Origin of the sequence: Burkholderia sp. BCC0398 (genome assembly GCF_902833245.1) — a bacterium.
GTDB classification, from domain to species: Bacteria; Pseudomonadota; Gammaproteobacteria; order Burkholderiales; family Burkholderiaceae; genus Burkholderia; species Burkholderia sola.
On sequence record NZ_CADFEM010000006.1, the window covers coordinates 340318 to 396397 of the forward strand.

At 67.6% G+C, this 56080-nt stretch carries 56 protein-coding genes and 1 pseudogene (2 of these 57 running past the window's edge); 19 read left to right on the forward strand and 38 right to left on the reverse strand.

All coding sequences use genetic code 11. The features are described from left to right. Positions 1-189: the 5' end (the start) of a DNA-3-methyladenine glycosylase gene (locus HWX76_RS16000; protein WP_050012971.1), read on the reverse strand. The gene continues 639 nt to the left of window position 1, outside the view; only the first 189 of its 828 coding nucleotides appear in the window; its start codon is at positions 187-189; its stop codon lies beyond the left edge, outside the window. 43 nt (positions 190-232) lie between these two features. After that, positions 233-1630, reverse strand: a complete 1398-nt coding sequence (cysS, locus tag HWX76_RS16005; protein WP_089488583.1) for a cysteine--tRNA ligase — start codon at positions 1628-1630, stop codon at positions 233-235. A gap of 234 nt (positions 1631-1864) precedes the next feature. Between cysS and HWX76_RS16010 the strand changes: the two genes are divergently transcribed. The 4 genes from HWX76_RS16010 (at position 1865) to HWX76_RS16025 (ending at position 4610) form a co-directional block, all read left to right on the forward strand. Beyond that, positions 1865-2587, forward strand: coding sequence for a tetratricopeptide repeat protein (locus tag HWX76_RS16010; RefSeq protein ID WP_175977991.1), 723 nt, complete (start codon positions 1865-1867; stop codon positions 2585-2587). Between the two features lie 39 nt (positions 2588-2626). Then, positions 2627-3202, forward strand: a complete 576-nt coding sequence (locus HWX76_RS16015; RefSeq protein ID WP_006478429.1) for a peptidylprolyl isomerase — start codon at positions 2627-2629, stop codon at positions 3200-3202. Between the two features lie 88 nt (positions 3203-3290). Next, positions 3291-3782 carry a peptidylprolyl isomerase gene (locus tag HWX76_RS16020; protein WP_006478428.1) on the forward strand — a complete coding sequence of 164 codons (492 nt, stop codon included), beginning with the start codon at positions 3291-3293 and terminating at the stop codon, positions 3780-3782. Between the two features lie 27 nt (positions 3783-3809). Continuing rightward, positions 3810-4610: a UDP-2,3-diacylglucosamine diphosphatase gene (locus HWX76_RS16025; RefSeq protein ID WP_050012974.1), complete on the forward strand. Its 801-nt coding sequence runs from the start codon at positions 3810-3812 to the stop codon at positions 4608-4610. Between the two features lie 52 nt (positions 4611-4662). Here the strand turns inward: HWX76_RS16025 and cysE are convergent, their stop codons facing one another. Next, a complete protein-coding gene (cysE, locus tag HWX76_RS16030; RefSeq protein WP_027784824.1) occupies positions 4663-5436 on the reverse strand; it encodes a serine O-acetyltransferase in 774 nt (257 codons plus the stop codon). 304 nt (positions 5437-5740) lie between these two features. Continuing rightward, a complete protein-coding gene (locus HWX76_RS16035; RefSeq protein WP_124631413.1) occupies positions 5741-6565 on the reverse strand; it encodes an RNA methyltransferase in 825 nt (274 codons plus the stop codon). Between the two features lie 280 nt (positions 6566-6845). Between HWX76_RS16035 and HWX76_RS16040 the strand changes: the two genes are divergently transcribed. The 4 genes from HWX76_RS16040 to HWX76_RS16055 all read left to right on the forward strand — a co-directional run bounded on the left by HWX76_RS16040 (position 6846) and on the right by HWX76_RS16055 (position 13766). Next, positions 6846-7649, forward strand: a complete 804-nt coding sequence (locus HWX76_RS16040) for an inositol monophosphatase family protein (protein WP_050012977.1) — start codon at positions 6846-6848, stop codon at positions 7647-7649. Positions 7650-7953: 304 nt separating this feature from the next. Continuing rightward, complete coding sequence (locus HWX76_RS16045; RefSeq protein ID WP_124631414.1) at positions 7954-9576, forward strand: NAD(P)/FAD-dependent oxidoreductase; 1623 nt, start codon at positions 7954-7956, stop codon at positions 9574-9576. Positions 9577-9856: 280 nt separating this feature from the next. Further along, entirely contained in the window at positions 9857-12514 is a 2658-nt protein-coding gene (gene mutS, locus HWX76_RS16050; protein WP_124631415.1) for a DNA mismatch repair protein MutS, read from the forward strand. Beyond that, positions 12495-13766, forward strand: a complete 1272-nt coding sequence (locus tag HWX76_RS16055) for a metallophosphoesterase family protein (RefSeq protein WP_124631416.1) — start codon at positions 12495-12497, stop codon at positions 13764-13766. The genes mutS and HWX76_RS16055 overlap by 20 nt, the downstream gene beginning before the upstream one ends. On the opposite strand, the gene HWX76_RS16060 is transcribed toward HWX76_RS16055, so the two are convergent. Continuing rightward, positions 13746-14288 carry a peptidylprolyl isomerase gene (locus tag HWX76_RS16060; RefSeq protein ID WP_011694320.1) on the reverse strand — a complete coding sequence of 181 codons (543 nt, stop codon included), beginning with the start codon at positions 14286-14288 and terminating at the stop codon, positions 13746-13748. The two genes, HWX76_RS16055 and HWX76_RS16060, sit on opposite strands and share 21 nt — an antisense overlap. A gap of 32 nt (positions 14289-14320) precedes the next feature. Between HWX76_RS16060 and HWX76_RS16065 the strand changes: the two genes are divergently transcribed. After that, positions 14321-15541 (forward strand): cupin domain-containing protein, encoded by a 1221-nt coding sequence (locus tag HWX76_RS16065; RefSeq protein ID WP_050012981.1) that lies wholly within the window; start codon positions 14321-14323, stop codon positions 15539-15541. Positions 15542-15597: 56 nt separating this feature from the next. Then, positions 15598-15844: pseudogene (locus HWX76_RS37020) on the forward strand (hypothetical protein). A gap of 20 nt (positions 15845-15864) precedes the next feature. On the opposite strand, the gene HWX76_RS16070 reads toward HWX76_RS37020, so the two are convergent. The 11 genes from HWX76_RS16070 to HWX76_RS16120 form a co-directional block, all read right to left on the reverse strand. After that, complete coding sequence (locus tag HWX76_RS16070) at positions 15865-16029, reverse strand: hypothetical protein (RefSeq protein ID WP_162838119.1); 165 nt, start codon at positions 16027-16029, stop codon at positions 15865-15867. Positions 16030-16151: 122 nt separating this feature from the next. Beyond that, a complete protein-coding gene (locus tag HWX76_RS16075) occupies positions 16152-16928 on the reverse strand; it encodes an MBL fold metallo-hydrolase (protein ID WP_050012982.1) in 777 nt (258 codons plus the stop codon). Positions 16929-16932: 4 nt separating this feature from the next. Next, positions 16933-18078 (reverse strand): outer membrane protein assembly factor BamC, encoded by a 1146-nt coding sequence (bamC, locus tag HWX76_RS16080; RefSeq protein ID WP_050012983.1) that lies wholly within the window; start codon positions 18076-18078, stop codon positions 16933-16935. Between the two features lie 111 nt (positions 18079-18189). Next, on the reverse strand, positions 18190-19095 hold the full coding sequence (gene dapA, locus HWX76_RS16085) for a 4-hydroxy-tetrahydrodipicolinate synthase (RefSeq protein WP_050012984.1): 906 nt from the start codon (positions 19093-19095) through the stop codon (positions 18190-18192). Between the two features lie 46 nt (positions 19096-19141). Beyond that, the gene (locus HWX76_RS16090; protein ID WP_050012985.1) at positions 19142-19744 is read right to left on the reverse strand and encodes a class I SAM-dependent methyltransferase; all 603 of its coding nucleotides are present in this window, start codon (positions 19742-19744) and stop codon (positions 19142-19144) included. 8 nt (positions 19745-19752) lie between these two features. Continuing rightward, on the reverse strand, positions 19753-20955 hold the full coding sequence (locus HWX76_RS16095) for a tryptophan--tRNA ligase (RefSeq protein WP_050012986.1): 1203 nt from the start codon (positions 20953-20955) through the stop codon (positions 19753-19755). Between the two features lie 8 nt (positions 20956-20963). Further along, positions 20964-21626, reverse strand: coding sequence for a site-2 protease family protein (locus HWX76_RS16100; RefSeq protein WP_011549479.1), 663 nt, complete (start codon positions 21624-21626; stop codon positions 20964-20966). A 47-nt stretch (positions 21627-21673) separates the two neighbouring features. Beyond that, on the reverse strand, positions 21674-22306 hold the full coding sequence (locus HWX76_RS16105) for an L-threonylcarbamoyladenylate synthase (RefSeq protein ID WP_050012987.1): 633 nt from the start codon (positions 22304-22306) through the stop codon (positions 21674-21676). Between the two features lie 72 nt (positions 22307-22378). Beyond that, positions 22379-23209, reverse strand: a complete 831-nt coding sequence (locus tag HWX76_RS16110) for a 3',5'-nucleoside bisphosphate phosphatase (protein ID WP_176016026.1) — start codon at positions 23207-23209, stop codon at positions 22379-22381. Positions 23210-23291: 82 nt separating this feature from the next. Next, entirely contained in the window at positions 23292-24182 is an 891-nt protein-coding gene (locus HWX76_RS16115) for an alpha/beta hydrolase (protein WP_050012988.1), read from the reverse strand. A gap of 176 nt (positions 24183-24358) precedes the next feature. Beyond that, the gene (locus HWX76_RS16120) at positions 24359-25219 is read right to left on the reverse strand and encodes a ferritin-like domain-containing protein (protein ID WP_176016027.1); all 861 of its coding nucleotides are present in this window, start codon (positions 25217-25219) and stop codon (positions 24359-24361) included. 142 nt (positions 25220-25361) lie between these two features. Here HWX76_RS16120 and HWX76_RS16125 point away from each other — a divergent pair, with 142 nt between their 5' ends. The 3 genes from HWX76_RS16125 (at position 25362) to HWX76_RS16135 (ending at position 27373) form a co-directional block, all read left to right on the forward strand. Then, the gene (locus HWX76_RS16125; RefSeq protein ID WP_089488588.1) at positions 25362-25886 is read left to right on the forward strand and encodes a gamma carbonic anhydrase family protein; all 525 of its coding nucleotides are present in this window, start codon (positions 25362-25364) and stop codon (positions 25884-25886) included. A 25-nt stretch (positions 25887-25911) separates the two neighbouring features. Further along, positions 25912-26862 carry an Hsp33 family molecular chaperone HslO gene (gene hslO / locus HWX76_RS16130; protein ID WP_050012991.1) on the forward strand — a complete coding sequence of 317 codons (951 nt, stop codon included), beginning with the start codon at positions 25912-25914 and terminating at the stop codon, positions 26860-26862. 148 nt (positions 26863-27010) lie between these two features. Further along, on the forward strand, positions 27011-27373 hold the full coding sequence (locus tag HWX76_RS16135; RefSeq protein ID WP_176016028.1) for a hypothetical protein: 363 nt from the start codon (positions 27011-27013) through the stop codon (positions 27371-27373). 89 nt (positions 27374-27462) lie between these two features. Here the strand turns inward: HWX76_RS16135 and ftsB are convergent, their stop codons facing one another. The 9 genes from ftsB to HWX76_RS16180 all read right to left on the reverse strand — a co-directional run bounded on the left by ftsB (position 27463) and on the right by HWX76_RS16180 (position 38504). Next, the gene (ftsB, locus tag HWX76_RS16140; RefSeq protein ID WP_176016029.1) at positions 27463-27888 is read right to left on the reverse strand and encodes a cell division protein FtsB; all 426 of its coding nucleotides are present in this window, start codon (positions 27886-27888) and stop codon (positions 27463-27465) included. An 81-nt stretch (positions 27889-27969) separates the two neighbouring features. Further along, positions 27970-29253 (reverse strand): phosphopyruvate hydratase, encoded by a 1284-nt coding sequence (gene eno, locus HWX76_RS16145; protein WP_006478406.1) that lies wholly within the window; start codon positions 29251-29253, stop codon positions 27970-27972. Positions 29254-29359: 106 nt separating this feature from the next. Beyond that, a complete protein-coding gene (gene kdsA / locus HWX76_RS16150; RefSeq protein WP_176016030.1) occupies positions 29360-30214 on the reverse strand; it encodes a 3-deoxy-8-phosphooctulonate synthase in 855 nt (284 codons plus the stop codon). Further along, positions 30211-31869, reverse strand: a complete 1659-nt coding sequence (locus HWX76_RS16155; protein ID WP_050012994.1) for a CTP synthase — start codon at positions 31867-31869, stop codon at positions 30211-30213. The genes kdsA and HWX76_RS16155 overlap by 4 nt, the downstream gene beginning before the upstream one ends. A 235-nt stretch (positions 31870-32104) precedes the next feature. Then, entirely contained in the window at positions 32105-32905 is an 801-nt protein-coding gene (locus tag HWX76_RS16160; protein ID WP_176016031.1) for an alpha/beta hydrolase, read from the reverse strand. 194 nt (positions 32906-33099) lie between these two features. Further along, entirely contained in the window at positions 33100-35586 is a 2487-nt protein-coding gene (locus tag HWX76_RS16165) for a DNA internalization-related competence protein ComEC/Rec2 (protein ID WP_176016032.1), read from the reverse strand. 55 nt (positions 35587-35641) lie between these two features. Then, positions 35642-36430 (reverse strand): TatD family hydrolase, encoded by a 789-nt coding sequence (locus HWX76_RS16170; RefSeq protein WP_089488592.1) that lies wholly within the window; start codon positions 36428-36430, stop codon positions 35642-35644. Between the two features lie 66 nt (positions 36431-36496). Next, positions 36497-37258, reverse strand: coding sequence for a lipoprotein-releasing ABC transporter ATP-binding protein LolD (gene lolD / locus HWX76_RS16175; protein ID WP_175806125.1), 762 nt, complete (start codon positions 37256-37258; stop codon positions 36497-36499). Continuing rightward, entirely contained in the window at positions 37251-38504 is a 1254-nt protein-coding gene (locus tag HWX76_RS16180) for a lipoprotein-releasing ABC transporter permease subunit (protein WP_006478398.1), read from the reverse strand. The genes lolD and HWX76_RS16180 overlap by 8 nt, the downstream gene beginning before the upstream one ends. Positions 38505-38654: 150 nt before the next feature. Here HWX76_RS16180 and HWX76_RS16185 point away from each other — a divergent pair, with 150 nt between their 5' ends. The 5 genes from HWX76_RS16185 (at position 38655) to HWX76_RS16205 (ending at position 45371) form a co-directional block, all read left to right on the forward strand. Then, the gene (locus tag HWX76_RS16185) at positions 38655-39731 is read left to right on the forward strand and encodes a regulator (protein WP_176016033.1); all 1077 of its coding nucleotides are present in this window, start codon (positions 38655-38657) and stop codon (positions 39729-39731) included. A gap of 13 nt (positions 39732-39744) precedes the next feature. Further along, a complete protein-coding gene (recJ, locus tag HWX76_RS16190) occupies positions 39745-41442 on the forward strand; it encodes a single-stranded-DNA-specific exonuclease RecJ (RefSeq protein ID WP_124631422.1) in 1698 nt (565 codons plus the stop codon). Positions 41443-41590: 148 nt separating this feature from the next. Continuing rightward, positions 41591-42695, forward strand: a protein-coding gene (gene prfB / locus HWX76_RS16195; protein ID WP_102961735.1) for a peptide chain release factor 2 whose coding sequence is annotated in 2 segments (ribosomal slippage) — positions 41591-41671 and positions 41673-42695 — 1104 coding nt in all. Because the reading frame shifts where the segments join, the coding sequence is not laid out codon by codon here. A gap of 73 nt (positions 42696-42768) precedes the next feature. Continuing rightward, positions 42769-44295, forward strand: a complete 1527-nt coding sequence (gene lysS, locus HWX76_RS16200; protein ID WP_050013000.1) for a lysine--tRNA ligase — start codon at positions 42769-42771, stop codon at positions 44293-44295. Positions 44296-44642: 347 nt separating this feature from the next. Then, positions 44643-45371 carry a glycine zipper 2TM domain-containing protein gene (locus tag HWX76_RS16205; RefSeq protein WP_124556715.1) on the forward strand — a complete coding sequence of 243 codons (729 nt, stop codon included), beginning with the start codon at positions 44643-44645 and terminating at the stop codon, positions 45369-45371. 153 nt (positions 45372-45524) lie between these two features. On the opposite strand, the gene iscX is transcribed toward HWX76_RS16205, so the two are convergent. The 12 genes from iscX to HWX76_RS16265 all read right to left on the reverse strand — a co-directional run bounded on the left by iscX (position 45525) and on the right by HWX76_RS16265 (position 54647). Beyond that, positions 45525-45734, reverse strand: a complete 210-nt coding sequence (iscX, locus tag HWX76_RS16210) for a Fe-S cluster assembly protein IscX (RefSeq protein ID WP_006478393.1) — start codon at positions 45732-45734, stop codon at positions 45525-45527. A gap of 19 nt (positions 45735-45753) precedes the next feature. Then, on the reverse strand, positions 45754-46095 hold the full coding sequence (fdx, locus tag HWX76_RS16215) for an ISC system 2Fe-2S type ferredoxin (protein WP_006478392.1): 342 nt from the start codon (positions 46093-46095) through the stop codon (positions 45754-45756). A gap of 87 nt (positions 46096-46182) precedes the next feature. Next, positions 46183-48051, reverse strand: a complete 1869-nt coding sequence (hscA, locus tag HWX76_RS16220; protein WP_050013002.1) for a Fe-S protein assembly chaperone HscA — start codon at positions 48049-48051, stop codon at positions 46183-46185. Positions 48052-48105: 54 nt separating this feature from the next. Beyond that, positions 48106-48633, reverse strand: a complete 528-nt coding sequence (gene hscB / locus HWX76_RS16225; RefSeq protein ID WP_176016034.1) for a Fe-S protein assembly co-chaperone HscB — start codon at positions 48631-48633, stop codon at positions 48106-48108. 96 nt (positions 48634-48729) lie between these two features. Continuing rightward, the gene (gene iscA, locus HWX76_RS16230; protein ID WP_011885413.1) at positions 48730-49053 is read right to left on the reverse strand and encodes an iron-sulfur cluster assembly protein IscA; all 324 of its coding nucleotides are present in this window, start codon (positions 49051-49053) and stop codon (positions 48730-48732) included. A 65-nt stretch (positions 49054-49118) separates the two neighbouring features. Next, on the reverse strand, positions 49119-49526 hold the full coding sequence (gene iscU / locus HWX76_RS16235; protein WP_006478389.1) for a Fe-S cluster assembly scaffold IscU: 408 nt from the start codon (positions 49524-49526) through the stop codon (positions 49119-49121). A 67-nt stretch (positions 49527-49593) separates the two neighbouring features. Beyond that, the gene (locus HWX76_RS16240) at positions 49594-50817 is read right to left on the reverse strand and encodes an IscS subfamily cysteine desulfurase (RefSeq protein ID WP_050013003.1); all 1224 of its coding nucleotides are present in this window, start codon (positions 50815-50817) and stop codon (positions 49594-49596) included. A 65-nt stretch (positions 50818-50882) separates the two neighbouring features. Continuing rightward, positions 50883-51422: a Fe-S cluster assembly transcriptional regulator IscR gene (gene iscR, locus HWX76_RS16245; protein WP_006401955.1), complete on the reverse strand. Its 540-nt coding sequence runs from the start codon at positions 51420-51422 to the stop codon at positions 50883-50885. A 114-nt stretch (positions 51423-51536) separates the two neighbouring features. Further along, positions 51537-52019, reverse strand: a complete 483-nt coding sequence (locus tag HWX76_RS16250) for a low molecular weight protein-tyrosine-phosphatase (protein WP_050013004.1) — start codon at positions 52017-52019, stop codon at positions 51537-51539. A 101-nt stretch (positions 52020-52120) separates the two neighbouring features. After that, positions 52121-52348 (reverse strand): hypothetical protein, encoded by a 228-nt coding sequence (locus HWX76_RS16255; protein ID WP_050013005.1) that lies wholly within the window; start codon positions 52346-52348, stop codon positions 52121-52123. 128 nt (positions 52349-52476) lie between these two features. After that, the gene (locus tag HWX76_RS16260; RefSeq protein WP_050013006.1) at positions 52477-53889 is read right to left on the reverse strand and encodes a lactate utilization protein B; all 1413 of its coding nucleotides are present in this window, start codon (positions 53887-53889) and stop codon (positions 52477-52479) included. 35 nt (positions 53890-53924) lie between these two features. Continuing rightward, the gene (locus HWX76_RS16265) at positions 53925-54647 is read right to left on the reverse strand and encodes a (Fe-S)-binding protein (protein WP_176016035.1); all 723 of its coding nucleotides are present in this window, start codon (positions 54645-54647) and stop codon (positions 53925-53927) included. 183 nt (positions 54648-54830) lie between these two features. On the opposite strand from HWX76_RS16265, the gene HWX76_RS16270 reads away from it, so the two are divergent. After that, positions 54831-55640 carry an IclR family transcriptional regulator gene (locus HWX76_RS16270; protein ID WP_050013008.1) on the forward strand — a complete coding sequence of 270 codons (810 nt, stop codon included), beginning with the start codon at positions 54831-54833 and terminating at the stop codon, positions 55638-55640. Positions 55641-55767: 127 nt separating this feature from the next. Here HWX76_RS16270 and pbpG read toward each other — a convergent pair whose 3' ends face one another. Next, positions 55768-56080, reverse strand: the final stretch of a protein-coding gene (pbpG, locus tag HWX76_RS16275; protein WP_050013009.1) for a D-alanyl-D-alanine endopeptidase. It continues 854 nt past the right edge of the window; only the last 313 of its 1167 coding nucleotides appear in the window; its start codon lies off the right edge, out of view; the stop codon is at positions 55768-55770.

Here is a 56080-nt window from a genome sequence, read left to right on the forward strand (position 1 = left end):
CTCGGACGCCCGTGTCTTGCGGGCCGCGTCGGCGGCCGGCAGCGCGGCGGCCGGCTGCGCATGACCGTTCAGCGCGCCGTTCGGCACGGCGCGTGTCGCGTCCGCCTTCGTCGCCGGGACGCGCTTGGCTGCCGGACGCGCGGCGACCGGAGTCGCGCGCCTGACCGGCGCTTTTCTGGCCGTTGCCATCTTGCCTCCTACCTGACGGATCGGTCAGTGGAACGCACCGCGCTCATACGCGACGCCATTCGGTCGATCCGCCCGGTTTGTCTTCAAGTGCGATACCGGCTTCGAGCAATTCCGCCCGGATCCGGTCCGCTTCGGCATAGTCCTTCGCTTGCTTCGCCGCGACGCGCGCGGCGATCTTCGCTTCGATCTCGTCGGCCGCGAGCCCGCCCGCCTGCGCGGCGCCGGACGCCTGCTGCAGGAACGCGCGCGGTTCGCGGCCCAGCAGGCCGAGCAGGCCCGCCAGTTGTTTCAGTTGCCGCGCGAGCGACGCATCGCGCGTGCGGTTGACTTCGCCCGCCAGCTCGAACAGCGTCGCCACCGCGACCGGCGTGTTGAAATCGTCGTTCATCGCGGCCGCGAAACGCTGTGCGTGCGGCTCGTTCCAGTCGAGCGGGAGCGTGTCGGGCTCGACATCCTTCAGCGCGGTGTACAGACGCGTGAGCGACGCGCGTGCATCGTCGAGATGCACGTCGCTGTAATTGAGCGGCGAACGGTAGTGTGTGCGCACGATGAAGAAGCGCATGACTTCCGCGTCGTAACGCTCGAGCACTTCGCGGATCGTGAAGAAGTTGCCGAGCGATTTCGACATCTTCTCGTTGTCGACCTGCACGAAGCCGTTGTGCATCCAGTAATTGACGAACGTCTCGCCGGTCGCGCCTTCGCTCTGCGCGATCTCGTTCTCGTGGTGCGGGAATTGCAGATCCTGCCCGCCGCCGTGGATGTCGAAATGATTGCCGAGCAGCGAGCAGCCCATCGCCGAGCACTCGATGTGCCAGCCCGGACGCCCCATCCCGTACTTCGACGCCCACGACGCGCCTTCCGGCTCGTCCGCCTTCGCGCGCTTCCACAGCACGAAGTCGAGCGGATCCTGCTTCGCGTCGTTCGCGGCGACGCGTTCGCCCGCGCGGAGATCGTCCAGCGACTTGCCCGACAGCTTCCCGTAGTTCGCGAACTTGCGCACCGAGTAATTGACGTCGCCGTCGGTCGCCTGGTACGCGTAGCCGTTCGCCTCGAGCGTCTCGATCATGCCGAGCATCTGCGGGATAAACTGCGTCGCGCGCGGCTCGATGTCGGGCCGCTGGATGCCGAGCGCGGCTTCATCCTCGTGCATCGCGCCGATGAAGCGGTCGGTCAGCGACTTGATCGTCTCGCCGTTCTCGACCGCGCGGCGGATGATCTTGTCCTCGATGTCGGTGATGTTGCGCACGTACGTGACCCGATAGCCGATCGCACGCAGCCAGCGCTGGACGAGGTCGAACACGACCAGCATGCGCGCATGGCCCACGTGACAATAGTCGTAGACGGTGATCCCGCATACGTACATCCGCACTTCGCCGGGCTGGCGCGGCACGAAGACTTGCTTGTCACGCGCGAGCGTGTTGTAGATGCGCAGTGATTCCATAGAGATGAACCGTGAGCCGAAGGAAACCGCCCTGGCGAAGCTCGCCCAGCATGTGAAACGGACGGACCATCTGCCGCGGCGCCAGGCCGCGCGTCCTCGATATCACATGGGGCGGTCAGGCTGCAAGCACAGCGGTGACGGCCACGAGAGGCTAAGAAAGACTGTCTGCCGCTCGCCGGAACGCGCAGACGTTTTGTTAGAATGGGTCGGAGTATAACATTCCGATTTACGCCTATGAAACCTCATCGCGGCCGCGCGCCGAGCGCTGCGACCCTCGTTGCGACCACCGTCATGGGCGTCGCGCTGACGCTTTTCGCAGCGCCCGCGGCGCACGCGCAAAAGGCCCCGGCGGTCGCCGACGGCACCCCGGAAGTCGACGCATCGATCGCCGGCAAGCAGTGGAAGCAGGCGCTCGCGCAGCTCGACGCGCGCATCGCGTCGAACCCGCGCGACGTGCAGGCGCAGTTCAAGCGCGGCACCGTGCTGGCCCGCCTGAACCGCGACGACGACGCGATCCAGCAGTTCGTCGCGATCACGCAGGCGTACCCCGAACTGCCCGAGCCGTACAACAATCTCGCGGCGCTCTACGCGAAGCACGGCCGCTATGACGAAGCGCGCACCGCGCTCGTCACCGCGACGCAATCGAACCCGAGCTACTCGCTCGCGTACGAGAACCTCGGCGATCTGTACCTGCGCCTCGCGGCCGAATCGTACAAGCGCGCGCAATCGCTCGGCCGCACGAGCGGCGCGACCGCGCAGCGCCTCGCCGATCTGCAGAAAATCGTGTCGCCGTCGAAAGCCGCGCCAAACGCCCGCGCGACGTCGCCGGCCACGCGCGACTACACCGACCGCGCCGCCGCGAACGTGAGCACCACCACGCTGCCGATGTCGCCGACGTTCCAGTTCAGCGGTCCGTCGGGCGCACTGGCGGCACCGTACGTCGCGCCGTCGAAATAAGCGGCGCGGCCTTCCTTCCCTCCCAACCTGAGGATCGCAATGAAACGTCTGTTGCTGGCGCTTGGCGGCGCCGCCCTTCTCGCGACCGCGCCCGCGTTCGCGCAAACGGCCACCGCGCACCCCGTCGTGCAGCTGAAGACCTCGCAGGGCGACATCCGCGTCGAGCTCTATCCGGAGAAGGCGCCGAAATCCGTCGCCAACTTCCTCGATTACGTGAAGGCCGGCCAGTACAACGGCACGATCTTCCATCGCGTGATCAAGGGCTTCATGATCCAGGGCGGCGGCTACAAGACCAACTTCGAGGAAAAGCCGACCCGCGCGCCGATCCCGCTGGAAAGCCGCAATGGTCTGAAGAACCTGACGGGCACGATCGCGATGGCGCGCACGAGCGATCCGAATTCGGCCACCGCGCAGTTTTTCATCAACACGGTCGACAACGGCGGCCTCGACTACCCGAACCCGGACGGCAACGGCTATGCGGTGTTCGGCAAGGTCGTGTCGGGCCTCGACGTCGTGAAGAAGATCGAAGGCGTGGCGACGACCTCGCGCGGGCCGATGCAGGACGTGCCGGCGCAACCGGTCGTGATCGAATCGGCGAGCATCGTCTCCAAGTAAGCACCTGCCGGCACGTCCGGCGCCACACGCGGCCGCGTCGCACGACCGGCCGCGTGCCATTTAAACCGCCTCACCGAAGGAATTCATCATGGTTGAACTGCATACGAACCACGGCGTGATCAAGCTCGAACTCGACGCCGCGAAGGCACCGAAGACGGTCGAGAACTTCCTGAACTACGTGAAGAAGGGCCATTACGACGGCACCGTGTTCCATCGCGTGATCAACGGCTTCATGATCCAGGGCGGCGGCTTCGAGCCGGGCCTGAAGCAGAAGCCGACCGACGCGCCGATCGACAACGAAGCGAACAACGGCCTGAAGAACGACAACTACACGGTCGCGATGGCGCGCACGAACGATCCGCACTCGGCGACCGCCCAGTTCTTCATCAACGTGAACGACAACGACTTCCTGAACCACTCGTCGCCGACGCCGCAGGGCTGGGGCTACGCTGTGTTCGGCAAGGTCGTCGAAGGCCAGGACGTGGTCGACAAGATCAAGGGCGTCAAGACGGGCAACGCCGGCTTCCATCAGGACGTGCCGACCGACGACGTCGTGATCGAAAAGGCCGTGGTGGTCTGACGCACCAGCCGTTACGGAGGCACTTCGATGTTGCAGGAGAGTCCGCCGCGAAGCGTCTCCGCGGGCGTGCCGGGCGAGCGCGAATACGCGCAAGCCGCACGCCCGTTCCTGTTTCTGTCCGATCTGCACCTGAGCGAGGCGATTCCGAAGACGGTCGCCGCGTTCGAGCATTTCGTGAAATACACCGCCGACAGCGCCGACTCGGTGTTCATCCTCGGCGACCTGTTCGAATACTGGATCGGCGACGACATCCTCGACGACGATCCGTTCGCCGCGCGCATGGCCGCGCTGATGCACACGTTCTCGGAGCGCGGGATCGCGCTCTACGTGATGCACGGCAACCGCGATTTCCTGCTCGGCCGGCGCTTCATGAAGGCGGCCGGCGCAATGCTGTTGCCCGACCCTTCGCTGATCATGGCATTCGGCCAGCGCATCGTGCTCGCGCACGGCGACGCGCAGTGCACGGCCGACCGCGGCTACCAGGTGTTCCGCCGCTTCGCGCGCAACCGCGTCGCGCAATGGCTGTTTCTCGCGTGGCCGTTCCGCTGGCGCCGCGCGCTCGCGCAGCGCATGCGCTCGACCAGCGAAGCGGGCCGGATGCGCCCTGCTTCGGCCGCCTACGACGTCACGCGGGAAGGCGTGGCCGCGCTGTTCCGGAAAAGCCGCGCGAGCGTGATCATTCACGGCCACACGCACCGCCCCGCGCGCCACGCGGAACCGGGCGGGATCCGCTGGGTGCTGCCCGACTGGGATCTCGATCACGGCATGCCGCGCGGCGGCTATCTGCGCGTCGACTCGGAAGGCATCCACGCGATGCCGCTCGACTGACGCCGCCGCTGCCGTCGCACCGACCAGCAGCGATCAGTGCGCGTCACGTTCGTTACATCTGGCGTTCGACCGTCTTGCCTTCCAGCACCGCCGACAGCCTGCGCAGGTCGAGGCGCGCCGCGTCGGCGCCCTGCAGCGTTTCCAGATGCGTGCCGAGCCGCTCGAGCGCCGCGACGATTTCGTCGACGCGGCGGCTTTCCTTCGCCGCGTGATCGATCAACCCGTGAATCGCGAGCGACATCGGATCGTCCGCGTTCGGCGTGATCCCGTACGCGCAGAACGCCGCGCGCTCGGGCTGCGGCTTCGGCTGCGCCGGCATCACGATGCGCGCTGGATTGCCGACCGCGGTGCCGCCCGCCGGCACCGGCTTGACGACCACCGCGTTCGAGCCGATCTTCGCGCCCGCGCCGACCGTGAAACCGCCGAGCACCTTCGCGCCGGCGCCGACGATCACGCCGGCTTCCAGCGTCGGGTGACGCTTCGCGCCGCGCGTGAGCGACGTGCCGCCCAGCGTCACGCCCTGATAGATCGTGCAGTCGTCGCCGATGATCGCCGTCTCGCCGATCACGACGCCCATGCCGTGATCGATGAACACGCGCCGGCCGATCGTCGCGCCGGGATGGATCTCGATCCCCGTCAGGAACCGGCCGGCCTGCGACGCGAACCGCGCGAGCCAGTAGCGTTTCGCGCGCCAGCAGGCGTGCGCGAAACGGTGCAGCACGAGCGCATGCAGCCCCGGATAACAGGTCAGCACTTCCCACGCACTGCGAGCGGCGGGATCCCGCTCGCGAATCGTTGCAACGTCTTCGCGCAGTCTCGTGAACATGATGTGATCTGGGAAAAGGCCGGCGCGCATCGCCGGCAATGCCGGCCGTTATCGCGCCGGGTCATTTGCTTATGACGTCCGGCGATTGTAGGGCCAGTCGCGCCCGGCCGCACGCGGTCGCGCGTTCACCCCGCCGTCGGCGCGGGTATTCGGCCGGGACGCTCGTTGCGGCGGGGTTTCCGGAGGCGATCGGTCGGGAGAAACAGCCGGTTCGACGTCTCCGGCAGGCCGACGCACGGCCTGCCCGGCCGCACGCCGCATCCAGCGGACTCCCGCCCCGCCCGCCAATCGGAGCGCCGGCCGCCTACGCGTCGCCGTCCGGCTTACCCGACTTCAGCAGGATGTGCTTCGCGACGCCGCGCAAGATGTTGACCTCCTCGCGCTCGAGGCCCGTGCGCGCAAACAGGCGCCGCAGCCGCGGCATCAGCTTCTTCGGATTGCGCGGATCGAGGAAGTCGAGCGCGATCAACGCGTTCTCAAGGTGCACGTACATGCGCTCGATCTCGTCGCTCTGCGCGAGCGTGCCGGCTTCGGCCGGCGACTGCGCCGACGGCTCGCTCGCCTGTTCGAGAAACGCGACGCGCAACTCGTACGCGAGCACCTGCACGGCCTGCGCGAGATTCAGCGAACTGTAGGCCGGGTTGGCCGGAATATGCGCGAGCGCGCTGCACTGGTCGACATGCTCGTTCGCGAGACCGGTGCGCTCGTTGCCGAACACGAGCGCGATGTCGCCCACGCCGACCTGCGCGCTCGCCTGCGCGGCGGCCGCGCGCGGCGCGAGGCGCGGCGGTCCGTATTCGCGCGTGCGCGCGGTCAGCGCGATCGACCAGTGCACGCCGGACAGCGCTTCGCCGAGCGTCGGCACGACGTGCGCGGACGCGAGGACGTCGTCCGCGCCGCTGGCCATCGCGATCGCCTCGGGGTCGCTCTGCACGTGCGGCACGCGCGGCGCGACCAGTACGAGACGCGAGAAGCCCATCGTCTTCAGCGCGCGGGCCGCCGCCCCGACGTTGCCGGGATGGCTCGGCTCGACGAGCACGAAGCGGGTGGACGTGAAGCCGCCGGACGGCGGCGCGGACGAGGCCGCGCCCGACTCGGACGGCGCGGCGGTGTTCTGCGGGGTTTCCACTACGATACGACTCGGTTCATCAGAATGGCCGTATGGTATCGCCATCGCCCGCGCAAACCCACTCGTCCGGACGGCCAGTGGGGTTTCCCCGCATGCCGGTCGCCTGAAACCGCCGAAAATCGGGTAAAATCATGCCCTTACGCGTTGCGCTCGGCGCAGCGCGGGTCGTACCCCGCTCTTTGTCAATTCGCGTCTCACCTCGCCCCGGCACGCTTGCGCCGTTCCGGGCGGTTGTCCCACTTCGTGGCGGCCCGTGCCGCCGGCTACAGGATCCAGGCTCATGCATCCCATGCTCAACATTGCTGTCAAGGCTGCGCGCCGCGCCGGACAGATCATCAATCGCGCGTCCCTCGATCTCGACCTGATCGAGATCCGCAAGAAGCAGCAGAACGACTTCGTCACCGAAGTGGACAAGGCCGCCGAAGACGCGATCATCGAGACGCTGAAGACCGCCTACCCCGACCACGCGATCCTCGCGGAGGAATCGGGCGAATCGGAGAACGAATCCGAATTCAAGTGGATCATCGATCCGCTCGACGGCACGACCAACTTCATCCACGGCTTCCCGTACTACTGCGTATCGATCGCGCTCGAGCACAAGGGCGTCGTCACGCAGGCCGTCGTCTACGATCCGAACAAGAACGACCTGTTCACGGCCACCCGCGGCCGCGGCGCGTACCTGAACGACCGCCGCATCCGCGTCGGCCGCCGCGACCGCCTGTCGGACGCGCTGGTCGGCACGGGCTTCCCGTTCCGCGAGAAGGACGGCCTCGACGCGTACGCGCGCCTCTTCACCGAAATGACGCAGGCCTGCACGGGCCTGCGCCGCCCGGGCGCGGCGGCGCTCGACCTCGCGAACGTCGCGGCCGGCCGCCTCGACGCGTTCTTCGAGCAAGGCATCAACGTGTGGGACATGGCCGCGGGCAGCCTGCTGATCACCGAGGCCGGCGGCCTCGTCGGCAACTACACGGGCGACGCCGATTTCCTGCATCGCCATGAAATCGTCGCCGCGAACCCGAAGATCTACGCGCAGATGATTCCGATCCTGAACCGCTACAGCCGCATGCATCCGGCAGCGGAGTAAGCCCGGGCCGCGCCCGCGTGGCGCGGCTTTCGCGCAAGCCGCTCGCGCGACATCGTCGTGATGGCGCGCCGATCGCCCGACACGCGGGACAATCTTCCGTGTACGCGGGCCGCTTCGTGCGCCTATCCTGAAGTTGCTCGAGTTGCGCGTTCGAGCCGGCGTACTGCCGCTCGCACCGCTTGTCCCGCAACGACAGCATAGGGTTTGCGTCCGGCATGCCCGCGCGGCGAAGCACGCCGTAGGCGTGCCGGCCCCGCCTGTATCAACATCGCCACGGCGCCGTGGCAATCGCATCCGAGTCATCATGTTACGGCTAAGCGAAATTAAACTCCCCCTCGACCACCCCGAGAGCGCGCTCGAGGCCGCGATTCGCGCGCGCCTCGCGGAGCTTGGCGTGGCGCCAGACGGGCTGCTCCGTTACACCGTGTTCCGCCGCGCGCACGACGCGCGCAAGCGCGCCGACATCAAGCTCACGTATATCGTCGATATCGAAGTCAATGACGAAGCGGCCGCGCTCGAGCGCATCGCCGGCAAGCCGCATTGCGGCGTGACGCCCGACATGGCGTACCACTTCGTCACGAAGGCGCCCGAACACGCCGATTTCCTGCGCCCGGTCGTCATCGGCATGGGGCCGTGCGGGCTGTTCGCGGGGCTGATCCTCGCACAGATGGGGTTCCGTCCGATCATCCTCGAACGCGGCAAGGCCGTGCGCGAGCGCACCAAGGACACCTTCGGCCTGTGGCGCAAGAGCGTGCTCAATCCCGAATCCAACGTGCAGTTCGGCGAAGGCGGCGCGGGGACGTTTTCCGACGGCAAGCTGTACAGCCAGATCAAGGATCCGAACCACTATGGCCGCAAGGTGCTGGACGAATTCGTCAAGGCCGGCGCACCGGAGGACATCCTGTATCTGAGCCGCCCGCACATCGGCACGTTCCGCCTCGTCAGCATGGTGGAAAAAATGCGCGCGTCGATCCATGAGCTCGGCGGCGAAGTGCGTTTCGAAACCCGCGTCGACGACATCGAAATCGACCAGGGCAAGGTGCGCGCGCTCAAGCTGTCCAACGGGGAAACGCTGCGGTGCGACCGCGTGGTGCTGGCCGTGGGCCACAGCGCGCGCGACACGTTCCAGATGCTGCACGACCGCGGCGTCTACATCGAAGCCAAGCCGTTCTCGCTGGGTTTCCGCATCGAGCATCCGCAGGGGCTGATCGATCGCAGCCGCTTCGGCAAGTTCGCGGGCCACAAGCAACTCGGCGCGGCCGACTACAAGGTGGTCCACCACGCAAGCAACGGGCGCGCGGTCTACAGCTTCTGCATGTGCCCGGGCGGCACGGTGGTCGCCGCGACCTCGGAGCCGGGCCGCGTGGTCACCAACGGGATGAGCCAGTATTCGCGCGCCGAGCGCAATGCGAACGCGGGCATCGTCGTCGGCATCACGCCGGACGACTATCCGGGCGGCCCGCTCGCGGGCATCGCGTTCCAGCGCAAATGGGAAGAACGCGCGTTCGAACTCGGCGGCGGCGATTACCGCGCGCCGGGCCAGTTGGTCGGCGATTTCATCGCGGGCCGGCCATCGACGTCGCTGGGCGCCGTGGAGCCTTCGTACAAGCCCGGCGTGACGCCGACCGATCTCGGCACCGCGCTGCCCGACTACGTGATCGAAGCGATCCGCGAAGCGCTGCCGGAGATCGACAAGAAGATCGCCGGCTTCGCGATGCACGACGCCGTGCTCACCGGCGTGGAGACGCGCACGTCGTCGCCGATCCGGATTCGACGCAAGGACGACTACCAGAGCATGAACGTCGAAGGCCTGTATCCGGCCGGCGAAGGCGCCGGGTATGCGGGCGGCATCTATTCGGCCGCGATCGACGGCATCGAAGTCGCGCAGGCGGTGGCGCTCAGCCTGACGTCGGCGCACGCGTCCTGATCGGCGGTACGGGGTCGGCGCGCGCAGGCTCGCAAGCCGGGCGCCGCCGCCCTGCTGCGCGCGTGGCAACGCTTTCGATCGGGAATGGTGAAAGCGCGCGCGGCTGCCGGCCATGCGCCCTTTCGTCGGCGCCTGATGGCCGGCGATCGTGAGCCAGCGCTCGAGGTCGGTTGCCGCTGCACGGCGCCGCCGGCAATCGACCAAACGGCCAACTTCGCACGTTCGCGTCGAAGCCACTGGTAAACTCGGGCAACCCAAGCAACAACTTCATGCCTGACCTATGACCACGCTGTCGCCCGAAGCCTTCGCAGGCCACACCCCGATGATGCAGCAGTACCTGCGCATCAAGGCCGATCATCCGGACACGCTCGTCTTCTACCGGATGGGCGACTTCTACGAGCTGTTCTTCGAGGATGCGGAAAAAGCGGCACGCCTGCTCGACCTGACCCTCACGCAGCGCGGTGCGTCGGCCGGCACGCCGATCAAGATGGCCGGCGTCCCGCATCACGCGGTCGAGCAGTATCTGGCGAAGCTCGTGAAGATGGGCGAATCGGTCGCGATCTGCGAGCAGATCGGCGATCCAGCCACGTCGAAGGGCCCGGTCGAGCGCAAGGTCGTGCGCGTCGTCACGCCCGGCACGCTGACCGATGCCGCGCTGCTGTCCGACAAGAACGACGTCTACCTGCTCGCGATGTGCACCGGCCACAACAAGCGCGGCGTCGCGGTCAATATCGGCCTCGCGTGGCTGAACCTCGCGAGCGGTGCGTTGCGGCTCGCCGAGATCGAGCCCGAACAGCTCGCCGCCGCGCTCGAGCGCATCCGGCCGGCCGAAATCCTGACCCCGGACGGCGCGACCGACGCCCTTCCCGCCGGCGCGGGCGCAAGCAAGCGCATGCCGGCCTGGCACTTCGACATCGCGTCGGGCACGCAGCGTCTGTGCGACCAGCTCGACGTCGCGAGTCTCGACGGTTTCGGCGCGCATTCGCTGACGAGCGCGTGCGGTGCGGCCGGCGCGCTGCTGCTCTACGCAGCGGCCACGCAAGGCCAGCAACTGCGGCACGTGCGCAGCCTGAAGGTCGAGAACGAAACCGAATACATCGGGCTCGATCCGGCCACGCGCCGCAATCTCGAACTGACCGAGACGCTGCGCGGCACCGAGTCGCCCACGCTGTATTCGCTGCTCGACACCTGCTGCACGACGATGGGCAGCCGCCTGCTGCGTCACTGGCTGCATCACCCGCCGCGCGCGTCGGTCGCCGCGCAGTCGCGCCAGCAGGCGATCGGCGCGCTGCTCGATGCGCCGGCCAACGCAAGCCTCGATGCGCTGCGCAGCGCGCTGCGCCAGATCGCCGACGTCGAACGGATCACCGGGCGGCTCGCGCTGCTGTCCGCTCGCCCGCGCGACCTGTCGAGCCTGCGCGACACGTTCGCCGCGCTGCCGGCGCTGCGCGAGCGCATCGGCGCGATCGTCGCGAACGCGGATGCGCTCGCGCGCGTCGACGCGGCGCTCGCGCCGCCCGCCGAATGCCTCGACCTGCTGACGAGCGCGATCGCCACCGAGCCGGCCGCGATGGTGCGCGACGGCGGCGTGATCGCGCGCGGCTACGATGCCGAGCTCGACGAGTTGCGAGACATTTCGGAGAACTGCGGGCAGTTCCTGATCGATCTCGAAGCGCGCGAGCGCGCGCGCACCGGCATCGCGAACCTGCGCGTCGAATACAACAAGGTGCACGGGTTCTACATCGAGGTCACGCGCGGCCAGACCGACAAGGTGCCCGACGATTACCGCCGCCGCCAGACGCTGAAGAACGCCGAGCGCTACATCACGCCGGAACTGAAGACCTTCGAGGACAAGGCGCTGTCCGCGCAGGAACGCGCATTGGCGCGCGAGCGCGCGCTGTACGACTCGGTGCTGCAGGCGCTGCTGCCGTTCATCCCCGAATGCCAGCGCGTCGCGTCGGCCCTCGCCGAGCTCGACCTGCTGGCGGCCTTCGCCGAACGCGCACGCGCGCTCGACTGGGTCGCGCCGACCTTCACCGACGAGATCGGCATCGAAATCGAGCAGGGTCGCCATCCGGTCGTCGAAGCGCAGGTCGAGCAGTTCATCGCGAACGACTGCCGGTTCGGCGCCGAGCGCAAGCTGCTGCTGATCACCGGCCCGAACATGGGCGGTAAGTCGACGTTCATGCGACAGACCGCGCTGATTGCGCTGATGGCGTACGTCGGCAGCTACGTGCCGGCGAAGTCGGCGTGCTTCGGCCCGATCGACCGGATCTTCACGCGCATCGGCGCGGCCGACGATCTCGCGGGCGGCCGCTCGACCTTCATGGTCGAGATGACCGAAGCCGCGGCGATCCTCAACGACGCGACGCCGCAAAGCCTCGTGCTGATGGACGAGATCGGCCGCGGCACGTCGACCTTCGACGGCCTCGCGCTCGCGTGGGCCATCGCGCGCCACCTGCTCGCGCACAACGCGTGCTACACGCTGTTCGCGACGCACTACTTCGAACTGACGCAACTGCCGGCCGAATTCCCGCAAGCGGCCAACGTCCACCTGTCGGCCGTCGAGCACGGCCACGGGATCGTGTTCCTGCACGCGGTCAACGAAGGCCCGGCGAACCAGAGCTACGGCCTACAGGTCGCGCAGCTCGCGGGCGTGCCGGCGCCGGTGATCCGCGCCGCGCGCAAGCACCTCGCGTATCTCGAACAGCAGTCGGCATCCCAGCACACGCCGCAACTCGATCTTTTCAGCGCGCCGCCGGCGGCCGTAGACGATCTCGAATGCGCGGACGCGCCGGCGCTGCCCGACACGCCGCATCCGGCGCTCGAAAAACTGCGCGACATCGATCCCGACGATCTCAAGCCGCGCGAGGCGCTCGACCTGCTGTACGAACTGCGTACGCTGGTCCGGTCGCACGATGCCGACGGGCACGCGTAAGCGCGTTGCGCGCGGCCTGCCGGCCCGCGCCGCCGCCGCGCTGGTCGCGGCGGTCCTTGCGCTGGCGCAGGCCGCTGCGCTGGCCGCGCCGCCCAAGCGCAGCGCGGCGCCCTACTCGTTCGCGGTCGTGTCGGGCGTCATCGACGTCCCGGCGGACGAACCGGCCGCACAGCGGCTGCTCGATGCGATCGCACGCGAGCGCAACCTCGCGTTCGTCGTCTACGCAGGCGATCTCAAAGGCTCGAAGGAAGCATGCCGCGACACGCTGTATGCGCAGCGCGGCGCGATCCTGGATTCGGCGCGCGTGCCGCTCGTGTTCATTCCCGGCCACGACGACTGGATCGCGTGCAGCACCGCGGCCGGCGGCGGCTACGACCCGGTCGAGCGGCTCGATTTCCTGCGGCAGACGCTGCTCGCCGACGCGGCGCTGCCCGATCCCGGCGCGCTGCAGATTACGCGGGAGAGCGAAGTCGCACGGTTCCGGCCGTATCGCGAAAACGCACGCTGGATGCGCGACGACATCGTCTACGTCGCACTCAATGCGCCGGCGCCGAACAACCATTATTTGACGGCGGGCGGGCGCAACGGCGAATTCGAGGATCGCATCGTCGCGAACGGCTTCTGGATCGACCACGCGGCCGAATATGCGAAGCGGCGCGAAGCACGCGCGATGGTCGTGATTTTCGAAGGCGATCCGCAGTTCGAACGCTATGAACGCTCGGAGCGCTTCGCGTGGCTGCGTTTCAACCGGCCGCGCGTGCGCGACGGCTTCCGTGAGCTGAAACGAACGCTGGTGAAGGCAGCGGCGACGTTCCGCGGCCCGATCCTGGTGATGCACGCGAGCGGCGAACCGCTGGCGAGCGGCTTTCTGATCGACCGTCCGCTGCATGGCGACGACGGTGAGCTGGTAGGAAACGTGACGCGCGTCGCGATCGGACCGCGCCATCCGGCGAATCAGTGGGTGAAGGTCAGCGTCTCGCCGGCGCGGCAGACGATCTTCAACGTGAGCCTGCAGGAGGTGCCGAAGAACCTGCCGGTGCCGCCCACGCTGCCGCTCGCGCCGCGCGACGACGTGCCGCTGCCGCAGATGCCGGAAATTCCCGCGCTGCCGGCGCTGCCCGACGCGTCGTCGGTCGCGCCGCCGCTGCAGGGCGACGGCGCCGCACCGGGCGGCGCGTCGTGGCCGGCACCATCCCCCGCATCGGGGCCGGCGCCGGGCCTGCCGGCAAGCTCAGTGCAGCGTACGCCCTGACGGCGCTTCGCCGTCTTCGTCGTCATCCTCGTCGACGATCTCGAGCCCTTCCGCGCCATGCGCGTGCTCGTGCTCGATTTCGTCTTCGGTGGCTTCGCGAACGTCCTTCACGGTCAGCGCGAAACGCAGCGCCATGCCCGCCAGCGGGTGATTGCCGTCGAGCACGACCTTGTCTTCGGCGATATCGGTGACCGTATAGATCAGCGAGTCGGCTTCCTCGTCACCGTCTTCCGGCGTGCCTTCGAACTGCATGCCCACTTCGAGCGGCTCGGGAAAACGGTCGCGCGGCTCGATCTTCACGAGTTCGGGATCGTAGTCGCCGAACGCATCTTCCGGCTCGAGCTGGATCTGCGCCTGGTAGCCCGCCTCGTGGCCGTCGAGCTGTTCCTCGATCTTGGGGAACGTGCCATCATAGCCGCCGTGCAGATAGACCATCGGCTCGTCGCTTTCCTCGATCAGATTGCCCTGTGCGTCCGACAGCTTGTAGGTGACCGACACGACGGTGTTTTTTGCGATTTTCATCCAATTCTCCCAAATACAAAACTCATTATACGATGCGCAACCGGTCTCAAGCCGAACCGCGGGATGCCGCTGCCGCCCCGCTCGGCGCGCCGCCTTCCGATCTTCCCACGCCGCTGCTCGGCGGCCTGACGCCGGCGCAATTCATGCGCGGCTACTGGCAAAAGAAGCCGCTGCTGATCCGCCAGGCGATCCCCGGCGTCGCGTCGCCGGTCACGCGCGATGCATTGTTCGAACTCGCCGCCGACTATGACGCCGAATCGCGATTGATCACCCATTTTCGTAACAAGTGGCAACTGTCGCACGGTCCGTTCGAGCCCGACTCGCTGCCTGCCGTCACGCGCAAATCCTGGACCTTGCTCGTGCAGGGGCTCGACCTGCACGTCGACGCGGCCCGTGCGCTGCTCGACCGCTTCCGCTTCATCCCCGACGCGCGGCTGGACGACCTGATGATCTCGTATGCGACGGACGGCGGCGGCGTCGGCCCGCACTTCGATTCGTACGACGTCTTCCTGCTGCAGGTCGAAGGCCGGCGCCGCTGGCGGGTCGGCGCGCAGAAGGACCTGTCGCTGCAGCCGGACGTGCCGCTGAAGATCCTCGAGAACTTCGAGCCGAGCGACGAATGGGTGCTGGAACCCGGCGATATGCTGTACCTGCCGCCGCACATCGCGCACGACGGCGTCGCCGAAGGCGAGTGCATGACCTGCTCGATCGGCTTTCGGGCCCCGTCCGCCGGCGAGCTGGGCGCCCAGTTCCTGTATTACCTCGCGGAGCGCGGCGGCCTGCGCGACGCGGGCGGCGACGACCTCTACCGCGATCCGAAGCAGCCGGCCGTCGACGCGCCCGCGCAGTTGCCGCCGGCGATGGTCGACCGTGTCGCCGAGATCGTCGACGCGATCCGCTGGCGCAAGCGCGACGTCGCCGAATTCCTCGGCTGCTACCTGAGCGAGCCCAAATCGAACGTCGTTTTCGACCCGCCCGAGCGTCCGCTGTCCGAGGCCGCGTTCGTTACGCAGGCATCACGCCGTGGCGTGCGTCTCGACAGAAGGGCCGCATTGATGTATAACGCGCGCTCGTACTTCATTAATGGCGAGGAAGGTCCGCTCGAGCAAGCCGAGGAATGGCTGCCCGAACTGGCCAATCAACGCCAGATGGAGGCGAAACGGTTTGTAACACTATCCCGGGGTCCCTCGATGACAGCCTTGTTGCACGAGTGGTATCGTGCGGGCTGGATACGGGTCGGAAGCCGGAATTAGTGTGAGTCGCCCCGTATGCCCATGCAGATCAAATTCTGTATGGGAAAGACAACGTATTGACCCCGCATTTGTCGACGGTCGATAGGAAAGTGCATATAATTTCCGCCCAAGCCGTAGGGAAGATTCACGCTCTAAGAAGTGCATCTCCACCAGCGGCCCAGGTCGGTGTTGGAGCACATTACCGGTATTGTTTCGCGCTGTTGCTTACCTTTAACCATAAAAGGACGTGATCATGAAGAAATCCCTCCTCGTAGCTTCCCTGTTGGCTGCTGTTGCACTGGCTGCTTGCAACAAGAGCGCTGATCAAGCTGCTTCGTCGGCTGCTAGCGACGCATCGGCTGCTGCTTCGTCGGCTGCTTCGGCAGTTGCTGGTGCTGCGAGCGACGCTTCGGCTGCTGCTTCGTCGGCTTCGGCTGCTGCGAGCGACGCTGCTGCTGCAGTGGCGTCGGCTGCTTCGGCAGCGACGGCTGCTCCGGCTTCGGGCGCAAGCCAGTAAGCCTTCAGCATCAGCTGAAAAAAAACCGGCCCGAGGGCCGGTTTTTTTACGTCTGCCGCTTTCGAATCGAGCGCCCGGCAGCCGCTTCGGGCCGCCGCAGCGGCCCTGCCCCGCTCATCCGAGCATCAGCCAGTCGAAGCCCGCGTCCTGCGAGGCCACGACCACGTCCTCCCCGTCCGTCCCGAGTACGCCGCCAAACGCCTGGCGGGCCAGTTCCGGCAGGTTGTTCTGCTGGCTCAGATGGGCCGCGACCAGATGCTGGAGACGGCTGCGCTCGAGCGACGCGAGGATGTCGGCCGCCGCGTCGTTGCTGAGGTGGCCGTGGTTGCCGCCGATCCGCGCCTTCAGCGACTGCGGATAGCGGCTCGCGGCCAGCATCGCGGTATCGTGGTTGGATTCAAGCACCAGCGCGTCACAGCCGCTCAGGACGGCCGTGATGTGCGGCGTAGCCATCCCGACGTCCGTCAGCACGCCGAGCCGGCGGTTTCCGTCCATGAACACGAACTGGAGCGGTTCCCGCGCATCGTGCGGGACCGTATAGGGCATCACGGCCAGATCGCGTATCGCGGCCGTCTCGTCGCCCCACAGCACGTGGAGATCGACATCGGCCTCGTCCGCGCCGACCGCGCGCGCGGTGCCCCAGCTCATGTAGAGCGGCAGCGACGCGCGGCGCGCGAGCGTCAGCGCACTGCCGACGTGGTCGCTGTGTTCGTGGGTAATGAGGATCGCATCGAGATCGGCGATGCAGAGATTCAGTCGGCCGAGCCGGCGCTCGACCTCCTTGGCGGAAAAGCCGCAGTCGAGCAGCACGCGGGTGGTCGTCGTGCCGCTCGAGGCCTCGACGACCAGCGCGTTGCCTTCGCTGCCGCTTCCGAGGCTGGCGAATCGCACGCGCTCAGTTCAGCTGCGCGTGCAGCAGCGAAATGATCCGCTGCGCGTCCGACGAGTTGTCGACTTGGCCGTTCGCGCCGATCACCGCCACCTGCGTGCCGCTGGCGCCTGCCGCGCGCACGTTGATCAGGTATTCCTTGCCGGGCTTGGCTGCCGACGGGCCGCCGTAGAACAGCTTGCCGAACAGGCCGTCACGCTTGAGCTCTTCCATCGAATTCGCATAGCGCACGGTATAGACGCCCTTCTCGCGGTCGCGATTGTCGACCGTGAAGTTGGTCCGGTCGAGCGCCAGGCCCACGCGCAGCCACGCGCGATCGAACGACTCGGCCAGTTGCAGCGTCGCCGCGCCGCCGCTCGTGTCGCTGACCTGCGCCGGCGCCGTCGCCGGGCGCGCATCGGTCAGCAACTGCTTCGCCTGCGCGTCGGTCAGGCCGAACTTCTGCATCAGCTTCGACAGGAACACGGCTTCGAGCACCGGGTTGCGCGGACGCTCCTCCCAGCGCGACGACGTGCCGCCCTGCGGGCCGACCATCATTTCTTCCATCGCGCTATGCGTGATCGAGATGTCGGTGTTGCCGTCCGACGTCCGGTTCACGAGCGTGCGGAAGCGGTCGCGCGTGCCCGACGAGTACGCGAAATCGATGACCCGGCCGATCGTGCGGCGGAACCAGTCGTCCGGAATGTTCGCGCGGTTCTCGGCCCAGTCGGTGGCCATGATGCCCGTCGACGGCGCATCGGTCTTCAGCGAGAAGCCGTTCTCCTGCCAGAACTCCTTCAGGATCGGCCACAGCTGCTCGGGCGTGCGGCCGTCGACGACGAGCCAGCGGCGATCGCCGTCGCGCTCGATGTGCATGCCGAGCGGATCCTGCGCGCTCGGGATGCCGTCGGTCGCGTTGCCCGCTTGCGTCGTGGCCCGCGGCGGCAGCGTGCCGAGTCCTGCGTTGGTCGGTGGCGCGACGAACTGCTGCGTCGTCTGCACCGGCTTCAGGTCGCTCGGCACCGCGAGCGGCGGCGCCGAGCCGGTGTTCTTGTAGTTGACCCGGTCGGGGGCCAGGTAGTCGTTCAGCGTATCGCAGCCAGCGAGCGCGCCCAGCGCCAGCGCCACCACCGACAACTGGATGGCGCGAGAGGAAATGGCGAAACGTTTCATGAAATCCTTCGTCTTGCTAGAACGCTCGTCAGGAGCGGCGCCGGACGGAGCCGGCCGGTGCGGGTTGATCAGGGGTCGAGCCGGCGGCCGCAGGACGCGGCCGCGTCGGCATCAGGCGAGAACGCCGGCCTCGACGAGGGCCGAACGCACGGCATCGTGGCAGCGCTCGTCGAGCGCCGTGAGCGGCAGCCGGATCCCGCCCTGCATCTTGCCCATCGCCTGCAGCGCCCACTTCACCGGGATCGGGTTCGCTTCGATGAACAGATTCTTGTGCAGCGACAGCAGCTTCATGTGCAGTTCGCGCGCCGTTGCGACGTCGCCGGCCAGCGCCGCGCGGCACAGCTCGCTCATCGCGCGCGGCGCGACGTTCGCGGTCACCGAGATGTTGCCGTGGCCGCCGAGCAGCATCAGCGCGATCGCGGTCGGATCGTCGCCGCTGTAGATCGCGAAATGCTTCGGCGCGGCCTTGATCAGGTGCGCGGCGCGATCGATGTTGCCGGTCGCTTCCTTCACGCCGATGATGCCCGGCACCTGCGCGAGGCGCAGCGTCGTCTCGTGCGCCATGTCCGCGACCGTGCGGCCCGGCACGTTGTACAGGATCACCGGCAGGTCGACCGCTTCGGCGATCGTCCGGAAGTGGCGGTACATGCCTTCCTGCGTCGGCTTGTTGTAGTACGGCACGACCTGCAGCGTCGCGTCCGCGCCGACGGCCTTCGCGTGCTTCGTCAGCTCGATCGCCTCGGCGGTCGAATTGCCGCCGGCGCCCGCGATGATCGGGATGCGTTTCGCCGCATGCTCGACCGCCGTGCGGATCATCAGGATGTGCTCTTCGACGCTGAGCGTTGCCGACTCGCCGCTCGTACCGACGACGACCAGCGCATCGGTGCCTTCCGCGATGTGCCAGTCGACCAGTTTGCGAAACGCCGGCAGATCGAGACTGCCGTCTTCGAGCATCGGGGTGACGATCGCGGGGATGCTGCCGCGGATTTGAATGCCGTCTTGGGTGCCGTTAGCCATGAAACGCGATTGAGTATGTACCGGTAAACATTGAGATTGTAGCGGATTAGCCGGGCAGTTCGTAACGTGGAATTCCCGCCCCCGCCTTCGGGGTCGCGCCCTCGCGCACTGCGCTAAGACGCTGGACGAATGCCTCGCGCGGCGCGGCGATGAAACCGTCCTCGTACGCGACCACCCGCAGGCGGCCGTGCACGGCGTCCAGCAACTCGCCCGGGGCGAGCAGGAACGCGGGGTTGGACGGTTTTCCGACCGTTTCGTTTCCTTGCGCGAAGGTTTCGTAGATCAGCACGCCGCCCGGCGCCACCGCATCGAGCAGATGGGGCCAGAGCGGACGATGCAGGTAGTTCGTGACGATCACGGCCGCGTACTGCTCGCCGGCCGGCAGCGGCCACGGCGCGCCCTCGAGATCGGCCGCTCGGGCATCGACACCCGGAATCGCGCGCAATGCGGCCAGCGCGGCCGGATCGCGATCGAGCGCGACGACCGGATGCCCGCGCGACGCGAACCCGCGCGCATGGCGGCCGCCGCCCGCGGCGACGTCGAGCACCGCGCCGCCGGCCGGCACGAGCCGCGCCCATTGCGCGACCCAGCGCGACGGCTCGGCCTGGCCGACGTGGCCGCCCGCAGCGGCGATGACGGATTCGCTCATGCGCCGGATCAGTTGTACGACAGGCCCATTGCGTCGCGCACGTCGCGCATCGTTTCCGTCGCGTACTTGCGCGCCTTGTCGCAACCGTCCGCGACGATCGCACGCAGCAGCGACGGATCGTCCATGTACTTCTGCGCGCGCTCGAGCATCGGCTGCTGTTCGCGCAGGATGCCTTCGACGACCGGCTGCTTGCAGTCGAGGCAGCCGATACCCGCCGAACGGCAGCCCTTCTGCACCCACTCGTGCGTCGCTTCGTCCGTGTAGACCTGGTGAAGCTGCCACACCGGGCACTTGTCGGGATCGCCCGGATCGGTGCGGCGCACGCGGGCCGGATCGGTCGGCATCGTGCGGACCTTCTTCGTGATCGTGTCGGCGTCTTCACGCAGGCCGATCGTGTTGCCGTACGACTTGGACATCTTCTGCCCGTCGAGGCCCGGCATCCGCGACGCTTCGGTCAGCAGCGCCTGCGGCTCGACCAGGATGATCTTGCGCGCGCCTTCGAGATAGCCGAACAGGCGCTCGCGGTCGCTCATCGACAGGCTTTGCGATTCCTGCAGCATCGCGCGCGCCTGTTCGAGCGCCTCGTCGTCGCCTTCCTGCTGATACGCGTTGCGCAGCTCGTGATAGAGCTTCGCGCGCTTGCCGCCGAGCTTCTTCGCGGCGTCGAGCGCCTTCTCCTCGAAACCGGGCTCGCGGCCGTACAGGTAGTTGAAGCGGCGCGCGATCTCGCGCGTCATCTCGACGTGCGGCACCTGGTCCTCGCCGACCGGCACGAGCGAGCCGCGATACAGCAGGATGTCGGCCGCCATCAGCACCGGGTAGCCGAGGAAGCCGTAGGTGGACAGATCCTTGTCCTTCAGCTTCTCCATCTGCTCCTTGTAGGTGGGCACGCGTTCGAGCCAGCCGAGCGGCGTGCTCATGCCGAGCAGCAGCGCGAGTTCCGCATGCTCGGGCACCTTGCTCTGGATGAACAGTGTCGCCTGCGCGGGATCGATGCCGGACGCGAGCCAGTCGATCAGCACGTCCCACACGTTCTTCTCGATGACCTCGGGCGTCTCGTAGTGCGTCGTCAGCGCATGCCAGTCGACGACGCAGAAGAAGCACGGGTACTCGGACTGCAGCTTCACCCAGTTTTTCAGCACGCCGTGGTAATGACCGAGGTGCAGCGACCCGGTGGGTCGCATGCCGGAGAAAATACGTTCTGGGAACATGATTGTCGTTAGAAAAGCGAGGCGAAGGGGGACAGGATGGCGCTCAGGACGGCGTAGCCGACATTGACGAGCGGACGCAGCCAGAAGTTCGTCAGCACGCCCGTCGTGACGAGCACGAGGACGATGATGAAACCGTACGGCTCGATGCGCGACAGCGCGATCGATTGCCTGGTCGGCAGCAGCGCCGCCAGGATGCGGCCGCCGTCGAGCGGCGGCAGCGGAAACAGGTTCAGCACGCCGAGCACGAGGTTCGCGCTGACGCCGGCGAACGCCATCCGCGTGAAGAACGGCTCGTCGACGCCGACGGCCGGCAGCACGAGCGTCAGCAGGCCCCAGACGAGCGCCTGCACGAAGTTGCAGGCCGGGCCCGCGAGCGCGACCCACAGGCTGCCCCAGCGCGGATTGCGCAGGTTGCCGAACGATACCGGCACCGGCTTCGCATAGCCGAACAGGAACGCGCCGCCGGTCAGGAAGTACATCGCGAGCGGAATGGCAATCGTGCCGAGCGGGTCGATGTGGCGCATCGGATTGAACGACACGCGCCCCATCGCGTACGCGGTGTTGTCGCCGAGCAGGCGTGCAGCGTAGCCATGCGCGGCCTCGTGCAGCGTGATCGCGAAGATCACGGGCAACGCGTAGACGGCGATGGTCTGTATCAGGGAAGCATCCATATCGCGTTATTGTAACAAGCGCACTCGCGCAAAAATGAACGGCGCGCTCATGCGGCCGAGAGGCCGAACGGTTCGAGCGCGCCGCGCCCCGCGCGGATGAGTTCGGGCGCGTCGCCGGTCAGGTCGATCACCGTCGACGGTTCGCGCGGGCAGGCGCCGCCGTCGATCACGAGGTCGACCTGTTTCTCGAGGCGCGTGCGGATTTCCTCCGGATCGTTCAGCGGTTCGTCGTCCGGCGGCAGGATCAGCGTCGTGCCGAGCAGCGGCTGGCCGAGCGACTCCAGCAGCGCGAGCGTGATCGCATGATCGGGCACGCGCAGCCCGATCGTCTTGCGCGACGGGTGCGACAGCCGGCGCGGCACTTCCTTCGTCGCCTGCAGGATGAACACGTACGGGCCCGGCGTCACCGACTTGATCTGCCGGTACTGGCGGTTGTCGACCATCGCGAAGTTGGCGAGCTCCGACAGGTCGCGCACGAGCAGCGACAGGTGCTGCTTCTCGTCGAGGCCGCGAATCCGGCGCACGCGCTCGACCGCATCCTTGTCGTCGAGATGGCACGCGAGCGCATAGCTCGAATCGGTCGGCATCGCGATCACGCCGCCCTTGTTGACGATCTCCACCGCCTGCTTGATCAGGCGCGGCTGCGGATTATCCGGATGAATCCTGAAGAACTGGGACATGGGGACACGTAAAGAGGGAGAAGTCGGATGCACGCATCGGCGGCAACGCGGGCCGCCCGAAGCCGCCCGGCGTCAGAGCCAGCGCTCCCAGACCGGTGTCAGGTCGGGCGGCAACGGCGGCAGGCTGCCGAGCTCGATGCGGCCCTCGCCCGGCGCATGGAAATCCGAGCCGCGCGACACTTCGAAGCCGAAGCGGCGTGCAACGTCCGCGTATTCGCGGTACTGGTCGGGCGTGTGGCTGCCCGTGATGACCTCGATCGCGCGGCCGCCGAGATCGATGAACTCGCCGAAGAACGCGTCGAATTCGACCGGCGTATAGCGATAGCGGCCCGGATGCGCGACCACCGCTTCGCCGCCCGCCGCGCGGATCCAGCCGACCGCGTCGGACAGCGACGCCCAGCGATGCGGGACGAAGCCGGGCTTGCCGTCGCCGAGCAGGCGATCGAACACGTCCGACGTCGATTCGGCGTGGCCGTTTTCGACGAGAAAGCGCGCGAAGTGCGTGCGCGAGATCAGGTCGGGATTCGACACGTATTTCAGCGCGCCTTCGTACGCGCCGGGAATGCCGAGCGTCGCGAGTTGCTCGGCGATCGCCAGCGCGCGCGCCGCGCGGCCGTGGCGCGCGCGGTACAGGCCGTCGACCAGCGCCGGATGGGCGGGATCGATGTGCAGACCGACGATGTGCACGGTGCGCGATGCCCACGTGACCGAAATCTCGACGCCGCTCAGGTAGCGCATGCCGAGCGCTTCCGCCTCGCTGCGCGCCGCCGCCTGGCCGCCGATCTCGTCGTGATCGGTCAGCGCCCACAGGGTCACGCCGCCCGCATGCGCGCGGCGCGCGACGTCGGCAGGCGACAGCAACCCGTCGGAAACATTGGAATGGCAGTGGAGATCGGCGTTCATTATCGGCATCGCAGGTAAGGCCTCATTCTACTGCAACGCCGCAATTGCGCCGCCCGGCCGCCGTGCCGCCCGCGCCACGCGCCTATGCGCAGAACGCCTCGATCAGCGCCGCGATCTGCTCGGGCTGGTCGTGGTGCACCATGTGCCCGGCATCCTCGATGAGCTTCTCGCGCCAGTCCGGGAATGCGTTGAAACGCGCCTTGAATTCGGGCAGCGGGATGTCGCCGGCGATGTAAGCGAGCGTCGGCGAATTGACGGCCTCGACGTGCAGCACCTTCGCGCGCACCTGTTTCCAGGTCGCCATCACTTCGTCGAGCCGGTACAGCAGCGGGCCGGGCATCTTGTGCGCCGGGTCGGCCAGCAGGTGGTAGAGGCCGTCGTCGCCGCGTTTCGACCAGTGCGCGGCGAGAAACGCGGCGCGGCGCGGGTCGAGCCGCGGATTGGTCTTGATCAGGCGCGCCGCCACGTCGTCGAGGGATGCGTACGGCCGCAGCGCGGGCGGCTGGCGCAACTCGTCGAGCCAGCCGCGCAGCCGGCGCGGCGCCTGTTCGGCGCGGGCCGGCGCGAGCCCGAACCCTTCGAGATCGACCACCCGCCGCACGCGCTCCGGCCGCGCGCCGGCATACAGGCACACGACGTTCGCGCCCATGCTGTGTCCGACCAGATTCACCTCGCCGGTCGGCGCATAGCGGTCGACGAGCGCATCGAGATCAGCCAGGTATTCGTGGAACCAATAGTGGCCGCCGCCCTGCCGCGCGACCGGCCAGTCGGACAGCCCGAAGCCGCGCGCATCGGGCGCGATCACCCGCCAGTCGCCCGCGAGCGCATCGACGACGAACTGGAACGACGCCGCGACGTCCATCCAGCCGTGCAGCATGAACAGCGTCGGCGCATCGGGCCGGCCCCAGCGCCGCACATGCAGCTGGACGCCGCGCACCGTGACGAAATCGGAAACAGAACTCGAGGCAGTCATTGCAGCCGCTCAAAAAAAAGAATGGTCGTTCGATTATAGCGGCGCCCCGGCTCCGGCGGCCCGCGATCGAGGTACCGCTCTAGCGGCGAGGTCGTTCCGGCGCCGGCCGGCAGATGGCATCGATCCGGTGCGCGAGCCGGCCGGCGGCCGTCCGGACGCGGCCGAACGCGATCCGGCTAATGCGCGGGGCGTCCGTCCGCCGCGTCCTGCGCGGCCAGTTCGTCGAGTTCGGCCTGGTCGAAGCCGGCATCGCGCCGCGCATCGAAATTGAACGGGCCGCGCAGTCGCGGTGCGTGGTACTGCTCGGCGAGCTGCCGATAGGTCTGCACGGGATCGCGCCCGGCCGCGTCGCACAGATGACGGAACCAGCGGTTGCCGATCGCGACATGGCCGATTTCGTCGCGCAGGATCACGTCGAGGATCGCGGCCGACGCATCGTCGCCCGCCTGCACGAGCCGCGCGCGGATCGGCGGCGACGCGTCGAGCCCGCGGGCCTCGAGCGTCCGCGGCACGAGCGCCATGCGCGCGAGCACGTCGTCCCTGGTCCGCTCGCACATCTCCCACAGCCCGTTGTGCGCGGGAAAGTCGCCGTACGCATGCCCGAATCCGTCGGCGAGCCGGTCGGACAGCAGCGTGAAGTGATAGGCCTCCTCGGCCGCGACCTTCAGCCAGTCCGCGTAGAACGCGTCCGGCAGGCCCGCGAAGCGCCAGACCGCGTCAAGCGCCAGGTTGATCGCATTGAATTCGATATGGGCAAGCGCGTGCAACAGCACGGCACGCCCTTCCGGCGACCGCATGCTGCGCCGCTGCAGTTCGCGCGGCTCGACGAGCGGCGGCCGTGCCGGGCGCCCGGGCAGACCGGCCGGTTCGCGCAGTTCAAGCGCCGGCGCGATCGCGGCCTGCCCGGCCCGCAGCGCATCGTGCAGCACGCGCACCTGCGCGGCCTTGGCCGCCGGCTCGGCAATACGCAGCGCGTCGAGCGCCACGCTGCGCACACAGGCGGGCGCCGGGCCGAAAGAAGAAGACACGATGCTCATAAACGGGGACACCTTGCGTACGCATGCGGGAGCACAGGCACGCGACGGTTTACAATATGCGTTTGTTCCGCGGCGCCAGGCGCCGAGCAAACCGGACGCGCCATTCTACCGGCGCCCATCATCGAAGAGACAAGGAGACCCCGTGACGATCTACAAGCTGGGCGATACGGCCCCGACGATCCACGAAAGCGTATTCGTCGCCGATACGGCAGCCATCATCGGCAAGGTCGTGCTCGAGGAAAACGCGAGCGTGTGGTTTGGCGCGACGATTCGCGGCGACAACGAGACGATTACGGTCGGCGCCGGCAGCAACGTCCAGGAAGGCGCGGTCCTGCATACCGACCCGGGCTTTCCGCTGACGATCGCCGACAACGTGACGATCGGGCACCAGGCGATGCTGCACGGCTGCACGATCGGCGAAGGTTCGCTGATCGGAATTCAGGCGGTGGTCTTGAATGGAGCGATCATCGGCCGCAACTGTCTGGTCGGTGCCGGCGCGGTCGTGACGGAAGGCAAGACGTTCCCGGACAACTCGCTGATTCTCGGCGCACCGGCGAAAGTCGTGCGCGAGCTGTCGGCCGAAGACGTCGCGCGGCTGCGCGCGAACGCGAAGACGTATGTCGAGCGACGCGCGCATTTCAAGGAGCAACTCGTGCGGATCGGGTGATCCGCACGGATTTCAAGGAAGAAGAGTGAGCGACCAGTTACAGAAATTCATGTTCAATGCGGCGCCCGTGCGCGGCGAGATCGTTTCGCTGCGCAACACGTGGCAGGAAGTACTCGCCCGCCGCGACTACCCCGCCCCCGTGCGCACGGTGCTCGGCGAGATGATGGCCGCGTGCGCGCTGCTGTCCGCGAACCTGAAATTTCACGGCACCCTGATCATGCAGATCTTCGGCGACGGGCCGGTCCAGATGCTGGTCGTCCAGTGCGGGTCCGACCTGTCGATGCGGGCCACCGCGAAGTTCGCCGGCGACGCCGCGCAGACGATCGGCGACGACACGCGCTTCGCGTCGCTCGTCAACGCGAGCGGCCACGGCCGCTGCGTGATCACGCTCGACCCGGCCGACAAGCTGCCGGGCCAGCAGCCGTACCAGGGCATCGTGCCGCTGAACGGCGTCGACGGCCCGCTCGAATCGGTGTCGCAGGTGCTCGAGCACTACATGCATCATTCGGAGCAGCTCGACACCCGGTTGTGGCTCGCGGCCGATCGCGACCGCGCGGTCGGGATGCTGCTGCAGAAGCTGCCGGGCGACGGCGGCATCGTGCCGCGCAACGCCGAAACCGATATCGACACGTGGGAGCGCGTGTGCACGCTCGGCGCCACGCTGTCCGCGAAGGAGCTGCTCGAGGTCGAACCGGAAGTGGTGTTCCGCCGGCTGTTCTGGCAGGAAAACGTGCAGCACTTCGAACCGGCAGGCACGCGCTTCCAGTGTTCGTGTTCGCGCGAGAAGGTCGGTGCGATGCTGCGCATGCTCGGTCGTGAGGAAGTCGACAGCGTGATCGTCGAGCGTGGCCACGTCGAGATCCACTGCGAGTTCTGCAACCAGCGCTACGAATTCGATCCGGTCGACGTCGCGCAACTGTTCGCGGCGCCCGGTGTCGAAACCGGCATCGCACCCGCGACCGACCAGCGTCACTGAGTCGCGCGTGAGCCGCATGCCCGTGCCCACCAGCGGCACGGCGCGGGCGCATAATGACGCACGAGCGCCGCACGCGCGGTTCGAGCGCCGGAGGCACGGCCTTCGGCGCCAGCCGCTTTCCACGGTCGGCGCGCCGCAGGAGAAACACATGAATCGCCGCCCCTTTTGCACCGTCCGCATCGTCGTCCTGACGAGCATGGCCGCCGGCACGCTCGCGCTTGCCGGCTGCGCGATGCCGCCGCCGACTGCCACGATCCTGAGCCGCCTGCCGGAACCGGGTGCGTCAGGCGGCCAGCCGCCCGTGCTGTCGAGCGCCGAACGCAAGCGCTACGACGAGATCGACCGGCAGGTGTTGCGCGAGCAGAATAGCGCGATGGCGGCCGAAGCGGCCGCGCGCGCGTGGGCCTATTACTCGCCGCCGCCGGTGACGGTCTACGGCGGCTACTACGGCGGATGGGGCAATCGCTGGGGCACGGGCGTCGGTTACGGCTACCCCGGCTGGTGGTGGTGAACGGGCGTCGCCCGATCGATTGACGACCGGCAGGAAATAAAAAAGCGCGGCATTTCCCGCGCTTTTTCAATGGATTCGACGTACCGCGCTCAGTGATGCGCCGGCTTGGCCTTGTCGCCGCCGTGATGCCGCGACGGCTTCGCGATCGACTGCGGATTCGGCACGACCCGCACCGGCGCCGCGGACACGGCGCCGCGCGTCGACGTATTCGACGGCGTGGTGTTCACCGGTCCTGCAGGTGCATTCGGCGACACGAACTGCACGAATACTTCGCCATCCTTCACCATGCCCATCTCGTAGCGCGCACGCTCCTCGATCGCCGCGGTGCCGCTCTGCAGATCCTGCACTTCGCCGGCGGTGCGCTCGTTGCGCAGCTTCTCGTCCGCGTTCTTCTGCAGCTGGTCGTCGAGTTGCTGACGCAATTCGTGCACCCGCAGCCAGCCGCCGTGTCCCCACCATAGGGGGTACTGAATGAGCGCCAGCAAGGCAATCAGGACGACAGTGACAAGCCGCATGTAAGAGACGCAGATATAAGAAGCGCCGCTCCGCGCACAGGCACAGAGCGGCGTCGAGATGACGAACCCGATAGTAGCGCGTTAGCGCAGGTTATAGAAAGCCGATTTGCCCGGGTAGCTCGCGATGTCGCCGAGATCTTCCTCGATACGCAGCAGCTGGTTGTACTTCGAGATGCGATCGCTGCGCGACAGCGAACCCGTCTTGATCTGACCGGCGTTCAGGCCGACCGCGATGTCCGCGATCGTCGAATCTTCCGTTTCGCCCGAGCGGTGCGAGATCACGGCCGTGTAACCCGCGCGCTTCGCCATTTCGATCGCCGCGAACGTTTCGGTCAGCGTACCAATCTGGTTGATCTTGATGAGGATCGAGTTCGCGATGCCCTTCTCGATGCCTTCCTTCAGGATGCGCGTGTTCGTGACGAACAGGTCGTCGCCGACCAGTTGCACCTTCTTGCCGAGGCGATCGGTCAGCAGCTTCCAGCCGTCCCAGTCGCTTTCGTGCATGCCGTCCTCGATCGACACGATCGGGAACTTGTCGGCGAGCGTCGCGAGGTAGTCGGTGAATTCGGCCGACGACAGTTGCAGGCCTTCGCCCGCGAGCTGGTACTTGCCGTCGTGGTAGAACTCGGATGCCGCGCAGTCGAGCGCGAGCAGCACGTCTTCGCCCGCACGGTAGCCGGCCTTCTCGATCGCCTGCAGGATCGTCGACAGGCACTCGTCGTTGCTGCCGAAGTTCGGTGCGAAGCCGCCTTCGTCGCCGACCGCCGTGCTCATGCCGCGGTCGCTCAGGATTTTCTTCAGCGCGTGGAACACTTCCGCGCCGCAACGCAGCGCTTCACGGAACGTCGGCTGGCTGACCGGGACGATCATGAATTCCTGGATGTCCAGGCTGTTGTTCGCGTGCGCGCCGCCGTTGACGATGTTCATCATCGGCACCGGCAGTTGCATCGCACCCGAGCCGCCGAAATAGCGGTACAGCGGCAGGCCGGCCTCTTCGGCGGCGGCCTTCGCGACGGCCATCGACACGGCCAGCATCGCGTTCGCGCCGAGGCGCGACTTGTTGTCGGTGCCGTCCAGCTCGAGCAGCGTCTTGTCGAGGAACGCCTGTTCCGACGCGTCGAGGCCCATGATGGCTTCGGAGATTTCGGTGTTGATGTGCTCGACCGCCTTCAGCACGCCCTTGCCGTTGTAGCGGCCGGCTTCGCCGTCGCGCAGTTCGATCGCTTCACGCGAGCCGGTGGACGCGCCCGACGGCACCGCCGCGCGGCCCATCGTGCCCGATTCGAGCAGCACGTCGCATTCGACGGTGGGGTTGCCGCGCGAATCCAGAATCTCGCGGCCGATGATATCTACGATTGCACTCATGGGTTTCCTCTGAGAATGACGATGGATTCTTCAAACTGCAACGGCGTGCGCGCCGGAACCGCTTTCGCTACAGACGCGCGAAGCCGTCGCAAGGTTCATTCGATCTTTAATTGAAATCGTTTTCCAGGAGCGGATTGCGCTTCACCGCCTGGTCGAGCGTGACGAGGGTCTCCAGCAACGCGCCCATGCGGTTCAGCGGCACCGCGTTCGGGCCGTCCGACTTCGCCTCGGCCGGATTCGGATGCGTTTCCATGAAGAGGCCCGCGACGCCCGTCGCGACCGCCGCACGGGCGAGCACCGGCACGAATTCGCGCTGGCCGCCCGAGCTCGTGCCCTGCCCGCCCGGCAACTGCACCGAGTGGGTCGCATCGAACACGACCGGCGCGTTCGTCTCGCGCATGATCGCGAGCGAACGCATGTCCGACACGAGATTGTTGTAGCCGAACGAGACGCCGCGCTCGCACGCCATGAAGCGGTCTTCCGACAGACCGGCTTCACGCGCCGCGTCGCGCGCCTTGTCGATCACGTTCGTCATGTCGTGCGGCGCGAGGAACTGGCCCTTCTTGATGTTGACGGGCTTGCCCGAGCGCGCGCACGCATGGATGAAATCGGTCTGACGGCACAGGAACGCCGGCGTCTGCAGCACGTCGACGACCGACGCGACCTGCTCGATCTCGTCGATCGAATGCACGTCGGTCAGCACCGGCAGGCCGAGCTGACGCTTCACCTCGCCGAGGATCCGCAGGCCCTCGTCCATTCCGAGGCCGCGAAACGACTTGCCCGAACTGCGGTTCGCCTTGTCGTAGGACGACTTGTAGATGAACGGGACGTTCAGCTTCTCGCAGATCTCCTTCAGGCGACCGGCCGTGTCGATCGTCATTTGCTCCGATTCGACGACGCAGGTACCCGCGATCAGGAAGAAAGGCTGGTCGAGACCGACCTCGAAATCGCACAGCTTCATGCTTGCACTCCGCGCGCTTGCTTGTTGGCGAGCGCGGCTTCGACGAACGACTTGAACAGCGGATGACCGTCACGCGGCGTGGACGTGAATTCCGGGTGGAACTGGACGCCGACGAACCACGGGTGCATCGAACGCGGCAGTTCCATCATTTCCGGCAGATCCTCGCTCGGGGTACGGGCGCTGATGATAAGGCCGCCGGCTTCGAGCTGGGGCACGAAGCGGTTATTGACTTCATAACGGTGGCGATGGCGCTCGTTCACGTCCTTGCCGTAGATTTCTTCCGCCATCGTGCCCGGCTTGATCGGGCAGCGCTGCGAACCCAGGCGCATCGTGCCGCCGAGGTCGGATTCCTCGGTGCGCGTCTCGACCTTGCCTTCGCGGTCGTACCATTCGGTGATCAGCGCGACCACGCGCTCCGGCGTGTCCGGATCGAATTCCGTGCTGTTCGCCTGCTTCAGGCCGACGACGTCGCGCGCGAATTCGATCACCGCGAGCTGCATGCCGAGGCAGATGCCGAGATACGGCACCTTCGACTCGCGCGCATAGCGAACCGCGGCGATCTTGCCTTCCGTGCCGCGACGGCCGAAACCGCCCGGCACCAGCACGGCGTCGAGATGCTTCAGGCTGTCGACACCGTTCGCCTCGAGCTCTTCCGAGTCGATGTACTCGATGTTGACCTTGGTCGACGTGTGGATCGACGCGTGACGCAGCGCTTCGATCAGCGACTTGTACGACTCGGTCAGATCGACATACTTGCCGACCATGCCGATCGTCACTTCGTGCTTCGGATGCTCCAGCTTCTCGACGAGCGCCGACCACATGCTCAGGTCGGCGTCCTTCGGCGACAGCTTCAGTTCCTCGCAGATGATCCGGTCGAGGCCCTGGTCGTGCAGCATCTGCGGAATCTTGTAGATGCTGTCGGCGTCCCACACCGAGATCACCGCGTCTTCCGGCACGTTCGAGAACATCGAGATCTTCTTCGATTCGTCGTCGGGGATGCGGCGATCCGCACGGCACAGCAGCACGTGCGGCAGGATGCCGATCTCGCGCAGCTTCTGCACGCTGTGCTGGGTCGGCTTCGTCTTCAGCTCGCCGGCCGTCGCGACGTACGGTACGAGCGTCAGGTGCACGAAGCACGCGCTGTTGCGACCGAGGCGCAGGCTCATCTGGCGTGCGGCCTCGAGGAACGGCAGCGACTCGATGTCGCCGACCGTGCCGCCGATCTCGACGATCGCGACGTCCGGCTCGCCGCAGGTGGCCGATGCCGCCCCGCGCTCGATGAACGCCTGGATTTCGTTCGTGATGTGCGGAATGACCTGCACGGTCTTGCCGAGATAGTCGCCGCGGCGTTCCTTGCGGATCACCGATTCGTAGATCTGGCCGGTCGTGAAGTTGTTGGCCTTGCGCATCTTCGTGCTGATGAAGCGCTCATAGTGGCCGAGGTCGAGGTCGGTCTCCGCTCCGTCTTCCGTCACGAACACTTCGCCGTGCTGGAACGGGCTCATCGTGCCGGGGTCGACGTTGATGTAGGGATCGAGTTTGAGGAGGGTGACTTTCAGACCGCGCGATTCGAGGATCGCGGCGAGAGAGGCGGCGGCAATACCCTTGCCGAGGGAAGAAACTACGCCGCCGGTGACGAAAACATATTTGGTCATCGCTGGATGCTCGCGGGAAAAACGGATTATACCGTAAAGCCCGCCCTTCTCTCAGCAATTGGCGTGATGATCGCGCCCTTTCGTGCCGGCCCGCGCGGACCCGCGCCGATCGCGCGCGCCGGCGCGAACCGGCCGGCCGGTCGGCGCGCCGCGCATGCGCCGGCGGGCATTCCGGCCGCCCGGCGAAACGTCAGGCACGCTTCGCGAGCGGCGCGCCGGCCTGCGAAACGCCGCCCTACTCCGTCTTCAGCGAATTCAGCATCCGCTGCAATGCGCGAGCAGTCTCGATCGGCCGTTCCATCGGGAACAGGTGGCTCCCCTCGAGCCATTCGATGCGCCCGCGCGTCGCGCGGCGCGTCGCATCGAGCCCGACCTGCCGCACCTCGCGCGAGCGCGTGCCGGCGAGGAAGCCGAGCGGCACCGGCGCGCCGTGCGCGAGCCGCGGGCCGAGCGTGTGCGGCAGCGTCCGGTAGATCAGGTATTCGACCTGCCGGTCGAACGCCAGCGCGCGCTCGCCGTCGGCACCGGCCTGCGGGATGCCGTGGTCGATATAGTCGGCGAGCATCCGCTCGTCCCAGCGCGCGAACGCGGGCTTCTCGCGGAAGTGCCGCCACACTTCGTCGCGGCTCATCCAGCGCGTGCGCCGGTTGCGCGTCGCCGCGGCCGGCGACAGCCGCTCGTCGAGCCCCGCCCACTGGCTCGCGCGCAGCGCGCCGGCGCGCCAGCCGGCGATGATCGGCGAATCGATCATCACGACGCCGCGCACCCACTGCGGCTTCTTCAACGCGGCCATCAGCGACAGGTAGCCGCCGAGCGAATGGCCGACGAGCCAGACCGGGCGCTCGTAGCGGCTGCCGATATCGTCGAGCAGTTGTTCGACGAGATGCGGCCAGTCGCGCGTCACCGGGTAGCGGCGATCGTGGCCGATCCGTTCGATGTAGCGCAGCTCGTAGTCGTCGGCCAGTTCGGCGAAGATCGTCCGGTACGTCGACGCCGGAAAGCCATTCGCATGCGAGAAGTGGAGGATGTCCTTCAAACGACGATGTCTCCTTTGTCGACGAGAGTTAGCGCTTTAGCGCTTACTCTCGTCCCATGCTTCGCGGTCGGCGGGAGTTAACGCTTCAGCGCTTACGCCAGCCCCATCCTTCATATTTATGTATGTCGGAACCGTGCTTCGGCACGGTACGCCGGCCCCGGATTTTCCGTCCGATACACCAGCCTTCGCCGCGCTCACCGGTCCATCCAGTACCGGCGCTGTTCGTCGCGATAGCGCGCACATGCGAACCCGCCGGCCGGCGCGACGTCGAACCGCACGGCGCCGTCGCGATCGGTGCGCGGCAGCGGAATCCCGCGCGCCTCGTAGCGGGCGAGGACCGTCCGGTGCGGATGCCCGAAGCGATTGCGATAGCCTACAGGAAAAGCCGCGACGCGCGGCCCGACCGAATCGAGGAAAGGCTCGATCGACGACGTACGGCTGCCGTGGTGCGGAACGACCAGGATCTGCGCGGCCAGCGCGTCGCGCGCATCGACCACCAGCCGGCGCTCGGCGGCGGCCTCGATGTCGCCCGTCAGCAGTGCCGACGTGCCGCCCGCATCGATGCGCAGCACGCACGATTGTCCGTTCGACGAACCCGTGCCCACCCCGCCGGGTGGCCACAGCATCGTGAAGACGACACCGTCCCAGGTCCACCGCTGCCCCGCCGCGCATGGCAGCCGATCAGCCACGCCGGCCGCCTGCGCATCGCGCCACAGCCGGTGGCGCGGCGCAATACCGGCCAGCAGCTGGCGCACGTCGGCGGCCGCATAGACGGCCGGCGCGCCGCCCGCATGATCGGCATCCGCATGACTGAGCACGAGCGAGTCGATCGTCGCGATGCCGCGCGCGCGCAACGCCGGCGCGACGATCCGCGTACCGGCGTGGGACGACTCCGCGCCCGGCCCCGCATCGAACAGCAACGTCCGGCGCGCGGTTTCGACCAGCACCGCCGCGCCTTGCCCGACGTCGAGCACGGTCAGCCGAAAGCCGCCCGGCGGCGGCGCATCGGGCGCCGGCGCGACGAGCGGCAGCCACGTCAGCGGCGCCGCCCAGCGCAACGGCCAGCCGCGCGGCATCAGCGCCCACGCGACACCCACGCAGGCGAGTGCCAGCACCGGCCAGTCGGGCATGCGCAGCCAGAACACGCCGGCCGGCCAGTCCGCCAGATGACCGAGCAGCGTCATCATCGGCGCGAGCGCCGCATGCGCAAGCCGAAAGGCCGCCGCATCGAGCGGCGACGGCAACGCGATGCCGGCCAGCACGACCGGCGTCACGACCGAGCTGACCCACGGAATCGCGAACGCATTGCCGAACGGACCCGACAGGGAGACCTGCGCGAACCAGGCGGCGGTGAGCGGCGCGAGACCGATCGTCACCGCGTACTGCACGCGCGTCGCCTCGGCGATGCGGCGCCGGCAGCGCGTCGCCCACCCGCGCAACCTCCTCCGCAAGCCGGCCGTGCGGCTTTCCGCGCCCGCTTCATCCACATCGTCGAGCTCGCGCACCGCGCGCCAGCCGGCGACGGCCAGCAGGATCACGGCGACCGCGCCGAACGACAGCCAGAATCCGGCCGACAGTACGGCCCACGGATCGGCGAGCAGCACGCCGCCGAGCGCCGCGCACAGCACCGCGGACGTCGGCACGCTGCGGCCGGCCAGATACGCGACGCCGCCGCCCGCGATCATCCACCACGCGCGCTGTGCCGGCACGTTGAAGCCGGCGAGCGCGGCGTAGCCCGCGGCAGCAACCAGCGCGGCAAGCGCGGCCGCGTACGGCGCCGGCAACACGAGCGTCGCGGCCCGCGTGCGCCAGCGCACGCGGCGCCACACCATCGACACGAGCCAGCCGGCAATCGCGCCGACCAGCCCGACATGGAGACCGGAAATCGCGACCAGGTGGCTCGTGCCCGTGTTGCGCAGGACGCGCCAGTCGTCGTCGCCAATGCCCGACTGGTCGCCGATCGCCAGCGCCGCGACGATGCCGCGGTGCGCCGCATCGGCACCGAGCACCGCGCCGATGCGTGCGCGCAGCGTGTCGCGCACCCGGTCGATCGATGCGCGCCATCCCGATGCGCGCGCATCGAGCAATACCGCCCGACGCGGCGCACTGACATAGCCGATCGCACGAATGCCGGCGGCCAGCCACGCCGCCTCGCTGTCGCGCACGCCGGGATTGGCCTCGGCGTGCGGACGCTTGAGACGCACGACGAAACGCCAGCGCTGGGCCGCACGCAAATCGGGCAGCGCTTCGCGTGTCGCGGATGCGCCATACGCGCGCCACGACAGCCGGATCAATGGCGGGAAACGGGTGAGCCCCGCATCGTTCGACTCGACCGCCAACAGCAGCCGCGCGCCCGTTTCGTCAACAACGGGCAACCCACGGATCACGCCCGTGACGACGATGTCGCGCCCTTCCCATTCGACAGGCAGGCTGTCGCGCAGCCGCCATTCGGCGCGCGCGGCCGCATAGCCGAACCCCGCGACGCAGGTCGCGACCGCGCACAGCATCCATCCACATACCAGGACCGCGCGCGTGCGCCGTCGACGCGCGCACCATGCGCCCAGCGCCGCGCAGCCCGCGAGCACGGCTGCTCCGATCGTCCATGCGATCGCCCCGGGCAACGCCGCCTGCCGCTGCAGCACGACGACGCCGAGTGCGAACGCGATCCACCCCACGCGCATTCCGCCTCCTCGTCGACCCGGCGCCCCCTGCCAATGCGGCGCCTTCCGGCAACGATTATGCGGACGAAAGGGCGAGTCGCGGCAGCGCGGCGAGCGCGTTAGCCGAAGTGCATACGGCCAGTTCGCCAGTATCCAGCCCGCGCAATTCGGCGAGCACGCCGCCGATGCGCGGCACCTGGTCGGGCGTGTTGCGGGATTTGTATGCCCATTCGGGCGCGATGTCGGGCGCGTCGGTTTCGACGACGAGCGCGTCGAGCGGCAACTCGGTGGCGAGCCGGCGGATCTGTCGCGCGCGCGTGAAGGTCACGTTGCCGCCGAAGCCGAGATGCAGCCCCTGCGCCAGATACGCTTCGGCCTGCTGAAAACTGCCGTTGAACGCATGCGCGATGCCGCGCCGCACGCCGAAACGGCGCAGCCCGGCCAGCACGCGGTCCTGCGACTTGCGCACGTGACACAGCACCGGCAGGTCGAATTCCCGCGCCAACTGGAGCTGGCCCTGGTAGAAGAACTGCTGCCGGTCTTCGTCGAGCCCCGGCACGAAATAGTCGAGCCCGATCTCGCCGATCGCGACGAAACGCGGATCGTCGAGGCTCGCCTCGATCTCCATGCGCAGCCGGTCGAGATCGGCGTCGCGCGCCTGCGGCGTATACATCGGATGGATGCCGAGCGCATAGGCCGCGCCCGGCGTGCGCTGCGCGAGTTCGCGCACCGTCGTGAAGTTGTCGCGCCCGATGCTCGGGATCACGATGCGCGACACGCCGGCCGCGCGCGCAACCTGCGCGACCGCGTCGCGGTCGGCGTCGAACTCGGCGGCATCGAGATGGCAGTGCGTGTCGATCCACATGTCAGCGGTCCTGCGCCGTTGCGCCGTGCCGCGACAAACCGGCGGCCGGCCAACGGCGTGGCTTTTTTACACCGGCAGCGCCGGCTCCTCGTGCAGCACCCCGTCGCGCAGCCGCATGATGCGGTCGCAGCGCGCGGCGAGATCGGGGTCGTGCGTAACAATCACGAAACTCGTTTCGAGCGTCTCGGACAGTTCGAGCATCAGGTTGAACACCGTGTCGGCCGTCGTGCCGTCGAGGTTGCCGGTCGGCTCGTCGGCGAGCACGCACGCGGGCTTCGTGACCAGCGCGCGCGCGATCGCGACGCGCTGCCGTTCGCCGCCCGACAGTTCGCCCGGCCGGTGCTTCGCACGCGGGCCGAGACCGACGCGTTCGAGCATCGCCTGTGCCTGCGCGCGCGCGTCCTCGGTCGTCATCCGGCGGATGCGCAGCGGCATCGCGACGTTGTCGAGCGCCGTAAACTCGGGCAGCAGGTGGTGGAACTGGTAGACGAAGCCGAGCGCGCGGTTGCGCAGCTCGTTGCGCTCGCGCTCGGCGAGTTGCGTAAACGGCTTGCCGAGCAGCGACACTTCGCCGGCGCTCGGTTCGTCGAGCCCGCCCAGCACGTGCAGCAGCGTGCTCTTGCCGGAGCCCGACGCGCCGACGACCGCGAGCTTCTCGCCGCGCCGCACCGTCAGCTCGGTGTTGTTGAGCACCTGCACGTTGAAGCCGCCCTGCACGAACGCCTTCGTGATCCCGCGCGCCTGAAGCACGTATTCCTGCATACCTGCCGAATCCTGTCTGTTGTGTTGTTGTCGTGAATCCGCGAATGCGGCCGCGCGGTCATTCATAGCGGAGCGCCTCCGCCGGCTTCACCTTCGCGCCGCGCCAGCTTGGATAGAGCGTCGCGACGGCCGACAGCGCGAATGCGATCAGCCCGATCCGGATCACGTCGCTCGCGACCAGTTCGGACGGCAGCTCGCTGATGAAGTACACCGACGGCGGCAGGAACTGCACGCCGAACAGGTGCTCGATCATCGGGATCAGCCACGGGATGCTCCACGCGATCAGGCAGCCGAGCGCGACGCCGGACGCGGTGCCGACGAAGCCGATCGTCACGCCCTGCACGACGAAGATCTTCATGATCGACCCCGGCTGCGCGCCGAGCGTGCGCAGGATCGCGATGTCGGCCTGCTTGTTGGTCACCGTCATCACGAGCGACGACACGAGGTTGAACGCGGCCACCGCGATGATCAGCGTGAGGATGATGAACATCATCCGCTTCTCGATCTGCACGGCCGAGAACCACGTCTTGTTCTGCTGGGTCCAGTCGCGGATGTACAGGCTGCCCGACAGCGTATGCGACAGCTCGACCGCGACCTGCGGCGCCTTCTGCATGTCGGTGAGCCGCAGCCGCACGCCGGTCGGCGCGTTCATCCGGAACAGCGCCTCGGCGTCGCGGATGTTGATCATCGCGAGCGTGCTGTCGTATTCGTAGTGGCCCGATTCGAACACGCCGACCACGGTGAACTGCTTCAGGCGCGGCATCATGCCGGCCGGCGTGATCGAGCCTTCGGGCGCGACGAGCGTGACCTTGTCGCCGACCGTCACGCCGAGATTGCCGGCGAGCGCGTCGCCGAGCACGATGCCGAACTGGCCCGGCACGAGCGCGCCGAGCTGCCCGGCCTTCATGTCCTTGCCGATGTCGGACACCTGCGGCTCGAGCGACGGCTCGACGCCGCGCAGCATCACGCCGCTCACCGCGTCCTGGCGCGTGAGCAGCGCCTGCGCGTCGACGTACGGCGCGGCGCCGATCACTGACGGATTGCGGCGCGCTTCCTGCGCGGTCAGTTGCCAGTCGGGCATCGATCCCGTCGGCGAGAACACCTCGACGTGCGCGAGCACCGACAGCATGCGGTCGCGCACTTCCTTCTGGAAGCCGTTCATCACCGACAGCACGACGATCAGCGCCGCGACGCCGAGCGCGATCCCGAGCATCGATACGAGCGCGATGAAGGAAATGAAGCCGTTGCCGGTCGTGCGTTTGCCGGCGCGCGTGTAGCGCCAGCCGATCTGCCATTCGTACGGAAGTTTCAAGCGAATCCTTTCTGCTGGTTACGGCGGGAGGCACGCCGCGGCCGGACCGCCGCCGGGTGGCGGCCGGCAGCCCGGGCACGGTCGAAAAAACGGCCGCCGGACGCGAACGGGCCGTCAGCCGGCCCGATCACGCGCGCAGTTTGCCATACAATGCGCACCATCATGCACGACCGACGCCTCCATTTTCTCGTTCCGTTCGCGCTGCCGTCGGCGGCCGACGCGGCCTCGCCCCTGCACACGCTGGACAGCCCCGCGCTCCAAAAGTTGCTCGCCCGCGCGACTCTCGTCGAGCGTGTGGCCGGCGAGGACTTCCAGCGCACGCTGCCGCACGAGCGCTGGCTGGCAAGCCGCTTCGGCGCCACGCAGGGCAACGCCGCCGACGAGGCGCCGCTCGCGCCCTACATGCTGCTGGCCGACGGCGGCGATCCCGGCACCCAGGCATGGGCGTGCGTCGAGCCCGTGCACGTCGAAATCGCGCACGATCACCTGGTACTCGTCGATCCGGCTTCGCTGGCGCTCGACGACGGCGACGCGGCCGCGCTGCTCGCGGTCGCGCGGCCGCTGATCGAGGAGCTCGGCGTGCGGCTCGAAGCGCCGAACCCGGCGCGCTGGTACCTGTCGAGCGACCAGCTCGCGCGCCTTGCCGGCGCCGCGCCGCTGCGCGCCAGCGGCCGCAACATCGAGATCTGGCTGCCGCACGAGGCGCATACGGGCGAGCGCTCGCGGATGTGGATGAAACTGCAGAACGAAGTGCAGATGGCGTGGTTCCAGCACCCGGTGAACGAAGCCCGCGAGGCGCGTGGGCTGCCCGCCGTCAATTCGGTCTGGTTCCATGCGCAGGGCACGCTGAAGCCGGTCGGCAAGCCGTTCGCGCGCGTGCTGTCCGCGTCGCCGGCCGCGCTCGGCCTCGCACGCGCCGCGCACGCCGAAGCCGACGGCCTGCCCGCGACGTTCGGCGCGCTGCCCGCCGCCGATGGCGCGACGCTCGTCGAGCTGCCGACGCTGACCACGCCGTTCATCGAGCAGGACTGGGCGCGCTGGCACGACGGCCTCGCCGCGCTGGAGCGCGACTGGTTCGCGCCCGCGCTCGCCGCGCTGCGGAACGGCGAGCTGGCGAGCGTCGACGTCACGCTGTGCGGCGACACGGGCTCCGTGACGCTGCACGCGACGCGCGGCGACCTGCGCAAGTTCTGGCGCCGCCGCGCGCTTGCCTCCCTGTTCGAATAACAAGCCAACCCGAATGACCCGGATCGTTACCCGCCCCGTCGCGCCCGCCGACGCCGAAGCGCTCGCGCGCCACGGACTGCACCCCGTCCTCGCGCGCCTGTACGCGTCGCGCGGCGTGCAGTCGCCCGTCGACATCGAGACCGCGCTCGCGCGCCTCGTTCCGCCCACCGAGCTGAAAGGCTGCGCCGATGCGGCGGTGCTGCTCGCCGACGCGATCGCCGACCAGCGGCGCCTGCTCGTCGTCGCCGACTACGACTGCGACGGCGCGACCGCCTGCGCGGTCGCGGTGCGCGGCCTGCGGATGTTCGGCGCGCAGATCGACTACCTGGTGCCGAACCGCTTCGAATACGGCTACGGCCTCACGCCCGAGATCGTCGAGCTCGCGGCTGCGCGCAAGCCCGACCTGCTGATCACCGTCGACAACGGGATCGCGAGCGTCGCCGGCGTCGAAGCCGCGAACGCGCGCGGCATCGACGTGCTCGTGACCGACCACCACCTGCCCGGCGACGCGCTTCCCGCCGCGCGCGCGATCGTCAACCCGAACCAGCCCGGCTGCGCGTTTCCGAGCAAGCACCTCGCCGGCGTCGGCGTGATGTTCTACGTGTTGCTCGCGCTGCGCGCCGAGCTGCGTCGCCGCGGCGCGTTCGCGAGCAAGGAAGCCGAGCCGCGGCTCGACGGCCTGCTCGACCTCGTCGCGCTCGGCACCGTCGCCGACGTCGTACGGCTCGACGGCAACAACCGCGTGCTCGTCGCGCAGGGGCTGCAGCGCATCCGCAACGGCCGCATGCAGCCGGGCATCGCCGCGCTGTTCCGCGCCGCCGCGCGCGAAGCGCGCACCGCGTCGGGCTTCGACCTCGGCTTCGGCCTCGGCCCGCGCCTGAACGCGGCCGGGCGGCTATCCGACATGTCGCTCGGCATCGAATGCCTGATCACCGACGACATCGGCCGCGCGTGGGATCTCGCGCAGCAACTCGACGTGATGAACCGCGAACGCCGCGAAATCGAAGCCGGCATGCAGCAGCAGGCGCTCGCCGATCTCGCCGACGTCGATCCGGCCGACGCGTGCACGATCACGCTGTTCAATCCCGAGTGGCACCAGGGCGTGATCGGCATCGTCGCCGGCCGGCTCAAGGAAAAGTTCCACCGCCCGTCGTTCACGTTCGCGCACGCCGACGACGAAGGCAAACGGGTCAAGGGATCGGGCCGGTCGATCGCCGGCTTCCATCTGCGCGACGCGCTCGACCTCGTGTCGAAACGCGAACCGGACCTGATCGTCGCGTTCGGCGGCCACGCGATGGCGGCCGGCCTCACGCTCGACACCGACAACGTGCCGCGCTTCGCGGCCGCGTTCGAGTCCGTCGCGCGCGAATGGCTGTCCGACGACGCACTCGCCCGCGTGATCGAGACCGACGGCGAGCTCGAGGACGCGTACTTCACGCCGCAGTTCGTCGGCCTGCTCGACGAGGCCGTGTGGGGGCAAGGGTTTCCGGCCCCGCTTTTCTCGGGCGAATTCGACGTCGTGTCGCAGTCGCTCGTGAAGGAAAAGCACCTGAAGCTGCAGCTGGCGCGCGGCCGCCAGCGCTTCAACGCGATCTGGTTCAACCACACCGAGCCGCTGCCGGCGAGTGCGCTGGTCGCGTACCGGCTCGTCGCCGATACGTGGAACGGCGTCACGCGCGTCCAGCTGATCGTCGAACACGCGGCCGGCTGAGCATCGCACCCGGCCCGCGACGCGCCGCCGCGCGCGCGCCGCGCCGGATGGGCCGTCAACACGCGTGCTGGCACCGTTTGCGTCACCGGGCAAGCCCGCCGATCGGCTATAATTCCGCTTTTTTACGAAGCAAGAATAGCGAACGATCATGGAAGCGGAACGTCTCAACGCGATCGAAAGCTCCCTGCTCGACCTGCGCAACCGCGCGGGCGAGCTTCGGGGGTATCTTTGACTACGACGCCAAAGCTGCGCGTCTGACCGAAGTCAACAAGGAACTCGAAGACCCGAACGTCTGGAACGACTCGAAGAACGCCCAGGCGCTCGGTCGCGAGAAAAAGCTGCTCGAAGGCGTCGTCACGACGCTCACCGCGCTCGATAGCGACCTGCGCGATGCGCTCGACCTGTTCGAGCTGGCGCGCGAGGAAGGCGACGAGGACACCCTTCTCGCGTCCGAAGACGACGCCGCGAAGCTCGAGGCGCGCGTCGGCGACATCGAGTTCCGCCGGATGTTCTCGAACCCGGCCGATCCGAACAACTGCTTCATCGACATCCAGGCCGGCGCCGGCGGCACCGAGGCATGCGACTGGGCGTCGATGCTGCTGCGCCAGTACCTGCGCTACTGCGAACGCAAGGGCTTCAAGGCCGAGGTGCTCGAAGAGTCCGACGGCGACGTCGCCGGCATCAAGAACGCGACGGTCAAGGTCACGGGCGAATACGCATACGGCTTCCTGCGCACCGAAACGGGCATCCACCGTCTCGTGCGCAAGTCGCCGTTCGACTCGTCGGGCGGTCGCCATACGTCGTTCTCGTCGGTGTTCGTCTATCCGGAAATCGACGATTCGATCGAAGTCGAGATCAACCCGGCCGACCTGCGCATCGACACGTACCGCGCGTCGGGCGCGGGCGGTCAGCACATCAACAAGACCGACTCCGCGGTACGGATCACGCACATGCCGACCGGCATCGTCGTGCAGTGCCAGAACGACCGCTCGCAGCACCGCAACCGCGCCGAAGCGATGGCGATGCTGAAGTCGCGCCTGTACGAAGTCGAAATGCGCAAGCGCCAGGCCGAGCAGGACAAGCTCGAATCGAGCAAGACCGATGTGGGCTGGGGCCACCAGATCCGCTCGTACGTGCTCGACCAGAGCCGCGTGAAGGACCTGCGCACGAACGTCGAAATGAGCAACACGCGGGCGGTGCTCGACGGCGACCTCGACGACTTCATCAGCGCGAGCCTCAAACAGGGCGTGTAAGCGTCGCGGCGCGGCCGGCCCGCGCCGCCCTTCCCGTTTGCGTTGCCGCACCCCACTCCGAATTCCGACCATCATGACCGAACCGACCCAAACGCAGCCCGCCGTCACGGCGGACGACAACCAGATCATCGCCGAGCGCCGCGAGAAGCTGCGCGCGTTGCGCGAGCAAGGCGTCGCCTATCCGAACGATTTCCGGCCCGAGCACCACGCAGCCGACCTGCAGGCCAAATTCGCCGATTCGGACAAGGCCGCGCTCGAAGCGAACCCGGTCGAGGTGTCGGTGGCCGGCCGCATGATGCTCAAGCGCGTGATGGGCAAGGCGAGCTTCGCGACGGTGCAGGACGGATCGGGCCAGATCCAGTTCTTCGTGACGCCGAACGACGTCGGCGCCGACACCTACGACGCGTTCAAGAAGTGGGACCTCGGCGACATCGTCGCCGCGCGCGGCGTGCTGTTCCGCACCAACAAGGGCGAGCTGTCGGTCCAGTGCAAGGAGCTGCGCCTGCTGTCGAAGGCGCTGCGTCCGCTGCCGGACAAGTTCCACGGCCTGTCCGACCAGGAAATGCGCTACCGCCAGCGCTACGTCGACCTGATCGTCACGCCGGAAACGCGCGACACGTTCCGCGCCCGCACGAAGACGATCGCGTCGATCCGCAAGTTCATGGACAACGCCGAGTTCATGGAAGTCGAGACGCCGATGCTGCACCCGATCCCGGGCGGCGCGGCCGCGAAGCCGTTCGTCACGCATCACAATGCGCTCGACATGCAGATGTTCCTGCGCATCGCGCCGGAGCTGTACCTGAAGCGCCTGATCGTCGGCGGCTTCGAGCGCGTGTTCGAGATCAACCGTAACTTCCGGAACGAAGGCGTGTCGCCGCGTCACAACCCGGAATTCACGATGATGGAGTTCTACGCCGCGTACACCGACTACCGCTGGCTGATGGACTTCACCGAGCAGTTGATCCGCCAGGCGGCGATCGATGCGCTCGGCACCGCGACGATCCAGTACCAGGGCCGCGAGCTCGACCTCGCGAAGCCGTTCCATCGCCTGACGATCACGCAGGCGATCCAGAAGTACGCACCGGACTACACCGACGGCCAGCTGTCGGACGACGCGTTCCTGCGCACCGAACTGAAGCGCCTCGGCGTCGACGTGTCGCAGCCGGCGTTCCTGAACGCAGGCATCGGCGCGCTGCAGCTCGCGCTGTTCGAGGAAACCGCGGAATCGCAGCTGTGGGAGCCGACCTACATCATCGACTACCCGGTCGAGGTGTCGCCGCTCGCACGCGCATCGGATACGGTGCCGGGCATCACCGAGCGTTTCGAGCTGTTCATGACCGGCCGCGAAATCGCGAACGGCTTCTCGGAGCTGAACGACCCGGAAGACCAGGCCGCGCGCTTCAAGAAGCAGGTCGAGCAGAAGGATGCGGGCGACGAGGAAGCGATGTTCTTCGACGCCGACTACATCCGCGCGCTCGAATACGGGATGCCGCCGACCGGCGGTTGCGGGATCGGTATCGACCGTCTGGTGATGCTGCTGACCGACAGCCCGACGATCCGCGACGTGCTGCTGTTCCCGCACCTGCGCCGCGAAGACTGACGCCCGCCACCGCGTGTGCGCCGCGTCCCGTGGCGCGCACGCGTCGGCTTTGTAACGACGCGTAAATCCCGCCAGCCGGCGTCCGCCGGCCTTCGATCCTCCCCCGTTTTATTCCCTCGTCGCGACGCGCTTCTCCGGGTTTTCCCGGAAACGGCCGTGAATGCCCCGCTGCAATTCGTTACACCTTGATACGGCGCGCCGCTGGGCCGTGGACGACACTCCTGTTGCGTCACCACGCATGACCACGGGACCAGAACGAGGCGCCGGAACGCCGAGTCTGCTCGCTCCCGAGCGTGGGATCCTGCTCCGGCGCAGCGCGCCGATCCGGATCGACCTTGGAGAACAAAATGGACAACCAGAATCAGACCACGCCGCAAAAGCAACGCCTTCACCCGCTGATCGCCACTGCAGCGGGAGCCGTCATCGTCGCCAGCCTCGCGGCGACGGCAGCGATCACGGGCGTCTTCCCGAAAGCCACCAGCAGCAACGAACAGAACGGCCAGACCCAGGCCGCGCTGATCGCGTCGCAACCGGCCGTCGATACGGCCGCGGCCGCCAGCGCCGCGCTGGCCGCGCAAGCGCAGCGGCAGGCCGCGGAACAGGCCGCCGCGCAGCAGAAGGCCGCCGTCGCGCAGGCCGAGCCGAAGCCCGCGCCGCGCCCGGCCGCGCCGCACCGCCGTCACACGACCGCACCGCAGCCGCCGCAATACGCACAGCAGCCGTCGGCGCCCGCGCAAGCCTACTGCCAGAGTTGCGGTACGGTCGTCGCGATCACGCAGACGCGCACACCGGGCCAGAGCTCGGGGATCGGCGCCGTGGGCGGCGCGGCGGCCGGCGGCCTGCTCGGCAACCAGTTCGGCCACGGCAACGGCCGCACCGCAATGACGATCATCGGCGCGCTGGGCGGCGGGCTCGCCGGCAACCAGGTCGAGAAGCAGGTTCGCGCGGAAACCGACTATCAGGTGCAAGTGCAGATGGAAAGCGGCGCGACGCGCACGTTCACGTACCACAACCCGCCGCCGTTCGGCCAGGGCCAGCGCGTGCGGATCGAGAACGGCACGCTGGTCGGCGCTTGAAGCTGATCGCGTAATCGCAGGCGTCCCCTGCCCGCGCAACGTGCGCGGGCAGCGCGCCCAAAACGAAAACGGCTCGCGAGCAAATGCTCACGAGCCGTTTTTCATTGGCGCGGCGTGCACCGTTGCAGCGCACGCCGTGACCGGTCGGGTCCGTCAGTCCTCGTCGTCGAAATCCGATTCGTCGATCCAGTGTGCCTGGATCGCCTCGAGGATCTTCTCGCCCGAGTGCGTCGGATCGTCGTCGAAGCCGTCGAGCTCGAGCACCCACTGGCGCAGGTCGACGAAGTTGATCCGCTGCGGGTCGATGTCCGGGTGCTTGTCCGCCAGCGCAATGGCTATTTCACGCGAATCGGTCCATTTCATCGCCTGCCTCCGGTTCCTGTCAGTGATTTTCCTTCGCGTGGTTGATCGAGTACTTCGGGATCTCGACCACCAGGTCCGAATCTTCCTTCACGATCGCCTGGCACGACAGGCGCGACGTCGGCTCGAGGCCCCACGCCTTGTCCAGCAGATCATCCTCGTCCTCCTCGGACGGCGTCAGATCGTTGAAGCCTTCGCGGATCACCACGTGGCACGTCGTGCATGCGCACGACTTCTCGCATGCATGCTCGATCTCGATCCCGTGATCGAGCAGGTTGTCGCAGATACTCTTGCCGGGCGTCGCGTCGATCACCGCACCGTCCGGGCACAGTTCGACGTGAGGCAGCACCACCAGTTGAGGCATGTTCGTTCCGTCAGTCAGGGTGCGGCGCCGCGCGCCGCACGTTCATCGTCGCGCGGGCCGTTGCCGGCCGATGCGCGGTTCGTGGGTTCAGATCTCGTCGAGCCGGCGGCCCGACAGCGCGCGCTTGATGCTCTTGTCCATCCGGCGCGCCGCGAATTCGTCGGTACCGTCGGCCAGCGCCTTGGTCGCCGCTTCGATCGCGTTCGTATCGTCGCCCTGCGCGACCGCGCGCAACGCCGCGGTCAGCGCGTCGACCTGCGCGCGCTCGTCGGCCTCGAGCAATTCGCCGTCGGCCGCCAGTGCGGCCTGCGTCGCCTCGAGCATCCGCTCGGCCTCGACCTGCGCTTCGCGCAGCGCACGGGCGCGCATGTCGATTTCGGCGGTCTTGAAGCTGTCTTCCAGCATCTTCGCGATGTCGTCGTCGGCGAGGCCGTACGACGGCTTCACGACGACCGACGCCTCGACGCCCGACAACTGCTCGCGGGCGAACACCGACAGGAGGCCGTCCGCGTCGACCTGATAGGTCACGCGAATGCGGGCCGCGCCCGCCGTCATCGGCGGAATGCCGCGCAGCTCGAAGCGCGCGAGCGACCGGCAGTCGGCGACGAGCTCGCGCTCGCCCTGCACGACGTGGATTGCCATCGCGGTCTGGCCGTCCTTGAAGGTCGTGAATTCCTGCGCACGCGCGATCGGAATCGTCGAGTTGCGCGGAATGATCTTCTCGACGAGACCGCCCATCGTCTCGACACCGAGCGACAGCGGAATCACGTCGAGCAGCAGCCAGTCGTCGCCGGTGCCGCGGTTGCCCGCGAGCAGATCGGCCTGGATCGCCGCGCCGAGCGCGACGACCTGGTCCGGATCGAGGTTCACGAGCGGCGGCTGGCCGAAATACTTCGCGACCGCGTCGCGGATCACCGGCATGCGCGTCGCGCCGCCGACGAGCACGACGCCCTTGATGTCGGCCGGCGTGACCTGCGCATCGCGCAGCGCCTTGCGGGTCGGCGTGAGCGTGCGCTGCACGAGCGGCTCGACGAGCGACGCGAACGTGTCGTGCGAAATCGTCTGCACGAGGTGCGCGCCGCTCGACAGCGTCACGTCGAGCGCCGCTTCAGGCGCCGACGACAGCGCTTCCTTCAGCACGCGCACGCGATCGAGCAGCAGGCGCACGTCCTCGGGCGCGAGCGTCTTCGCGTCGATACCGGCCTGCGCGAGCACGTGACCGAACAGCGCGTGGTCGAAATCGTCGCCGCCGAGCGCGGAATCGCCGCCCGCGGCCAGCACCTCGAACACGCCCTTCGTCAGCTTCAGGATCGACAGGTCGAACGTGCCGCCGCCGAGGTCGTACACCGCATAAAGGCCTTCGGCCGCGTTGTCGAGACCATAGGCGATCGCCGCGGCGGTCGGTTCGTTCAGCAGGCGCAGCACGTTGAGGCCCGCGAGGCGCGCGGCATCCTTGGTCGCCTGGCGCTGTGCGTCGTCGAAGTACGCGGGCACAGTGATCACCGCGCCGACCAGATCGTCGCCGAGCGAATCCTCGGCGCGATAACGCAGTGTCGCGAGAATCTCGGCCGACACTTCGACCGGGCTCTTCACGCCGTCGATCGTGCGGATCTGCACCATGCCCGGCGCGTCGACGAATTCGTACGGCGCGTTCGCCGCGCCTTCGACCTCGGCCTTGCCGCGGCCCATGAAGCGCTTGACCGACACGATCGTGTTGCGCGGATCGGTCGCGGCCTGCGCCTTCGCTTCGTGGCCGATGCGGCGGCCGCCCTTCTCGAGGTAACGGACCACCGACGGCAGCAGCACGCGGCCCGCTTCGTCCGGCAGGACTTCGGGCACGCTGTTGCGCACGGCGGCGACGAGCGAGTTCGTCGTGCCGAGATCGATCCCGACGGCGAGTCGCCGCTGGTGCGGCGCCGGCGCCATGCCCGGTTCGGAAATTTGCAGTAAAGCCATCTTGGTTCGTTCGGGCGCTCGGCCCGTTTGCTGCGCGTGCCGCCAGGCACGCGGTTAAGTTTCGAGGCGCTCGATCTGCGCGCCCACTTCCGACGCGACCCGTTCGATGAACATCAGCTGACGCACGGCTTCCGCGGCTGCCTGGTCGGCGCCGCTGTCGAGCAGCGTGCCGAGGCGCTCGACGCGCACGCGCTTCTCGTCGCTCAACTCGGCGAGCAATGCATCGAGCGCGTCGACGTTGCGGGCGGCCGCGGCGTCCTCGATGCCCTCGCGCCATTCCATCTGCTGCATCAGGAAGGCGGGCTCCATCGCCGTGTTGTTTTCCGCGCCGATGTCGACGCCGCGCAGCGACAGCAGATAGGACGCGCGCTTCAGCGGATCGCGCAGCGTGCGGTACGCCTCGTTCGCGCGCGTGGCCCATTGCATCGCGATGCGCTTTTGCGCATCGCCGGCCGCTGCGAAGCGGTCCGGATGCACTTGCGTCTGCACCGTCCGATAGGCGGTGTCGAGCGCCGTCTCATCGAGCGCGAATTGCGCCGGCAGGTGAAACAGGTCGAAATGGCTGTCTTTGAGCGAAACCATCGTCGCGTTCAATTCCGGTTCGTCGCGCGGCAAACGCCGCACATTAAAAAGGCGGCCCGTGCCGCCTGTTGCCCGCGTCGCGCGGAGGGAGCCGCGTCACACGCGGAACGATTCCCCGCACCCGCACTCGTCCTTCACGTTCGGGTTGTTGAACTTGAACCCTTCGTTCAGGCCTTCACGGGCGAAGTCGAGCTCGGTGCCGTCGATATAGGCGAGGCTCTTCGGATCGACGACGACCTTCACGCCATGGCTCTCGAACACCTGATCCTCGGGAGCCAGCTCGTCGACATACTCGAGCTTGTACGCGAGCCCCGAGCACCCGGTCGTGCGAACGCCAAGCCGCAGGCCCACACCCTTGCCGCGACGGACGAGGTATTTCTGCACGTGCTGTGCTGCTTTTTCGGTCAGTGTAATTGCCATGATGTCCTTGCCGCGGCGCGCCGCCGGGGCCCGCCGCGTTCCCTTCCCTAGCCGCTCGATGCCGTTCAGGCTGCTGCCTGATCGCTTTCCTTGGTGTCGTGGCGCTTCTTGTAGTCGGCCACGGCTGCCTTGATCGCGTCTTCCGCGAGGATCGAGCAGTGAATCTTCACCGGCGGCAGCGCGAGTTCCTCGGCGATCTGCGTGTTCTTGATCGACAGTGCCTCGTCGAGCGTCTTGCCCTTCACCCATTCGGTGACGAGCGAGCTCGATGCGATCGCAGAACCGCAACCGTAGGTCTTGAACTTCGCGTCTTCGATCACGCCGTCCGCGCCGACGCGGATCTGCAGCTTCATCACGTCGCCGCATGCCGGCGCGCCGACCATGCCCGTGCCGACCGTGTCGTCGTCCTTCGCGAACGAACCGACGTTGCGCGGGTTTTCGTAGTGATCCAGAACCTTGTTGCTGTAAGACATGACTCAGACTCCTTGACTCGTTACGTCTGCGTGCGTCAATCCGCCCGCGGTTGCATTCAATGCGGTATCAGTGCGCGGCCCATTCGATCGTCGACAGATCGATGCCTTCCTGGTGCATTTCCCAGAGCGGCGACAGTTCGCGCAGCTTCGCGATCTTGCTGTTCAGCAGATCGACCACGAAGTCGACTTCCTGCTCCGTCGTGAAGCGGCCGACCGTGAAGCGGATCGAGCTGTGCGCGAGTTCGTCGTTGCGGCCGAGCGCACGCAGCACGTACGACGGCTCCAGCGACGCGGACGTGCATGCGGAGCCCGACGACACCGCAACGTCCTTGATCGCCATGATCAGCGACTCGCCTTCGACGAAGTTGAAGCTGATGTTCAGGTTGTGCGGGACACGGCGATCCATGTCGCCGTTCACGTAGGTTTCCTCGATCTGCGACAGGCCGCGCAGCAGCTTGTCCCGCAGCATGCGGATGCGCTCGTTCTCGGTCGCCATTTCCTCGCGCGCGATGCGGAACGCCTCGCCCATGCCGACGATCTGGTGCGTCGCCAGCGTGCCCGACCGCATCCCGCGCTCGTGACCGCCGCCGTGCATCTGCGCTTCGATGCGCACGCGCGGCTTGCGGCGCACGTACAGCGCGCCGATGCCCTTCGGGCCGTAGGTCTTGTGCGCCGAGAACGACATCAGGTCGACCTTCAGCTTCGCGAGGTCGATCGCGACCTTGCCGGTCGACTGCGCGGCATCGACGTGGAACACGATGCCCTTCTCGCGGCAGATTTCACCGATCGTCTCGATGTCCTGGATCACGCCGATCTCGTTGTTCACGTGCATCACCGACACGAGGATCGTGTCCGCGCGCAGTGCGGCCTTGAACACGTCGAGGTCGATCAGGCCGTCGTCCTTCACGTCGAGGTAGGTGACTTCGAAACCGTCGCGCTCGAGCTCGCGGCACGTGTCGAGCACGGCCTTGTGCTCGGTCTTCACCGTGATGATGTGCTTGCCCTTGCCCTTGTAGAAGTTCGCGGCGCCCTTGATCGCGAGGTTGTCCGACTCGGTGGCGCCCGACGTCCAGATGATCTCGCGCGGATCGGCGTTCACGAGTGCGGCCACCTGTTCGCGCGCTTCCTCGACCGCACGCTCCGCGTCCCAGCCGTAAGCGTGGCTGCGCGACGCCGGGTTGCCGAACTGCTCGCGCAGGTACGGCACCATCTTGTCGACCACGCGCGGATCGACGGGCGTCGTCGCGCTGTAATCCATATAGATGGGCAGGTGGAGAGTCTCTTGGGTCATCTGTCGCTCCGGGTATTCTGTGCAGGGACTATGTGCGTTATGGGGGTTGGCGGGCGCCTTCGCGCTCACGAACTCGCGATGTTGAACACCGAATTGGGGCCGAGCGGCATCGTGCGCACGGGCTCGGCCGGTGCGGCGACGGGCTCCGGCGCGCGACGGTCGCGCAGCACCGCAGGGGCGCCCTCGCGTGCGCGCTGCTGATCGACGAGATCCTGCAGCGACACCGAATCGAGGTATTCGACCATCTTCTGGTTCAGCGTCGACCACAGCTCGTGCGTCATGCAATGGCCGTCGGGCTGCTTCGAGCCGTCGCACGTGCCTTTGCCGCCGCACTGCGTGGCGTCGAGCGGTTCATCGACCGCGATGATGATGTCGGCGACGGTGACGTCCTGCGCGCGACGCGCGAGGTTGTAGCCGCCGCCCGGGCCGCGCACGGATTCGACGATTTCATGCCTGCGCAGCTTGCCGAACAGCTGTTCGAGATACGAGAGCGAAATCCGCTGGCGCTGGCTGATGCCTGCAAGCGTCACCGGGCCCTGCTCCTGGCGCAGTGCCAAGTCAATCATCGCCGTGACGGCGAAACGGCCTTTGGTGGTGAGTCTCATGGTGTCTAGGGGACTGCAATCTTGACGATTTTGGTCAAGTATAAATATTTGACGTTTTTAGTCAAGTATCCATGTCTGTGAAAGGGTATTCGCAGACCGCTGAATATCGCGCGGTCAGTGCGCCGTGCGTGCGCGGAGCGTCTCCAGCAGACCCGCGCACGCGCGCTCGACCTGGTCGAGCACCTGCTCGAAGCCCTGCGCGCCGCCGAAATACGGATCGGCCACTTCGGTTTCGGTCGCGCCCGGCGCGAATTCCATCAGCAGGCGCACCTTGTCGCGATGCTGCGGCGGACAGCGACGGCGCAGCTCGGCGAGATTCGCTTCGTCCATCGCGAGCAGCAGATCGAACCGCTCGAAATCCGCCGCGCTCACCTGCCGCGCGCGCAGCGCCGACAGATCGTAGCCGCGGCTACGGGCTGCCGCCTGCGCACGCGTATCGGGCGGCTCGCCGACGTGCCAGTCGCCAGTGCCGGCCGAATCGATCGCGATCCGGTCGGCCAGCGCGGCCGCATCGACCTGGTGGCGCATCACGCCCTCCGCGGTGGGCGAACGGCAGATGTTGCCGAGACAGACGAAACAGATCGCAACGCGGGTCATCGCACTATCGAAAAGCCGCGGCGCACCGCGTGGGAGAAGAACACGCCATTATACAAAGGCGGCCGACATGACGCCGCCGCGCGAAGCGACGGTGTCATGCGTTACAGCGCCTTCGGCGCAGCGAGCGCCATGTCGCCGGATGCCGCGGGCAGCGGCTGCGCCGCGTCGCCGACCAGCCCGAACGACACCGCGCGCGCCAGTTCGGCGGACGCCTGGTGAACCGCGAGCGGGCCGCGCGACGGCGCATCGGCCATCGCATGCAGATAGGCAACCGCTGCCAGCGGAACCACGATTGCCAGCGGCCAGTACATCGATATTGTCTTTTTCATGATGCGGACCTCGTTGACCTCGTACCCCGAAACCCGATTCCGGGGACTACAGGCGAGATTCTATAGACCGCATCTATCAAGATAAATATGCAAATAGCGAACGCACTGTTGCCGCTCGCTGAACAGTGTCAGCCGAGGTGACTTTGCGACGCCGCGTACAGCTCGCGGAACGTGCGCCCGGTCGGCGTCGGAAGGTCGCGCGTATCCATCCAGCCGCCCATCATCGGCAGGCGCCGCAGCATGCCGCCGTCGCCGCCCAGCCGTTCGAGGACGCGCACCGCGAGCTTGGTCGTCAGCGCATACAGCATCGGGCGTCGGGCGAAGAACCCCCACGCGGCGAGCGCCGCGCGTTCGCGCCACGGTCGCAGGTGGCGCTCGACCTGCTTCTCGCGCAACGTGCGCAACAGGTGCGACAACGGAATCCCGGCCGGGCACACGCTGTCGCATTCGCCGCACAGCGTCGCCGCCTGCGGCAGGTCGAGCGTGCGGTCGAGCCCGACGTAGCTCGGCGTCAGCACCGATCCCATCGGCCCCGGATAGACCCAGCCGTACGCATGACCGCCGACCTTCTGGTACACCGGGCAATGGTTCATGCACGCGCCGCAGCGGATGCAGCGCAGCATCTCCTGGAATTCGCCGCCGATCAGGCCCGTGCGGCCGCCGTCCACGAGCACCACGTAGTTGTGCTCGGGGCCGTCCTCGTCGCCGGGCCCGCGCGGCCCGGTCAGCAGCGAGAAATAGTTCGACGTCTTCTGCCCGGTCGCGGAACGCGGCAGCAGCCGCATCGCGGTCGCGAGATCCTCGAGGGTCGGCAGCACCTTCTCGATGCCGGTCACCGCGACATGCACGCGCGGCATCACCGTGCACATGCCCTCGTTCCCTTCGTTCGTCACGATCGCGACCGAACCCGTTTCCGCGATCACGAAGTTGCCGCCCGTCACGCCCATGTCGGCCGACATGAAATGCGGGCGCAGCACCTCGCGCGCCTCGCGCGTCATGTCCGGGATCTCGGTGAGCCGCTCGCGCCCATGCGTGCGCGCGAACAGGTCGGCGATCTCGTCCTTGTCCTTGTGCACGACGGGCGCAATGATGTGGCTCGGCGGCTCGTTGTCGTTGATCTGCAGGATGTATTCGCCGAGATCGGTCTCGATCGACTGCACGCCCATCTCGGCGAGCACCGCGTTCAGGCGCATTTCCTCGGACACCATCGACTTGGTCTTGATGACCTTCTTCACGTCGTGCCGGCGCGCGATGTCGGCCACGAGCCGCGCGGCGTCCGCAGTCGTTTCGGCGAAGAGCACCGTCGTGCCGCGCCGCGTCGCCTCGCGCTCGAACGCCTCGAGCCACACGTCGAGATTCTCGAGCGCGCGGTTGCGGCGCGCCTTCAGCGCGGCGCGCGTGGCCGGAAAGTCGATCAGGGTCATCGCGTCGGCGCGCGCGGACACGAACTTCGTCGACAGCTTCTTCAGGTTCTGCTGCAGGCGCTGGTCGGCCAGCTTCTGGCCGGCGCGCGCCTTGAAATGCATCGATTGGACTTGCATCGCGGTATCGGGGGAAAAGTGAGCGGAACCGGGCGTCAGACGTCGCCCGCCAGCACTTGCGCGACGTGCAGCACGCGCGTGTCGCGGTCGCCGGTGCGGCGCAACCGCCCTTCGATGTTCAGCATGCAGCCGAGATCGCCGAGCACCACAGTGCCCGCGCCCGACGCGCGCACGTTCGCGCATTTTTCGTCCGCGATGGCCGCCGAGATGTCGCCGTATTTCACCGAGAAGGTGCCGCCGAAGCCGCAACAGTGCTCGCAGTCCTTCATCTCGGTGACGGCCACGCCGCGCTGTGCGAGCAGCGCGCGCGGCTGCGCCTTCACGCCGAGCTCGCGCAGGCCCGAGCACGAATCGTGATAGGTGACCGGCCCGGCGAATTCGCCCGGCGCGAGCGACACCTTCGCGACGTTCGCGAGGAAATCGGTGAGTTCGTAAACTTTCTGCTGGAACCGCGTGTAGCGCCCCATCAGCTCGGGATCGTCGCGGAACAGGTCGCCGTAGTGCGCGCGGATCATCCCGCCACACGAACCGGACGGCGCGACGATGTAATCGAATGACTCGAACTCGCGCAGCGTCTTTTCCGCGAGGTCGCGCGCGAGCGCGCGGTCGCCCGAGTTGTAGGCGGGCTGGCCGCAGCAGGTCTGCGTGGGCGGCACGATCACCTCGTAGCCGGCGTCGCGAATCAGCTTGAGCGCCGAAAAACCGATTTCGGGGCGCATCAGGTCGACCAGGCAGGTGACGAACAAACCGACTCGCATACGTGCTCCTTCGAGAAAACGGCTCTCATTATCCGACGTTTGTCCGGCAAGACCAACGCCGGCCCGCGCGCAAGCCCGCGGTGCGCGAAACGAGGACTTCCTCGAACGGCGTTCGCTTTTTTCACGATACGAGATACAATCGATCCAACACCGCTTGACGCGTCAACCGATTCCTCCCCCGACATGAGCCAACCCACCCCGGATTCAAAAACGTCGATCCAGGTGATCGAACGCATGATGCGGTTGCTGGACGCGCTCGCCGCGCACAGCGACCCCGTCAGCCTGAAGGAACTTGCGCAGCGCACGGAGTTGCACCCGTCGACCGCGCACCGCATCCTCAACGACATGGTGACCTGCCGCCTCGTCGACCGCTCCGATCCCGGCACCTACCGCCTCGGCATGCGGTTGCTCGAGCTCGGCAATCTCGTGAAGGCGCGCCTGTCGGTGCGCGACGCGGCGCTGATGCCGATGCGCGAGCTGCACCGCCTCACCGGGCAGACCGTGAACCTGTCGGTGCGCCAGGGCGACGAGATCGTCTATATCGAGCGCGCGTATTCGGAGCGCTCGGGAATGCAGGTCGTCCGCGCGATCGGCGGCCGCGCGCCGCTGCACCTCACGTCGGTCGGCAAGCTGTTCCTCGCGGCCGACGAAACGTCGCGCGTGCGTGCGTATGCGACGCGCACGGGGCTGTCCGGCCATACGCAGAACAGCATCACCGATATCGCGAAGCTCGAGCGCGAGCTGACGATCGTCCGCCAGCAATCGTGCGCGCGCGACAATGAAGAACTCGAACTCGGCGTGCGCTGCATCGCGGCCGGCATCTACGACGATTCGGGCAAGCTCGTCGCGGGCCTGTCGCTGTCGGCGCCGGCCGACCGGCTGCAGGACGCGTGGCTCGGCCAGTTGAGCCGGACGGCGCTCACCATCTCGGAATCGCTCGGCTACCGGCCGGCGCCCGCGAAGGACGTGGACGGGCTGCAGCGGCAGGCGTAAGCCGCGCCGGCGGCCAGGTTCCTTCCGGCGCCGGCGCCGGTTTCGCCAGACAAAAAAAAGCCCCGCGATTGCGGGGCTTTTGCGTTGCGGCGACCGGTACGGTACGGCGGCGAACCGCCGCGCGCGATCAGGTGCCGCCGCTCGGCGTGTTGGCCGCCGTCAGGCGCTCGCCGCCGCCGGCATCGAGCCAGTTGCGCAGGCGCGAGGCATCGGCGAAACGCGAGTACTTGCCGAACGAATCGAGCAGCACCATGACCATCGGCCGGCCGTGAATCGTGGCCTGCATCACGAGGCATTCGCCCGCTTCGTTGATGAAGCCCGTCTTCTGCAGGCCGATGTCCCACGAGCCGTTGCCGCGGATCAGCGCGTTGGTGCTGTTGTAGACGAGGTTGCGCTTGCCCGTGTACACCTCGTAGGTACGATCAGTCGAGAACTGGCGG

What these genes read in the sequence shown, in the direction of transcription:
- HWX76_RS16240 (WP_050013003.1), bottom strand. Translation starts at nt 50,817, where the DNA reads ATGACCCAAGAGACTCTCCACCTGCCCATCTATATGGATTACAGCGCG.
- iscX (WP_006478393.1), bottom strand. Translation starts at nt 45,734, where the DNA reads ATGAAATGGACCGATTCGCGTGAAATAGCCATTGCGCTGGCGGACAAG.
- HWX76_RS16105 (WP_050012987.1), bottom strand. Translation starts at nt 22,306, where the DNA reads ATGTCCCAGTTCTTCAGGATTCATCCGGATAATCCGCAGCCGCGCCTG.
- HWX76_RS16250 (WP_050013004.1), bottom strand. Translation starts at nt 52,019, where the DNA reads ATGACCCGCGTTGCGATCTGTTTCGTCTGTCTCGGCAACATCTGCCGT.
- HWX76_RS16090 (WP_050012985.1), bottom strand. Translation starts at nt 19,744, where the DNA reads ATGAGCGAATCCGTCATCGCCGCTGCGGGCGGCCACGTCGGCCAGGCC.
- HWX76_RS16170 (WP_089488592.1), bottom strand. Translation starts at nt 36,430, where the DNA reads ATGTGGATCGACACGCACTGCCATCTCGATGCCGCCGAGTTCGACGCC.
- fdx (WP_006478392.1), bottom strand. Translation starts at nt 46,095, where the DNA reads ATGCCTCAACTGGTGGTGCTGCCTCACGTCGAACTGTGCCCGGACGGT.
- cysE (WP_027784824.1), bottom strand. Translation starts at nt 5,436, where the DNA reads ATGTTCACGAGACTGCGCGAAGACGTTGCAACGATTCGCGAGCGGGAT.
- HWX76_RS16165 (WP_176016032.1), bottom strand. Translation starts at nt 35,586, where the DNA reads ATGCGCGTGGGGTGGATCGCGTTCGCACTCGGCGTCGTCGTGCTGCAG.
- HWX76_RS16020 (WP_006478428.1), top strand. Translation starts at nt 3,291, where the DNA reads ATGGTTGAACTGCATACGAACCACGGCGTGATCAAGCTCGAACTCGAC.
- HWX76_RS16095 (WP_050012986.1), bottom strand. Translation starts at nt 20,955, where the DNA reads ATGTTCCCAGAACGTATTTTCTCCGGCATGCGACCCACCGGGTCGCTG.
- HWX76_RS16010 (WP_175977991.1), top strand. Translation starts at nt 1,865, where the DNA reads ATGAAACCTCATCGCGGCCGCGCGCCGAGCGCTGCGACCCTCGTTGCG.
- HWX76_RS16015 (WP_006478429.1), top strand. Translation starts at nt 2,627, where the DNA reads ATGAAACGTCTGTTGCTGGCGCTTGGCGGCGCCGCCCTTCTCGCGACC.
- HWX76_RS16270 (WP_050013008.1), top strand. Translation starts at nt 54,831, where the DNA reads ATGAGCCAACCCACCCCGGATTCAAAAACGTCGATCCAGGTGATCGAA.
- HWX76_RS16260 (WP_050013006.1), bottom strand. Translation starts at nt 53,889, where the DNA reads ATGCAAGTCCAATCGATGCATTTCAAGGCGCGCGCCGGCCAGAAGCTG.
- cysS (WP_089488583.1), bottom strand. Translation starts at nt 1,630, where the DNA reads ATGGAATCACTGCGCATCTACAACACGCTCGCGCGTGACAAGCAAGTC.
- HWX76_RS16065 (WP_050012981.1), top strand. Translation starts at nt 14,321, where the DNA reads ATGCGCAACCGGTCTCAAGCCGAACCGCGGGATGCCGCTGCCGCCCCG.
- hscA (WP_050013002.1), bottom strand. Translation starts at nt 48,051, where the DNA reads ATGGCTTTACTGCAAATTTCCGAACCGGGCATGGCGCCGGCGCCGCAC.
- recJ (WP_124631422.1), top strand. Translation starts at nt 39,745, where the DNA reads ATGACCCGGATCGTTACCCGCCCCGTCGCGCCCGCCGACGCCGAAGCG.
- HWX76_RS16205 (WP_124556715.1), top strand. Translation starts at nt 44,643, where the DNA reads ATGGACAACCAGAATCAGACCACGCCGCAAAAGCAACGCCTTCACCCG.
- mutS (WP_124631415.1), top strand. Translation starts at nt 9,857, where the DNA reads ATGACCACGCTGTCGCCCGAAGCCTTCGCAGGCCACACCCCGATGATG.
- lysS (WP_050013000.1), top strand. Translation starts at nt 42,769, where the DNA reads ATGACCGAACCGACCCAAACGCAGCCCGCCGTCACGGCGGACGACAAC.
- HWX76_RS16060 (WP_011694320.1), bottom strand. Translation starts at nt 14,288, where the DNA reads ATGAAAATCGCAAAAAACACCGTCGTGTCGGTCACCTACAAGCTGTCG.
- HWX76_RS16185 (WP_176016033.1), top strand. Translation starts at nt 38,655, where the DNA reads ATGCGCACCATCATGCACGACCGACGCCTCCATTTTCTCGTTCCGTTC.
- HWX76_RS16045 (WP_124631414.1), top strand. Translation starts at nt 7,954, where the DNA reads ATGTTACGGCTAAGCGAAATTAAACTCCCCCTCGACCACCCCGAGAGC.
- HWX76_RS16100 (WP_011549479.1), bottom strand. Translation starts at nt 21,626, where the DNA reads ATGGATGCTTCCCTGATACAGACCATCGCCGTCTACGCGTTGCCCGTG.
- HWX76_RS16155 (WP_050012994.1), bottom strand. Translation starts at nt 31,869, where the DNA reads ATGACCAAATATGTTTTCGTCACCGGCGGCGTAGTTTCTTCCCTCGGC.
- HWX76_RS16135 (WP_176016028.1), top strand. Translation starts at nt 27,011, where the DNA reads ATGAATCGCCGCCCCTTTTGCACCGTCCGCATCGTCGTCCTGACGAGC.
- iscU (WP_006478389.1), bottom strand. Translation starts at nt 49,526, where the DNA reads ATGTCTTACAGCAACAAGGTTCTGGATCACTACGAAAACCCGCGCAAC.
- lolD (WP_175806125.1), bottom strand. Translation starts at nt 37,258, where the DNA reads ATGAATGACCGCGCGGCCGCATTCGCGGATTCACGACAACAACACAAC.
- ftsB (WP_176016029.1), bottom strand. Translation starts at nt 27,888, where the DNA reads ATGCGGCTTGTCACTGTCGTCCTGATTGCCTTGCTGGCGCTCATTCAG.
- dapA (WP_050012984.1), bottom strand. Translation starts at nt 19,095, where the DNA reads ATGGCTAACGGCACCCAAGACGGCATTCAAATCCGCGGCAGCATCCCC.
- HWX76_RS16255 (WP_050013005.1), bottom strand. Translation starts at nt 52,348, where the DNA reads ATGAAAAAGACAATATCGATGTACTGGCCGCTGGCAATCGTGGTTCCG.
- bamC (WP_050012983.1), bottom strand. Translation starts at nt 18,078, where the DNA reads ATGAAACGTTTCGCCATTTCCTCTCGCGCCATCCAGTTGTCGGTGGTG.
- iscA (WP_011885413.1), bottom strand. Translation starts at nt 49,053, where the DNA reads ATGGCAATTACACTGACCGAAAAAGCAGCACAGCACGTGCAGAAATAC.
- kdsA (WP_176016030.1), bottom strand. Translation starts at nt 30,214, where the DNA reads ATGAAGCTGTGCGATTTCGAGGTCGGTCTCGACCAGCCTTTCTTCCTG.
- iscR (WP_006401955.1), bottom strand. Translation starts at nt 51,422, where the DNA reads ATGAGACTCACCACCAAAGGCCGTTTCGCCGTCACGGCGATGATTGAC.
- HWX76_RS16055 (WP_124631416.1), top strand. Translation starts at nt 12,495, where the DNA reads ATGCCGACGGGCACGCGTAAGCGCGTTGCGCGCGGCCTGCCGGCCCGC.
- HWX76_RS16025 (WP_050012974.1), top strand. Translation starts at nt 3,810, where the DNA reads ATGTTGCAGGAGAGTCCGCCGCGAAGCGTCTCCGCGGGCGTGCCGGGC.
- HWX76_RS16110 (WP_176016026.1), bottom strand. Translation starts at nt 23,209, where the DNA reads ATGAACGCCGATCTCCACTGCCATTCCAATGTTTCCGACGGGTTGCTG.
- eno (WP_006478406.1), bottom strand. Translation starts at nt 29,253, where the DNA reads ATGAGTGCAATCGTAGATATCATCGGCCGCGAGATTCTGGATTCGCGC.
- HWX76_RS16040 (WP_050012977.1), top strand. Translation starts at nt 6,846, where the DNA reads ATGCATCCCATGCTCAACATTGCTGTCAAGGCTGCGCGCCGCGCCGGA.
- HWX76_RS16115 (WP_050012988.1), bottom strand. Translation starts at nt 24,182, where the DNA reads ATGACTGCCTCGAGTTCTGTTTCCGATTTCGTCACGGTGCGCGGCGTC.
- HWX76_RS16120 (WP_176016027.1), bottom strand. Translation starts at nt 25,219, where the DNA reads ATGAGCATCGTGTCTTCTTCTTTCGGCCCGGCGCCCGCCTGTGTGCGC.
- hscB (WP_176016034.1), bottom strand. Translation starts at nt 48,633, where the DNA reads ATGGTTTCGCTCAAAGACAGCCATTTCGACCTGTTTCACCTGCCGGCG.
- HWX76_RS16265 (WP_176016035.1), bottom strand. Translation starts at nt 54,647, where the DNA reads ATGCGAGTCGGTTTGTTCGTCACCTGCCTGGTCGACCTGATGCGCCCC.